At 38.6% G+C, this 51,373-nt stretch carries 38 protein-coding genes, 22 tRNA genes and 2 rRNA genes (2 of these 62 running past the window's edge); 13 read left to right on the forward strand and 49 right to left on the reverse strand.

The features are described from left to right. Positions 1 to 254 carry the 5' end (the start) of an SdpI family protein gene (locus NLJ82_RS23740; protein WP_001225533.1) on the reverse strand. It extends 382 nt beyond the left edge of the window, so only the first 254 of its 636 coding nucleotides appear in the window; it begins with the start codon at positions 252 to 254; its stop codon lies off the left edge, out of view. Further along, positions 251 to 523 carry an autorepressor SdpR family transcription factor gene (locus NLJ82_RS23745; RefSeq protein ID WP_001070531.1) on the reverse strand — a complete coding sequence of 91 codons (273 nt, stop codon included), beginning with the start codon at positions 521 to 523 and terminating at the stop codon, positions 251 to 253. Before NLJ82_RS23745 ends, NLJ82_RS23740 begins: the two co-directional genes overlap by 4 nt. Before the next feature lie 207 nt (positions 524 to 730). On the opposite strand from NLJ82_RS23745, the gene NLJ82_RS23750 reads away from it, so the two are divergent. From NLJ82_RS23750 to NLJ82_RS23775, 6 genes are all read left to right on the forward strand, one after another. Then, positions 731 to 1,426, forward strand: a complete 696-nt coding sequence (locus tag NLJ82_RS23750) for a response regulator transcription factor (RefSeq protein WP_000276737.1) — start codon at positions 731 to 733, stop codon at positions 1,424 to 1,426. Between the two features lie 2 nt (positions 1,427 to 1,428). Continuing rightward, entirely contained in the window at positions 1,429 to 2,451 is a 1,023-nt protein-coding gene (locus NLJ82_RS23755; RefSeq protein WP_000765352.1) for a sensor histidine kinase, read from the forward strand. Positions 2,452 to 2,545: 94 nt separating this feature from the next. Then, the gene (locus NLJ82_RS23760; RefSeq protein WP_000145066.1) at positions 2,546 to 4,519 is read left to right on the forward strand and encodes an FtsX-like permease family protein; all 1,974 of its coding nucleotides are present in this window, start codon (positions 2,546 to 2,548) and stop codon (positions 4,517 to 4,519) included. A 74-nt stretch (positions 4,520 to 4,593) separates the two neighbouring features. Beyond that, the gene (locus NLJ82_RS23765) at positions 4,594 to 6,549 is read left to right on the forward strand and encodes an FtsX-like permease family protein (RefSeq protein WP_000145020.1); all 1,956 of its coding nucleotides are present in this window, start codon (positions 4,594 to 4,596) and stop codon (positions 6,547 to 6,549) included. 20 nt (positions 6,550 to 6,569) lie between these two features. Continuing rightward, complete coding sequence (locus NLJ82_RS23770) at positions 6,570 to 7,322, forward strand: ABC transporter ATP-binding protein (RefSeq protein ID WP_000393244.1); 753 nt, start codon at positions 6,570 to 6,572, stop codon at positions 7,320 to 7,322. After that, entirely contained in the window at positions 7,319 to 9,295 is a 1,977-nt protein-coding gene (locus tag NLJ82_RS23775; RefSeq protein WP_000144963.1) for an FtsX-like permease family protein, read from the forward strand. Before NLJ82_RS23770 ends, NLJ82_RS23775 begins: the two co-directional genes overlap by 4 nt. Before the next feature lie 50 nt (positions 9,296 to 9,345). Here the strand turns inward: NLJ82_RS23775 and NLJ82_RS23780 are convergent, their stop codons facing one another. The 16 genes from NLJ82_RS23780 to NLJ82_RS23855 form a co-directional block, all read right to left on the reverse strand. Then, a complete protein-coding gene (locus tag NLJ82_RS23780) occupies positions 9,346 to 9,540 on the reverse strand; it encodes a YjcZ family sporulation protein (RefSeq protein WP_001290395.1) in 195 nt (64 codons plus the stop codon). Between the two features lie 168 nt (positions 9,541 to 9,708). Then, complete coding sequence (gene gntP / locus NLJ82_RS23785; protein WP_000356157.1) at positions 9,709 to 11,034, reverse strand: gluconate permease GntP; 1,326 nt, start codon at positions 11,032 to 11,034, stop codon at positions 9,709 to 9,711. Between the two features lie 48 nt (positions 11,035 to 11,082). After that, positions 11,083 to 11,808 carry a GntR family transcriptional regulator gene (locus NLJ82_RS23790; RefSeq protein ID WP_000539282.1) on the reverse strand — a complete coding sequence of 242 codons (726 nt, stop codon included), beginning with the start codon at positions 11,806 to 11,808 and terminating at the stop codon, positions 11,083 to 11,085. Further along, positions 11,808 to 12,824 (reverse strand): sugar kinase, encoded by a 1,017-nt coding sequence (locus tag NLJ82_RS23795; protein WP_001227485.1) that lies wholly within the window; start codon positions 12,822 to 12,824, stop codon positions 11,808 to 11,810. Before NLJ82_RS23795 ends, NLJ82_RS23790 begins: the two co-directional genes overlap by 1 nt. Beyond that, the gene (gene dagF, locus NLJ82_RS23800) at positions 12,817 to 13,572 is read right to left on the reverse strand and encodes a 2-dehydro-3-deoxy-phosphogluconate aldolase (protein ID WP_000181910.1); all 756 of its coding nucleotides are present in this window, start codon (positions 13,570 to 13,572) and stop codon (positions 12,817 to 12,819) included. Before dagF ends, NLJ82_RS23795 begins: the two co-directional genes overlap by 8 nt. Before the next feature lies 1 nt (position 13,573). Further along, a complete protein-coding gene (locus NLJ82_RS23805; RefSeq protein ID WP_000510086.1) occupies positions 13,574 to 14,677 on the reverse strand; it encodes a DgaE family pyridoxal phosphate-dependent ammonia lyase in 1,104 nt (367 codons plus the stop codon). Then, positions 14,655 to 15,755, reverse strand: a complete 1,101-nt coding sequence (locus tag NLJ82_RS23810; protein ID WP_000139933.1) for an amidohydrolase/deacetylase family metallohydrolase — start codon at positions 15,753 to 15,755, stop codon at positions 14,655 to 14,657. Before NLJ82_RS23810 ends, NLJ82_RS23805 begins: the two co-directional genes overlap by 23 nt. A gap of 296 nt (positions 15,756 to 16,051) precedes the next feature. Beyond that, positions 16,052 to 16,912 carry a D-Ala-D-Ala carboxypeptidase VanY gene (locus tag NLJ82_RS23815; protein WP_000759413.1) on the reverse strand — a complete coding sequence of 287 codons (861 nt, stop codon included), beginning with the start codon at positions 16,910 to 16,912 and terminating at the stop codon, positions 16,052 to 16,054. Between the two features lie 82 nt (positions 16,913 to 16,994). Beyond that, positions 16,995 to 18,101, reverse strand: coding sequence for a HAMP domain-containing sensor histidine kinase (locus NLJ82_RS23820; RefSeq protein ID WP_000369655.1), 1,107 nt, complete (start codon positions 18,099 to 18,101; stop codon positions 16,995 to 16,997). Continuing rightward, positions 18,094 to 18,792, reverse strand: coding sequence for a response regulator transcription factor (locus NLJ82_RS23825; protein ID WP_000822513.1), 699 nt, complete (start codon positions 18,790 to 18,792; stop codon positions 18,094 to 18,096). The genes NLJ82_RS23820 and NLJ82_RS23825 overlap by 8 nt, the downstream gene beginning before the upstream one ends. Positions 18,793 to 19,028: 236 nt before the next feature. Beyond that, positions 19,029 to 20,135: an o-succinylbenzoate synthase gene (menC, locus tag NLJ82_RS23830; RefSeq protein ID WP_000403276.1), complete on the reverse strand. Its 1,107-nt coding sequence runs from the start codon at positions 20,133 to 20,135 to the stop codon at positions 19,029 to 19,031. Continuing rightward, entirely contained in the window at positions 20,136 to 21,581 is a 1,446-nt protein-coding gene (locus NLJ82_RS23835; protein WP_000449591.1) for an o-succinylbenzoate--CoA ligase, read from the reverse strand. A gap of 439 nt (positions 21,582 to 22,020) precedes the next feature. Continuing rightward, positions 22,021 to 22,839 carry a 1,4-dihydroxy-2-naphthoyl-CoA synthase gene (menB, locus tag NLJ82_RS23840; protein ID WP_000963880.1) on the reverse strand — a complete coding sequence of 273 codons (819 nt, stop codon included), beginning with the start codon at positions 22,837 to 22,839 and terminating at the stop codon, positions 22,021 to 22,023. A gap of 69 nt (positions 22,840 to 22,908) precedes the next feature. After that, positions 22,909 to 23,721 carry a 2-succinyl-6-hydroxy-2,4-cyclohexadiene-1-carboxylate synthase gene (gene menH / locus NLJ82_RS23845; RefSeq protein WP_001103377.1) on the reverse strand — a complete coding sequence of 271 codons (813 nt, stop codon included), beginning with the start codon at positions 23,719 to 23,721 and terminating at the stop codon, positions 22,909 to 22,911. Continuing rightward, positions 23,718 to 25,472 (reverse strand): 2-succinyl-5-enolpyruvyl-6-hydroxy-3-cyclohexene-1-carboxylic-acid synthase, encoded by a 1,755-nt coding sequence (menD, locus tag NLJ82_RS23850; protein WP_001059240.1) that lies wholly within the window; start codon positions 25,470 to 25,472, stop codon positions 23,718 to 23,720. Before menD ends, menH begins: the two co-directional genes overlap by 4 nt. Next, positions 25,469 to 26,863: an isochorismate synthase gene (locus tag NLJ82_RS23855; RefSeq protein WP_000616705.1), complete on the reverse strand. Its 1,395-nt coding sequence runs from the start codon at positions 26,861 to 26,863 to the stop codon at positions 25,469 to 25,471. Before NLJ82_RS23855 ends, menD begins: the two co-directional genes overlap by 4 nt. Positions 26,864 to 27,057: 194 nt before the next feature. Between NLJ82_RS23855 and NLJ82_RS23860 the strand changes: the two genes are divergently transcribed. Then, complete coding sequence (locus NLJ82_RS23860; RefSeq protein WP_000425737.1) at positions 27,058 to 28,011, forward strand: 1,4-dihydroxy-2-naphthoate polyprenyltransferase; 954 nt, start codon at positions 27,058 to 27,060, stop codon at positions 28,009 to 28,011. A gap of 109 nt (positions 28,012 to 28,120) precedes the next feature. Next, entirely contained in the window at positions 28,121 to 28,852 is a 732-nt protein-coding gene (locus NLJ82_RS23865) for a yteA family sporulation protein (RefSeq protein WP_000957376.1), read from the forward strand. Between the two features lie 44 nt (positions 28,853 to 28,896). Here NLJ82_RS23865 and cspD read toward each other — a convergent pair whose 3' ends face one another. After that, positions 28,897 to 29,097, reverse strand: a complete 201-nt coding sequence (gene cspD, locus NLJ82_RS23870) for a cold-shock protein CspD (protein WP_001193054.1) — start codon at positions 29,095 to 29,097, stop codon at positions 28,897 to 28,899. Positions 29,098 to 29,488: 391 nt separating this feature from the next. Here cspD and NLJ82_RS23875 point away from each other — a divergent pair, with 391 nt between their 5' ends. The 3 genes from NLJ82_RS23875 to NLJ82_RS28705 all read left to right on the forward strand — a co-directional run bounded on the left by NLJ82_RS23875 (position 29,489) and on the right by NLJ82_RS28705 (position 31,483). After that, a complete protein-coding gene (locus tag NLJ82_RS23875) occupies positions 29,489 to 30,271 on the forward strand; it encodes a TIGR00266 family protein (RefSeq protein ID WP_001201259.1) in 783 nt (260 codons plus the stop codon). Between the two features lie 278 nt (positions 30,272 to 30,549). Beyond that, positions 30,550 to 31,272: a lipase family protein gene (locus NLJ82_RS23880; protein ID WP_001260123.1), complete on the forward strand. Its 723-nt coding sequence runs from the start codon at positions 30,550 to 30,552 to the stop codon at positions 31,270 to 31,272. Positions 31,273 to 31,348: 76 nt separating this feature from the next. Continuing rightward, positions 31,349 to 31,483, forward strand: a complete 135-nt coding sequence (locus NLJ82_RS28705; RefSeq protein ID WP_000911070.1) for a hypothetical protein — start codon at positions 31,349 to 31,351, stop codon at positions 31,481 to 31,483. 215 nt (positions 31,484 to 31,698) lie between these two features. Here the strand turns inward: NLJ82_RS28705 and glgP are convergent, their stop codons facing one another. From glgP to glgB, 5 genes are all read right to left on the reverse strand, one after another. Then, positions 31,699 to 34,107, reverse strand: coding sequence for a glycogen phosphorylase (glgP, locus tag NLJ82_RS23885; RefSeq protein WP_000494088.1), 2,409 nt, complete (start codon positions 34,105 to 34,107; stop codon positions 31,699 to 31,701). A gap of 18 nt (positions 34,108 to 34,125) precedes the next feature. Continuing rightward, a complete protein-coding gene (gene glgA, locus NLJ82_RS23890; RefSeq protein ID WP_012644674.1) occupies positions 34,126 to 35,556 on the reverse strand; it encodes a glycogen synthase GlgA in 1,431 nt (476 codons plus the stop codon). A 112-nt stretch (positions 35,557 to 35,668) separates the two neighbouring features. Next, on the reverse strand, positions 35,669 to 36,703 hold the full coding sequence (glgD, locus tag NLJ82_RS23895; RefSeq protein ID WP_000504148.1) for a glucose-1-phosphate adenylyltransferase subunit GlgD: 1,035 nt from the start codon (positions 36,701 to 36,703) through the stop codon (positions 35,669 to 35,671). Positions 36,704 to 36,721: 18 nt separating this feature from the next. Next, positions 36,722 to 37,852, reverse strand: a complete 1,131-nt coding sequence (gene glgC, locus NLJ82_RS23900) for a glucose-1-phosphate adenylyltransferase (RefSeq protein WP_000057612.1) — start codon at positions 37,850 to 37,852, stop codon at positions 36,722 to 36,724. Beyond that, the gene (gene glgB / locus NLJ82_RS23905; protein ID WP_000111390.1) at positions 37,800 to 39,737 is read right to left on the reverse strand and encodes a 1,4-alpha-glucan branching protein GlgB; all 1,938 of its coding nucleotides are present in this window, start codon (positions 39,735 to 39,737) and stop codon (positions 37,800 to 37,802) included. The genes glgC and glgB overlap by 53 nt, the downstream gene beginning before the upstream one ends. A 470-nt stretch (positions 39,738 to 40,207) precedes the next feature. Between glgB and NLJ82_RS23910 the strand changes: the two genes are divergently transcribed. Continuing rightward, entirely contained in the window at positions 40,208 to 40,813 is a 606-nt protein-coding gene (locus NLJ82_RS23910) for a CalY family protein (RefSeq protein WP_000053925.1), read from the forward strand. Positions 40,814 to 40,845: 32 nt separating this feature from the next. After that, positions 40,846 to 45,069: a S8 family serine peptidase gene (locus NLJ82_RS23915; protein WP_000728883.1), complete on the forward strand. Its 4,224-nt coding sequence runs from the start codon at positions 40,846 to 40,848 to the stop codon at positions 45,067 to 45,069. A gap of 179 nt (positions 45,070 to 45,248) precedes the next feature. Here NLJ82_RS23915 and NLJ82_RS23920 read toward each other — a convergent pair whose 3' ends face one another. The 25 genes from NLJ82_RS23920 to NLJ82_RS24040 form a co-directional block, all read right to left on the reverse strand. Next, positions 45,249 to 46,193 (reverse strand): L-lactate dehydrogenase, encoded by a 945-nt coding sequence (locus tag NLJ82_RS23920; protein WP_000715338.1) that lies wholly within the window; start codon positions 46,191 to 46,193, stop codon positions 45,249 to 45,251. A gap of 655 nt (positions 46,194 to 46,848) precedes the next feature. Beyond that, positions 46,849 to 46,920: transfer RNA gene (locus NLJ82_RS23925), tRNA-Glu, on the reverse strand. A 6-nt stretch (positions 46,921 to 46,926) separates the two neighbouring features. After that, positions 46,927 to 47,017: transfer RNA gene (locus NLJ82_RS23930), tRNA-Ser, on the reverse strand. Positions 47,018 to 47,024: 7 nt separating this feature from the next. Continuing rightward, positions 47,025 to 47,099: transfer RNA gene (locus NLJ82_RS23935), tRNA-Asn, on the reverse strand. A gap of 7 nt (positions 47,100 to 47,106) precedes the next feature. Further along, positions 47,107 to 47,183, reverse strand: a tRNA-Ile gene (locus tag NLJ82_RS23940). Positions 47,184 to 47,193: 10 nt separating this feature from the next. Next, positions 47,194 to 47,264 (reverse strand) — tRNA-Gly (locus NLJ82_RS23945). A gap of 13 nt (positions 47,265 to 47,277) precedes the next feature. Next, a tRNA-Lys gene (locus tag NLJ82_RS23950) sits at positions 47,278 to 47,353 on the reverse strand. A gap of 10 nt (positions 47,354 to 47,363) precedes the next feature. After that, positions 47,364 to 47,439, reverse strand: a tRNA-Thr gene (locus tag NLJ82_RS23955). Between the two features lie 14 nt (positions 47,440 to 47,453). Further along, positions 47,454 to 47,529, reverse strand: a tRNA-Phe gene (locus tag NLJ82_RS23960). A 12-nt stretch (positions 47,530 to 47,541) separates the two neighbouring features. Beyond that, a tRNA-Asp gene (locus NLJ82_RS23965) sits at positions 47,542 to 47,617 on the reverse strand. A gap of 1 nt (position 47,618) precedes the next feature. After that, a tRNA-Met gene (locus tag NLJ82_RS23970) sits at positions 47,619 to 47,695 on the reverse strand. 27 nt (positions 47,696 to 47,722) lie between these two features. Then, positions 47,723 to 47,815 (reverse strand) — tRNA-Ser (locus tag NLJ82_RS23975). Positions 47,816 to 47,832: 17 nt separating this feature from the next. After that, positions 47,833 to 47,909, reverse strand: a tRNA-Ile gene (locus NLJ82_RS23980). Positions 47,910 to 47,913: 4 nt separating this feature from the next. Further along, positions 47,914 to 47,990 (reverse strand) — tRNA-Met (locus NLJ82_RS23985). A 20-nt stretch (positions 47,991 to 48,010) separates the two neighbouring features. Continuing rightward, positions 48,011 to 48,083: transfer RNA gene (locus tag NLJ82_RS23990), tRNA-Ala, on the reverse strand. A gap of 16 nt (positions 48,084 to 48,099) precedes the next feature. Then, positions 48,100 to 48,173 (reverse strand) — tRNA-Pro (locus NLJ82_RS23995). Positions 48,174 to 48,183: 10 nt separating this feature from the next. Then, positions 48,184 to 48,257, reverse strand: a tRNA-Arg gene (locus NLJ82_RS24000). A 3-nt stretch (positions 48,258 to 48,260) separates the two neighbouring features. Next, positions 48,261 to 48,349, reverse strand: a tRNA-Leu gene (locus tag NLJ82_RS24005). Between the two features lie 16 nt (positions 48,350 to 48,365). After that, a tRNA-Gly gene (locus NLJ82_RS24010) sits at positions 48,366 to 48,440 on the reverse strand. A gap of 29 nt (positions 48,441 to 48,469) precedes the next feature. After that, positions 48,470 to 48,550: transfer RNA gene (locus tag NLJ82_RS24015), tRNA-Leu, on the reverse strand. Between the two features lie 22 nt (positions 48,551 to 48,572). After that, positions 48,573 to 48,648, reverse strand: a tRNA-His gene (locus NLJ82_RS24020). 9 nt (positions 48,649 to 48,657) lie between these two features. Beyond that, positions 48,658 to 48,733: transfer RNA gene (locus tag NLJ82_RS24025), tRNA-Thr, on the reverse strand. A 4-nt stretch (positions 48,734 to 48,737) separates the two neighbouring features. Beyond that, positions 48,738 to 48,813 (reverse strand) — tRNA-Val (locus NLJ82_RS24030). 4 nt (positions 48,814 to 48,817) lie between these two features. Continuing rightward, positions 48,818 to 48,933: ribosomal RNA gene (gene rrf / locus NLJ82_RS24035) — 5S ribosomal RNA — on the reverse strand. A 102-nt stretch (positions 48,934 to 49,035) separates the two neighbouring features. Beyond that, positions 49,036 to 51,373, reverse strand: a 23S ribosomal RNA gene (locus tag NLJ82_RS24040); it runs 585 nt beyond the window's last position.

The following is a 51,373-nucleotide window of genomic DNA, read 5'->3' on the forward strand; positions in this document are numbered from 1 at the left end:
ATCATCATAAAAGCTTTAGAGAACTTCTCGTAATTTGCTTTCTTTGGGTCAATCTTTGGTAACACGTTTAAAAAAATATATAAAACAATCATAATTCCAACCATAGAAAGCATTCCATATAATTTAGAAGAATATCCATCTACCTTACCTCCGCTCCAATGCGTTGCAATTGTATCCGGCAAATGTGGCCAAGCAAACGCCCAAGCTAAACAAGTTATAACAGTTAATAAGATTGCAAAAAGATGTTTTCTCATTTCCCCTCTTCCCCCTTATTCGTAAACGTAAACACCCAAGTTAACAAATCTTGAAAGACAGTTGTGTTTAAAGAGTACACAACGAATTGGCCTTTCTTTTCATCTTGAATAAGTTCAGCATTTTTAAGTGCGCTTAAGTGGTGTGAAATACTTGGTTTTGTCATATTGAAATGTTCAGCAATCTCACCAGCGGTTAGATCACCTTCTTTTAATAAGTCTAAAATTTTTCGCCTTGTTGGATCTGCTAATGCTTTGAATGCTTGATTCAATGTCTTTCTTCCTTTCACTAATTAGACATTTAGATATTTATCTAAATGTTAAAATATTTTCAGTTAATTGTCAATTATATACGAGGCCCTTTTTACTTTCTCTGCTTTTGACCTATACTGTTTATTAGCTTATCTTTCAACATAATGAAAAGACTTGAAACACATGATACACTATATCTACAATTGTTTTTTAGGAGGAATATACATATGTATAAAATTTTAATCGTTGAAGACGATCCAAATATTTCATCATTACTACAATCTCACATTCAAAAATATGGCTATGAAGCTGTTGTTGCAGAGAATTTCGATGATATTATGGAATCGTTTAACGCTGTGAAACCACATCTTGTTTTACTTGATGTAAACTTACCAAAATTCGATGGGTTCTACTGGTGCCGCCAAATCCGTCATGAATCTACTTGTCCTATTATTTTCATTTCAGCGCGTGCTGGTGAGATGGAGCAAATTATGGCGATTGAAAGCGGTGCGGATGATTATATTACAAAACCGTTCCACTACGACGTTGTAATGGCGAAAATTAAAGGTCAATTACGCCGTATTTACGGTGATTATGCACCAAACATTTCTGAACGTATCGTTGAAGTAGAAGGATTAAAACTATTCCCAGAACGTCCTGAAATTCACTTCGGATCTGAACAAGTTCTTTTAACGAAGAAAGAAGCTATTTTAGCAGAAATGTTATTATCTAAATTCCCTCGTACAGCGAGCCGTGAAGATTTACTAGCCGCTCTTTGGGATGACGAGAGCTTCGTTGAAGAAAACACATTAAACGTAAACATTACGCGTCTTCGTAAAAAGTTCAATGAGCTTGGTATTGAAAATGCTATTGAAACAGTGCGCGGACTTGGGTATCGTTTTAACGCAACTTGGAGTGAATAAGCATGAAGCTATTTCTACGTGATCATTTTGCATTTTTTCTACTGTACGTATTAAACTTCGGTATCATCTTCGTTCTTTATGATGCAGTAGATGGATTTCAAAATAATAAATTTTACTTCGTCGTTTTAAGCTTATACTTATTTATTTGTTTCCTCGCTTACCGTTACGTTCGTAATCGTAGAATGTACCATAGATTAAGTGAACAACCAGAAAAAATGGAAGATGCATTTATTGAAAGAGCAACTGCTCCGATGCCTCACGGTGTAAATGAACTCGTGCGCACGCAGTATCGCCTATTCCAAAAAGAACTACAATCGTACGAAGTAAAACAACAAGAACATCAATTATTCATTAACCACTGGGTGCATCAAATGAAAACGCCCGTTTCTGTTATGCAACTTATGGTACTCGAAATGGAAGATGAACATTTAATTCCGAAATTCAAAAAAGAATTAGAACGTCTAAACCAAGGGCTTGATATGGCTTTATACATGGCAAGGTTAAATAACTTCCATGAAGACTTCCATGTTGAGACGATTTCATTAAAAGATACGGTAACGAAAAATATTAATGGATTAAAAGAACTATTTATCCGAAACGGAGTCTTCCCTGTTTTAGAAGTTCATTCTGATTTACAGGTTGCTTCTGATGCGAAATGGCTAAAATTTATCATCTATCAGTTAATGACAAATGCCGTTCGTTACTCTGGTGAGCGCGGCAAGAAAGTATTCTTATCCGCTTATCGAAACGGAAAAGATATTATTTTAGAAGTTCGTGATGAAGGTGTTGGTATTCCGCAAGAAGATATTCGACGAGTATTCGAACCGTTTTACACTGGGAAAAATGGTCGTACATTCGGAGAATCTACTGGTATGGGACTTTATATCGTAAGTAAAATTTGTGATTATTTAGGTCACTCTGTCAAACTAGATTCTGAAGTTGGGAAAGGAACGACGATTAAAATCATCTTCCACAACGCTGCAAATAATCAATCAGAACATACGGAGAAGGTGACCGAAGCATGATCGTGACATATGCAAGCAAAATGTATGAGAACTCACTCTCATACATTTTTTGCAATAAAACTACTTCTATATCTTCTAACCGGAGGTATAATTTATGACATTTTGGCAATTTGCATTTAAAAACGTCACGCGCAACTCGAGAGCTTATTTTGCTTACTTTGTAAGTAGTTCTTTTTCGATTGCTGTTTTCTTTTCGTTTGCTGTTTACTTATTCCATCCGAAATTACAAAACTTTGGCATGGTCTCTGAAATTTCAGGATTAATGATTTTTTCAGAAGTAGTAATTGTATTTTTCTCTTTCTTCTTTTTACTATATTCCATTGGCACTTTTTTAAAAGTTAGAAAAAAACAATTCGGCGTCTTGACCGTTTTAGGAATATCGAGAAAACAATTACATCGTCTCGTTTTTATGGAAAATATGTTAATCGGTATTTTATCTATCTTTTTCGGTATGCAGTTTGGACTTGTCTTCTCGCAATTTTTCTTATTAGTGACAGCAAAAATTACGCACGTACCAGGCATATATTTATACTTACCTATTAACGCATTTATTTTAACGACAATCGTCTTCCTTAGTCTTTTTATCGTTGTATCTACGTTGACACCGATGCTCATTCGTACAAAAAAAGCGGTACACCTGTTAAAAACAAAGAGCGGAAAACAAAAAGAAAAAAAACCATCCATACTCGTTTCTTTATTTGGTGCGATTTGTTTATTTGGTGGCTATGCGTTAGCTGGAAATCCTAAATATTTCGTATCAGTAAGCCCACAAATAGGTGTTATATATATGGTTTCAAGTATTTTCGTCATTCCAACGCTCGTTACAATCGGTACATATTTCTTCTTTTCACAAATTAGTTTCTTACTTATTCATATTTTAAAGAAAAGAAGAAAGTTTTATATGAAACAGATTAATATGCTTTGGATTTCTGATTTAGCAAACCGTATTCGAACGAATATTAATATGCTTTTTATTGTAGCAATGCTATCTACTATCGCTTTCACAATGATTACGTTCCTATATGGGTTCGGAAAATTTATTAAGCTAGACGTTAATCGAACTTCGCCTTTCCCAATTTCTTATTTTTCTTATGATGCGAATCCTTTTGTTACAGAGCATTTAAATTGGCTTGAGCAACAATTAAAAAAAGAGCATTTTCCTTATGAGAAAATAACAGCTGATATATATGAAACACCGCTAGAAGAAGATAAAGGTATAGCTATTTATAATGACGTATACGCAATTAAGCAAAGTGACTATAACAAACTTGCGAATTCTTTACGAATGAAACAACTATTTATAAATGATAACGAGGCATATGTTTTAACAGGGACATCTTATATCACTATATTCAATGAATTTGAGCAAAGCTATAAAAGAGATTACATTACACTCTCTAGTACAAATACGAAATTAAAAGTAAAAGGCTATGAACATATCAATGCAATTCCATCTGACTTTTCATATCAAACGATCGTTTTGCCTGATATTGTTGTGAACAACTTACCTAACTCGGTAAAGCATATATCGGCATATAATTATAAAATTCAAAATTGGGAACAGACATATGAAATTGCTGATACTTTTATAGAAAAAGTACAAAAAGATCGCAACAACTCCCAATATGAAGGGACTCTTATTCGACTATTTGAATCAGCAGGATCGTTATACAGAATAACATCTGGTAGTGCTGCATACTTTCTAATTGGAACATTTTTAGGAGTTATTTTCTTCATTGGAGCCGGTAGCGTTCTTTACTTTAGAATGTATACAGATTTGACGAACGAACAAGAGAAATACATAACGATTTCTAAAATCGGTGTAACAGGTGCAGAGATGAAACGATCTGCAACCATACAACTTAGTATTTTATTTTTCGTTCCGTACATTATGGCATCCATTCATACAATGTTCGCAACGAAAATGCTACAAGATGTAATTGGCTTATCTTTGTTCAAAGAAGTTTCAGCCGTTCTTATTATTTTTGGATTCGTTGAAATTGTATTTTTCTTATTCATTCGCTCACTTTATATGCAGAAGTTATCACAATATACTAATACACATTAAAAAGGTTATTACATGAAAAAGGTGGGATCTCTTCCCTCCTTTTTCATGCCCATTATATTAGGAGGTTTAGGTGAATGACATTTTGGCAGTTTGCATTTAAAAACGTCACACGGAACGCCAGAGCTTATTTCGCCTATTTTGTAAGCAGTGCATTTTCCATTGCAATTTTTTTCTCGTTTGCAGTTTATTTATTTCATCCTAAATTGCATATGACAGGCGTGAATGTTGCTCTGAACATATTAATGACAATTTCAGAAATTGTCATCGTATTCTTTTCATTTTTCTTTTTACTATATTCAATCGGTACTTTCTTAAAAGTACGAAAAAAGCAATTTGGGATTTTAACAGTACTTGGCATATCCCAAAAACAATTAAAGAGACTCGTATTTCTAGAAAACATGCTAATTGGTGTTCTTTCCATCTTTTTCGGCATTCAACTTGGACTTGTTTTCTCGCAGTTCTTTTTATTAGTTACCGCCAAGATTACACATGTTCCTGGTTTATATTTATATTGGCCAACAGCTGCCATTATTTTAACTATGATCATTTTTCTAGGACTCTTCATTCTCGTCTCATCGTTTACGCCGATGCTCATTCGGACGAGAAAGGCTGTACGTCTTTTAAAAGAAGGAACAAAACAAAAAGAAAGAAAAGCATCTGTGCTCATCTCTCTATTTGGTGCGATATGTTTAATATCTGGATACGTACTAGCAGCCAATCCGCTATATTTCATGTCGCTCGGCGACGTAGTTGGGCTTTTGTACGCCGCCACCAGTATATTTCTCATTCCGTCACTTGTTACAGCTGGAACATACTTTTTCTTTTCACAAATTAGTTTTTTACTCATTCGTATATTAAAAACGCGAAGAACATTTTATATGAAGCGAATTAATATGCTTTGGATTTCTGATTTGGCAGCGCGCATTCGTACAAACATTAACATGCTCTTTATTGTAGCGATGCTATCAACACTTGCTTTTACTATGATTACATTCTTATACGGATTTGGTAAATTTATGAAGTTCGATACAGTAAGAGAAAATCCTTTTCCTTTTACATATTTATCACATACTGAAAATACGTTGGCGGATGAACATTTAAACTGGTTAGAACAAAAATTTAATGAAGAGCACTTTACTTATACAAAATTTAAAACGGATATATATGAAGTATCTTCAGCTGAAAATAACACGCAGCTCTATTATGCCATTAAGCAAAGTGACTATAATGTACTTGCTAAGGCTTTAAATTGGGAGACACTCACGGTAAATAAGAATGAATCTTATATTCTTATGAAAGACTTAGATGATCAAGTTATTGGAACGCTTCACAATAAAGACAAGAAAAATACTCTTACACTTACGCAAAACAATTTACAACTACAAGTGAAAGAATATAAAAGTTATAATCCATTCCCAAATCGCTTAATATACCAATTGCTCATACTATCTGATGAAAATGTAGAAGCATTATCCACTGTTTCAAAACAGATGAGTGTATATAGCTTTAAAGTTAAGGACTGGGAAAAAGCTAATAACATCGGCGCGGTATTCATAGACAAAATTAATACCGACGGGAACAACATTCAAGCAGAGCACCCGCCTTTCCATGCAAGTGAAGCGAGCGATTCTCTATACACAACAAAACAAAATGTCGCTTCGTTCTTCTTAATTGGTACTTTCTTAGGTGTTATTTTCTTTATTGGTGCTGGCAGTGTTCTTTACTTCAGGATGCATACAGATTTAACAAATGAACAAGAAAAGTATGTAACGATTACAAAAATTGGTTTAACAGAAGCCGAAATGAAACGATCTGCTACAATTCAACTTGCGATTCTATTCTTTGTCCCGTACATTATGGCATCCATTCATACGATGTTTGCGACAAAGATGCTGCAAGAAGTTTTACATCTCTCGTTCTTCGCTGAGATTACAGTCGTACTGATGATTTTTGGAACAGTTGAAATTTTATTTTTCCTTTTAATTCGTTCCTTCTATATGCAAAAATTATCACACCATATTAAGTTTTAAAGGATAGAAAGGTGATTATTATGGAAGAAGTATTACACATTAAAAATGTCTCAAAAGTGTATGAAGGAAAGGTCCCTCATACTGCTTTAAAAAATATAAATTTACATGTAGATAAAGGTGAATTCGTTGCGATTATGGGACCATCTGGTAGCGGTAAATCTACATTTTTAAACGTTATTTCTACCATTGATTCTCCGACTGCTGGTGATGTCGTGATTAATGGAAAAAAACCGCACACATTTCGTAGAGAGAAGTTAGCTATTTTCCGCCGCCAAGAGCTAGGATTTGTTTTCCAAAACTTTAACCTACTAGATACACTAACAATCGGTGAAAATATCGTACTACCTTTAACATTAGATAATGTTCCTTTAAAAGAAATGGATGAAAAGCTTGATAACATTTCAAAAAAACTTGGAATTGATCATATTTTAGACAAGCGTATCTTTGAGGTGTCAGGAGGACAAGCACAGCGTACCGCAGTAGCACGTGCTGTTATTCATCATCCGTCACTTTTACTTGCCGATGAACCGACAGGAAATTTAGATTCAAAAGCGGCAATTGACGTGATGGAACTATTTACGAAATTGAACAAAGAAGAAGATGCAACAATTTTAATGGTTACGCACGATCCATTCGCAGCAAGTTATTGTAACCGCGTCATTTTCATTAAAGATGGCGAACTTTACAATGAACTACACCGCGGATTGTACCGTGAGAAATTTTATCAAGAAATATTAGATGTTTTAGCATTACTAGGAGGAAGACGTGGATGACATTTTGGCAATTCGCATTTAAAAATGTCTCCCGTAATTCAAAAGCATATTTCGCCTATTTTGTAAGTAGTGCGTTTTCTATCATGGTTTTCTTTTCATTTACTGTATACGCGTATCATCCGCGGTTACAAAGTGTACAAAGTTTCCAAGAACGTGATCCTCTAATGAACTTAGCTAGTACAGCGCAGTTGGTTATCGTTATGTTCTCGTTCTTCTTTCTCTTATATTCAATTGGAACATTTTTAAATGTACGGAAGCAGCAATTTGGCGTTTTAACTGTTCTCGGTATATCTCAAAAACAATTAAAACGTCTTTTGTTTACTGAAAATATGATCATTGGAATGCTTGCTATCTTTGCAGGTATTCAAGGCGGTCTTGTTTTCTCTAACTTTTTCTTACTTGTTACTTCTAAATTAACAAGTGCAAAAGGCCTCTATTTATATTGGCCAACAGAAGCTATTATCGTTACAACCGTAACTTTTATTATTTTATTTTTCATCGTATCTACGTTTACACCAATGTTTATTCGTACTCGAAAAACAACGCAGCTTATTAAGGGAGTTAACAAAGAGAAGAGCGAAAAAAGACCATCTATACTCATTTCACTATTTGCTTTAACTTGTCTAGGACTATGTTATTATATTGCCGGTTATCCGCAAGGCTACATAACAGAAAAAAATGCCCAAAATGGATCTGTATTCTTAATTATGTTATCTATTTTACCGCTTGTAGTAATTGGGACGTATTTATTTTTTTCACAAACATTTCTTCTCTTTATCTATATTTTAAAGAAACGAAGAAAGTTTTATTTGAAACAAATAAATATGTTATGGATTTCAGATTTAGTTTCTCGTACCCGCAGTAATATTAATGTTCTCTTTATCGTTTCTATGCTATCTGCACTTGCATTTACGATTATTATCGGGTTATTTGCTGCAAACAATCATACGAAAGCACCCATACTAGAACGATATCCTATACCATTCACCTATACATCAGAAGGTATTAATGTATTTGAACAAAAGCATATTACTACGATTGAAACTGAACTTACAAATGCTAATTTTCAATATGACAAATATAAATTTACCGTTTTAAAAGATACAGCTTCAAAAGAATCAATTGCCATTATGAAAATGAGTGATTATAACGCAATAGCAAAGCAATTAAACAGGCCAGAAATCACTCTCGAATCTTCACAAGTTTATAATATTTCTCGCTATTCACCAGCGTTATTAAATCTCGTATCTAACCCATTTGCGAAGCAGGGCACGATTACACTTGACTCTAATAAAAAGGAATTTCAAATTAAAGGTTTTATTAATAGAGGAATTGAGCCCCCATTGGCATTACCTCACTTAATGGTGATGCGAGATGAAGTAATTGAAAATATGGTTCCTCATATTGAAACAATTACAGTTTATAACTACTTCGTGGAGAATTGGGAAAATGCAATTGTCCCAACAAAAAATATATTAAAAAGCTTAAATCATGATGAAGAAACTTTGTATGAAGCACATAAGGGTGAAGAAGATTTCATTAAACCATTTCATATTTATACAGCTACGGATGAACTGGTTCATAGTAAAGGAAATGCAGTTGCTCAATTCTTTATTTGGGCATTTCTCGGCTTTATTTTCTTTATCGGTGCAGCTAGTGTTTTATACTTCCGTATGTATAACGACTTAACGAATGAAAAACAAAAATATATTACGATTACAAAGCTCGGATTAACTGAGTCAGAAATGTTTCGCTCCGCAACGATTCAATTAGGAATTTTATTTTTCGTCCCTTACATTGTTGCTGGTGTTCACACATTATTTGCGGTTAAGTTTTTACAAAGCATGCTCGCTTTTTCTTTACTAAAAGAGCTATTAATTGTACTCACTTTCTTTGGGATTATCGAGATTATTTTCTTCTTCTTAATCCGATCTCTGTACATTAATAAATTATCACAACACATAAAAATATGAATAAAATGGCCTTGTGCGTATTGCACAAGGCCATTTTCAATAGTTTTTAATTAGCAGCAATATCCGCCGTAGCCACCATATCCGTAGCCGCCGTAACCGCCATAACCACAACCGCCTCCGCCACCGAAGCAGCTAGCACCGATGATAATTAATAAAATAAACAATACGATTAGAAGCGCAAAACCGCCTCCGCACCCATGTCTGCGGTTACAATCATCATGTCTGTGTTCACACTTTTCGCTCATTACTCTATTCCTCCTTTAGTATCATTCATAACAAGTTCACCTTGCTCTAAATGAGGGGATTCCATTTATATTATGTTTTCAGGGCGAATCGGAAGCTTGGCTTACTTAAAAACGGGCTTGTTTTTAGAAATGGGCTTTATCAAAAAAAGATACCTGTTAAGGTATCTCCTAAAGAAACATATTCAATAAAAGCGCAAAACCAAATGCAATAAATGATAACAATGTCTCGAGTACCGTCCACGTTTTAAACGTTTCCTTCACCGTCAAACCTAAATACTCTTTTACAAGCCAGAACCCTGCATCATTTACGTGAGAAAACATTAACGAGCCTGCTCCGGTTGCTATAACGAGCAATTCTAAATTCACACCAGACATGTGCTGAATAACTGGTGAAACAATCCCTGCTGCTGTCGTTAATGCTACTGTCGCTGAACCTGTTGCAATTCGAATTAATCCAGCTACCATGAAAGCTAATACGATTGGTGATAACGATATATGTTCTGCCATTTGCGCGATCGCCGTTCCAACGCCGCTTTCAATTAATATTTGTTTAAATCCACCGCCTGCACCGATAATTAAAATAATGGAACCGACCGGTAATAAACTTTCGTCCGTTAATTTTTTAATCATCTTTTTATTAATTCCTTGTCTTATGCCAAGTAAATAAAATGCTGCGAAACATGAAATAAGTAAAGCAATTACTGGACTTCCAATAAATACAAAAAATTCAGTCATCTTTTTCGGTAATGAAATATATGGTGCAACGACCGATAAAATCATCAATACAACTGGTAATAAAATAATAAAGAATGAAACTTTACGACTCGGTAAGTCAGTTGAGACAGTCGTAACTCGAATAAGCTCTGGTTCATTTTCAGGTATAACCCTTTTATGTACCCACTTTGCAAATATCGGTCCTGCGATAATGGCTGTTGGTAACGCGATAAGTAATGAATATAAAAGTACCTTTCCTAAGTTCGCGTTATAAATACCAATTGCTGTCATCGCCCCTGGATGTGGTGGCACGAGCCCGTGAACAATAGATAGCCCCGCAATAACAGGTAAAGCAATTAATAATATGTTTTGCTTCGTTGTTTTTCGAATTGAAATAACAAGTGGTAATAAAATGACAATCCCTACTTCAAAAAAGACGGGAATCCCTATAACAAACCCTGCAAATAACATAGCCCAAGGTAATTTTTTTACGCCGAAAAATCGAATAAAGAAATCTGCCACTTGCATGCCGGCCCCTGAATCGGACATCATTTTTCCTAAAATTGTACCGAGAGCTAAAATACCAACTAAATGCCCTAGTACACTACCAACACCAGATTCATAGGCAGTCACTATTTTCGTTAAATTCAATCCAGACATAATCGCTAAAAATAAACTCGCAACTGTTAAACTAATAAATGCATGCCACTTCCACCATGATACCCCTAAAATAACAATCGCAATTGCAAGTAACGTGACGATTAATAAGTATATATCCATCTCTCATTCCCCTTGCTTTATAAAAAAAGAGGGAACATCCCCTCTTTTTTATACGTCATAATTCACTACATAATGCTGCATTTCTGTATTGTAGTAGCCTTCGCTATATTCAATTACTTCGCCAACTTCATCGTAAGAATAGCGCATTCGTTTTAATAACGCTGTGCCCTCTTTTTCACCTAACGCTTCTGCAACGAAACTAGGCGCAAGTCCAACAGCGAATTCATCTCTGAAGTTTTCTAAATGAATGCCTCGGTCTTCAACTAAATCATAAAGCGATTGCAAGTCAAAGTCCGATAAATCTGTACTTGCCATTTTCGCTGAGAAATAGTGCGTATAATGAATGTACGGTGCATCATTTAACGTATATAAACGTTCAATACGAAAACTCTCTTTACCGAATAATCGAAATGGCACTGTTCCTTCTTCATTCTGAACAATTTCTGCTTTTAGCAATTTTTTCTGTACTTTATATCCTTCTTCCACTAACACTTCAGTAAATTTCTTACCCTTTGACAGTTTTGTCGCAGAAGTGTTACGGATAACTTTCGTTCCTTTACCGCTTTTCTTTTCCAAATATCCTTCTTGAGCGAGTTCTTTAATCGCATTTCGTACTGTAATTTTACTTACTTTGAACTCTTCTTCTAACTGTGGTTCGGAAGGAATATTTGTATGAATCGCATATACACCATGCAATATTCGATCACGAATAATGTTTTTTATTTGTAAATATAATGGTCCTTTTTTCCTCGTTACGTTCACCGTTACACCCACTACCTTTCTACATCACCTACTGATGCCGTCATTGCCCGAAGTATATCCTTCTCTGATGACATTGGCGTATCACCGACGATTGTATGTGCAAGCATTCCAGCTGCTGACGCAAATGAAACAGCTTTCTCTGGTGCAAACTCTTCTATCTCGCCATGAATAATCCCGCTCGTATAAGCATCTCCAGCACCTATTCTATCATATACAGAAAACGTAAGTGTTTTTGCAAAAGTGAACGTACCATCTTTACATATAAATCCGCGCAGCGAGTGTGTGTTATCGCTATTAATAGAGCGATGTGTACCAGCAATTGTAGTGATATGATATGTTTCAGCTACTTGTGGAATAAGGTCAACAAGTTGAGCTTCTCGCTCTGTCTCTTCTGTTTTCATTCCAAGAACGAACATCGCATCTTTTTCATTCATCATTACAATATCAGCTAGCCCTAACATTTCTTTATAATGCGGTTTCGCCTGTTCATATCCATCTTCTCCCCAAAGCGATGGACGATAATTGCAATCAAAAACAACCGTGCCTCCGTTTTCTTTAACAGCTTTCGCTAAAGATTTCATATGATGGCGCACAGTATCATTCATCGCAAGTGTAATCCCGCAAAAATGAACGATATCAATTTCCTTTGCGATTTCTTCAAATTGATACATCTCTTTACATGCCGTATTGAAGCTACTTTCTAATCGATTCGAATATGTAACGCGGCTTGCACGTGCCCCAAATCCATTTTCTAAAAAGTACATGCCGACATATTTACCGCCTCTTGAAACAAGCGAGGTTTGCACGCCTAATTTTTGAATGTAAGATAATGCAGCATCTCCAACCGAGTTTTCCGGTAAAGTAGAAATAAGAAGCCCTTCATGCCCGAGATGAGAAAGTGCTGCAGCAACGTTCACACCTGTACCAGAAAATGAGTATTTTAATGTATTAGCTTGCGATAACAATTCATATCCTGGTACTTGCAGGCGCATCATTACTTCACCGAATGCTGCAATTTTCTTACGCATATTGATCAACTAACTTCTTCACGACTGCTAATAATTCACGAACATCTTCTGTTTTCGTATTGCCAGTTTCTTTATCAATAATAGAAGAGTACACGTGCGGAATAACTTGCTCTACATTTGCTTCAAGCGCGATACGTAAAATTGTTTCAAAGTTTTCTTTATCAATTCCGCCTGTTGGCTCTAATGCGAATCCTTCTTCCGCACAAGCTTTCGCAACTGCACGATATTCTTCTTCATGAGCTAGCCCTTTCATCGGGAAGTATTTCAATGAATTTCCGCCCATATCACGTACAAGTGCGATCGCTGTTTTAATTGGAACGATTGCTTTTTCTTCTCCAGCTGCACTAATTGGACCAGTAGAAATATTTACGTACCCTACTTTTCCTGTTGGCGATACTAAACTATTAATCCAGCTATCTTTTCCACCAAGATTTGCACGTGTCGCTCCAACTGAAGGGAATACTTGGTTAATATGGCTACCTGGATAATGTTTCGCAATTTCAGCTACAACTGCTGCTTGGCGATTATCTCCTGCTCCTAGTCCGATCGATACAGCGTCATCAATTTCTTTTCCATATGCTTTCATCGCTGTAACAGCTTCTTCTACTGTTGGATAATCTTTTGATAATACACCTACTACTACATAACCTTCTGCTGCTTCAAAAATATCTTTCGCATTTTCGATATTGTTCGCTAATACATTTAATGCTACGCGGCCTTTATAAAAACGTTTTTGAATGTTTGTCATTTTAGTTTCCCCCTACAATTTCTCTCAATTTTTCTTCAATCACATGTATGTCATCACCTTGAAGTGGACGTGGATCAATATCAAAGAATCCTTGTCTTACTCCGTAATCACGTGTATAAATCGCGATTTCCCCTTCGCGTAATGCTGTCACAACGTCTTTTGCCGATTTATTTAACTCTTTTTCGTTAATATGAATACGGGCTCTAAAAATTGCTCTTCCCGCTTCATCTTGAACAATCGTTACATTTACACCGTTTAATTCTTTTAGCGGCATAAGTACTTGTAACAACTCTTTTTCTTGCTCACTCTTATCTTCTTTTACTCCGTACTCATCAAGCGCTTGAAGTAAGCCAAATGTTGTTTCTTTCCCAACTTTCATACTTCTTCCGATGCAATGTAATTGCACTTTCAGCCACTCAATATATTTTCGTTTCCCGCCAACAATACCAGAAGTAGGCCCTTCAATTGCTTTTGAACCGCTATAAATGGCAAGGTCTGAATACTTCACATATTTTTGAATATCTTCTTCAGCTGCCGCATCGACGATAAGTGGTACATTATTTCGCTGCGCAACTTCCCATGCTTCTTCAACAGAAATCATATTTTTTTGCACGGCATGATGTGATTTTACATAAAGAATTGCTGCTGTATTTTCACCAATTGCATCTTCAATATGCTCTGCTTTCCCTTCATTTGCGTAGCCAACTTCTACAAGTTTTCCTCCGCCTAAGTAAATCATCGTTTCAACAGGAGCACCGTATTGAACGTTATGACCTTTTAACATAATCACTTCGTTTTTCGCGATGACCTCTTGATGAAGTCTTTCACTTTTACGGCGATTTCCTTCTGTCACAATTGCTGCGATAGAAAGCGCAATTCCGCTCGATGCTGAATTCACAACAACCGCTGCCTCTGCATCTAGAATTCTCGCAATATGATCTCCTGCTTTATCTACTAAATCAGCAATTTCCACATAATTTTGTCCCCCATGTTTCATTGCATCCATAACTGTATCTGTCGGAGCGGATACACCTAAAATACTCATTCTACCGCTCGCATTTATTACTCTTTTTAATCCGTACTTAGCATTCAATGAATGACCCATTGATTACAACCCCTTTCGTATCAATCCTTCTTTCAGCAATACGCTGATCCCCTTCTGAATCAATTAACGTAATCTTCTCATCTTTCACCGTAAATAAAGTTAAATTTGCAATATCGCCTTCTTGAATACGGCCAAGCTCTGGTTTTTTCAGCCACTCTGCTGCATTTTTCGTAACCGCATCAATTACTTCTTCTAGCGGATAACCTAAGTAAAGGAATTTCGAAAGAACGTGAGCCATACTATACACTGGACCGTGCACGCGATTCTTCCGGTAAATATCTGTACTAATTGTATTAAGGGCAATATCGTGACGCTTCGCCGCCTCTGCTACTTTAAAAGAAAAACTAGCATTCCCGTGACCAACATCTAAATGTACGCCGCGATTCACTGCATCTAGTAACACAGGTAGCGGTTTGCCTTCTTCATCAAATAAATTATTTTCTTTCCCGTTTAAATAATGTGTAATGACATCATCTTTTTCTAAAAGAGGTACAACTTCCTCAATGCGAGGAGGCGCTGAACCGATATGTACCATAATTGGCAATGATGTTTCACGTGATAAAGAGCGCGCTACATGCAGCGGTTCAATTCCACTATCACAAACGACGCTTTTACTCATTCTCGCCTTTAACCCAACGATTACATCTTTATACTTTTCTACTGCTTCTATTACTTTCTCCTTATCGATCCACTCCATATTGGATAATTCATCAATTCGTTTCAAACCGATGCGAGAAATATTTAAAAAGGCAAATAAATTCGTTTTTGCCAGCTCTCTACTTTTTACTAAATCTGCAATGCGATCAGCTCCGCAGCTACCCGCATCAACAATTGTCGTTACCCCTTGCTTAACGCCAATTTCATCCACCTCATCGCCATACGGATCAAACTCTGGAAAAGCATGAACGTGCAAATCAATCCAGCCACTCGATACGTAAGTACCCGAGTAATCAAGAACCTTTCCACCCTCGCCAGCACCTGCTTTCGTCACCTGTGCGATTTTATTATTTTCAATTACAATGTCAATCTCTTCCCCGTTCACACGTTTCACATTACGTAGTACGAATCGTTCTGTCATTGTACTTCCACCCTTTTCTCTAAGAAGCCATAAGAATACGCTTACATTAAAGTTTCATTTTATATCTCTTTCACACGTTTAGCGTAACACAAAAAAAGGGAGAAGTAAATATAACGTTATAATGTTTGAAAGTAAAATAAATAATACTCCTCAAAAGGCTGATAGTACAGGAATTTATATCAACGATCTTTCGAATATATCTATCGTAACTCACAATATATCAACGATTCCACAAGAAATATCGATCCCTTTCTTATATACGAAAAGGCTGCTCCAAAACGGAACAACCTCTTTTTCTATTCCTGAACCGTCACAATAACCCCGTCCATATTGTTTCCCGAAATTTCATACTGCTTATTCACCGGAACATTCACTTTCCTATTCCCGGAAACTTTATAATAAGAAACCGTATATTGCTTACCTTCCACATCGGTTGTGATTTCTTTTTGTTCTTTTAAGAAGTCTAAGTATTCCTCTAATGTAATTTTCTTTTTTTGCATAATTGCACTATGAGGTAGGCCGACATAACGAATGTGCCATGGCTCATATTGAATGCCTGTAATGTTACTTTTATTTTTCGGATAGCGTAAAACAAATCCGTGCTTCCATACGTTCTCTTCAATCCATTTTCCTTCAGGCGCTTTTTCCATTTTCTTTTGCGTTGAACCAACGTCCAGTGATAACCCTAAATTATGTTCACTATATCCTGCTGGGAGTGCATAATCAGATCCCATTTTTTCATATAGCTGTCTTTGCTCTTGGAAATCTCGATAGCCGCTATTCATTAAGAAATGTTGTACGCCATCTTTTCCAGCCGCATCGACAACGTTCAAAAACTTTTTTACAACATCCTTTGATAAACGAAGATTTCTATCAAATATTACGTAGCCTCTCACTAATTCACTATTATGATTTACATTTATAATATCAGACCTAATGCTATCTTTTTTTAGTGGATAATCTTTGTTAACTAATAATAGATTCCCTTTATAAATTTCTTCTTTTGTAATCTCTACCTTTTCCATATTTGCATTCTTTATTGCGCTATTTTCCTCACCGATTTTCACATCAATTTCTTTTTGAAATAACGGTGATATATATAAGCCTACACAGATTGTGCATGCGATAAAAAGAGAAATAAATACCCACTTTTTCATTTCTAGTTCCTCCTTAACGTAACTTACGTATAGAATAGAAAAAACTATTAAAATAAAAAGTGGGGTAAAGTTTAAATTTTTATTAAATTGTTACGTGCTCGTCTTTTGGCAATCGCACTTCAAACATTGTTCTAACTATATTACTTTCAGCAGAAATCGTACCGTTATGCTGTTCAACAATATTTTTCGCAATAAACAGTCCAAGGCCTGTCCCGCCACGGTTCTCTGACCTCGATTTATCACCTGTATAAAACATATCAAAAAGATACGGTAAGTCTTCTTCTGGAATGCTATCTCCGTAATTCATAACTTGTACAACAACTTCTCCATTATCGATATACCCATTCAGATCAACAAATTGCCCATCATATCCGTAACGAACAGCATTTGTTAACAAGTTTTCAAATACTCTAGCTAACAATTTCCCATCACCGTTAATCGGCAAATGAGCATCAACATTCAATCTAGCTTCTAAATGATGTTTTTCTAATAACGGATACAATTCCTCATCTAGCTGTATAAGCAGCTCACTTATATCAATCGGCTTTTTATCCAGCTTTAGCATGCCATAATTCATACGTGTAATTTCAAATAACTCATCAATTAAACTTTCGAGCCTTTGCGATTTCGTATATGCAATTGTAGAGAAATGTTTAATTTGTTCTTTTGTTAAATTTTCATCTTTAAGAATTAAATCTAAATAACCTAACACAGATGTTAACGGCGTTCTTAAATCGTGAGCTAGGTTAACAATAAGCTGGTCCTTACTACTTTCTGCGAAGTCTCCTCGTTCCACTGCTTCCTTTAACTTTTCACTCGCAACATTTATTTCACGCGCGATGTCTCCAAATTCATCATTTGATGAAACTTGAACTCTATTCGTAAAGTTACCGTTCGCAAGATGATGAATCCCGTTAGAAATCTCACTAAAATACTTTAAATACGGTTTTGTCAAAAAGAAGAAAAAGATAATAGACAACGGGATAAAGAAAATTAAAAAGAAGTTAATGTCTCCAAATTCCCTTACGATCGACCTAAATTGTGCTAAAGGCTCTTCATAGCGAACCATCGTTTTATAATACAACTGCAATCCTTTATAAATTATATAAGTTACAGTTGCAGCGAGCACCATACTTAACGCAAATAAGGCAATCATTTTAAATCGAAAGCTTTTCATCATGTTATCCATTGAAAGTATACCCTACTCCCCACACTGTTTTTATTAGCTTATCTTTTCTTTTATCTTCCCCAAGTTTTTTCCGCAACGTACGAATGTGTACCATAACTGTATTTCCGCCTTCATAATAATCATCTGCCCATACTTGCTGAAAAATATTTTCCACATTGTATACTTTCTTCGGGTGACTCGCTAATAAATATAAAATATCAAACTCTTTCGGTGTTAATTCAACTTGTTCTCCGTACACATTTACTGTTCTTCGCTCAGGATCAATCACGACCCCGCCTACCTCTAAAGCAGATTTATTCTCCGCTACTTTCGGCTGATTTAACGTAAGAAACCTACGTAATTGTGCATTTACACGTGCAACTAATTCAATCGGTGTAAAAGGTTTCGTCATATAATCATCTGCACCTAATACAAGACCTGTCACCTTATCAAAATCAGACGTTTTCGCACTCAAGAAAATGATTGGCATATGATGCTTCGCGCGAATTTGACGCGTCACTTCATACCCATCCATTTTCGGCATCATAATATCTAAAACCACTAAGTCGATTGGCTGCGTTTCAATAATATGAACTGCCTCTTCCCCGTCCGCTGCCTTTACGACGTGGTACCCTTCTTTTTCTAAATGTATCTCAATTAAATCAGCAATTTCTGCCTCATCATCCGCTATTAAAATGGAAATGCGCTTCATTTTACTCCCCCTTTTTATACGATCGATTGTAAACTAGTCTATGCAATTTGTACAATACGAAAAGGTTACTCGCGGGAGTAACCTTAGTAAATGAAATTATATCGACGATTTTCCAAATATATCGAACACAACTTGAATTATATCGACGATTTTTTTAATATATCGACGTTTCGACAAGGAATATCGACTTACCGACAATTAACGACGAAATTCGCCCACTATTTTAAAGACTCAACCTACCGTTCAAAAACAATCCGTTGCTTCGTAATTTCCGCCAGTCTCCCGCCGACAACTTCATACTCAGTATCAACACTTTGCGGCACCATCACTTTCCCGCGCTCAAGCATCACTTGCGGCGAAATAATATCCTTCTCCCAATGTCTACTAGAAGCAGATATATCGCCTGGAATCGTAAAGTTAGGCAATGAGGCGAGGGCAACATTTTGTGCTCGTGAAATCCCCATCTCTACCATACCGCCGCACCAAACTGGTATGTTATGCTCCATACAATAATTATGGATTTGGATTGATTCTGTTAATCCGCCCACTCGTCCTGGTTTAATGTTAACGATTTGGCAGCTGCCAAGCGTAATCGCAACGCGTGCATCTTCTAAACTATGGATACTTTCGTCCAAACAAATTGGCGTTTCTATTTTCTTTTGCAACTGTGCATGATCAAGAAAATCGTAATCCGCTAGCGGTTGCTCAATCATCATCAATTGGAATTCATCTAGTCGTTTCAGACTCTCTGTATCCGCTAATGTATACGCTGAATTTGCATCAGCCATTAACGGGATATGTGGAAACTCTTTACGAATTTCTTTCAATAACTCATAATCATGCTCTGGCTTTATTTTCACTTTAAAACGCTCGTATCCTTCTTTCGCGTACTTCTCGATTTGTTTTAACATAACTGGAATCGTATTAAGCCCAATTACAACACCAACTTCAATTTCAGCCTTCGTTCCGCCAAGCACTGTCGCTAGCGATTTGTTTTGACGCTTCGCATATAAATTCCAAACAGCCCCTTCAATTCCTGCCTTTGCCATTCTGTTTCTTTTTATATGCTGGAACAAACTCGGCACTTCATTCGGATGAGAAATTTCAGCCTTTAATAAATCCGGTAATAAAAAGTCTTGCAGTACGTGCAGCGCCGTCTTCACCGTTTCTTCCGTATACCACGGTTCAGAGAATGCAACGACTTCGCCAAATCCAATGCACCCGTCCGTATCTTCTAATTCAATGACGATACTCTCACGCTTTTCATACGTTCCGTAGCTTGCAGCAAACGGGATGACGAGTGGCATTTCCGTTATATGAAGTGTCGCTTTTTTTATCTCCACTTACATCTCCTCCACTAATTGTCTTAACTCTCGTCTTAACAATTTTTTCGAAGCATTTCGTGGTAATTCCTCTAAGAAACAAGCTTTTTTCGGCACTTTATATTTCGCTAATTTCTCCTCGCAAAAGTGAAGAATTTCTTCTTCTGTTACCTCTCCACTTTTTACAACAAAAGCAGCGGGTACTTGTCCCCATTTATCATCAGTCATACCGACAACACCAGCTTCCGCTACCGCCGGATGAGAAAGCAACACTTCTTCAATTTGAGCCGGATATATATTCTCTCCGCCAGAAATAATTAAATCACTGCGGCGATCTAATACGTATAAAAATCCTTCTTCATCTAAATAACCGAGGTCGCCAGTATGAAGCCATCCGTTTTGAATTGTTTCGCGCGTCGCATCTTCACGGTTAAAGTAACCACCTGTTACGTTCGGTCCTTTTACTACGATCTCGCCTTCTGTAAACGCCGGTACTACTACGCCATCTTTTTCAATACGAAGTTGGCACTGAAATAGTGGTTTTCCAGCTGATCCTACTTTCGTTAACATATAATCTGCGGACAACGTACAAATTTGCGAAGACGTTTCTGTCATACCGTACGTTTGATATACAGGAATTCCTTTTTCTACACACGTTTCTAATAATGGTTTCGGCGCTGGTCCTCCGCCAAGTAACATGCATCGTAAAGAAGATGGATATGTCTCTGCCCCAAGTCGCTCTAATAAATCAGTTAACATTTTAGAAACGACAGAAATAATTGTTACGCCTCTCGTTTGAAGTGCTTTATGAATAAAATCCGCATCATATTTCGGAACGAGTAAAATGCGCATGCCGTACATAATGTTTTTCATTAAAAGAGATAGCCCACCAACGTGGAACATCGGCATACAAGCTAACCAGCAATCATCATCACGAAGTCCTAAATTAAGAGAAGAACCAACCGCGCTTGCCCAGTGATTACCGTACGTTAAAATAACGCCTTTCGGTTTGCCAGTCGTTCCAGATGTATAAATAATTGTCATCGCTTCTTCTAAAGAAAACTCTTCTTGTATAAAGGCTTCCTCTTTTGGTCCATTCATCACTTCGGCGAATGAATAGACAGGAATATCTTTAGCCTCAAAATCTTGATCTGTCACTAAACAAATAACTTCAGCATCATCCATTTGCCAAAGTAGCTCTTCTCTTGAAAGACGCGTATTTAAAAGCACAGCTACTGCACCTACGTAAGATAGGGCGTGAATAACTGTAATCATCTCCATACCATTTTTCATCAGAACAGCCACCTTTTGCCCCCGCTTCACTCCTACATGCGTGAGGTTTCCACAAACAGATACTACTTTTTCATGCAGCTGCATAAAAGTAACTTTCTCTTCCTCTATTTCAATTGCAGTGCGATCTGGTGTTAAAAATGCACGTTGCATTAACCAATTTGGCATCGTCTCCATCACTCATTCTCCTTTCATGAAAGAAAGAGACTTGATATGACATCAAGTCTCTTAGTTGTTTTGTTTCCGGTTTGACCTTATCCAGCTGCGCCTCCTAGCCCCTTCCGTCTAAGAACCTTCCGCACGAGAAAGTAAAAAACACTTTCTGTGCGAAAGAACCTTAGCCAACGGGGCTAAACAGTCGGCTCCGCTTTTAAAACATCCAGCTACAGCGGCTAGAACAGTCGGTCGTTTCACGCCTTCCTACGAGGCAAAAAGCGCCTCTACGTCAGGAGTTCCAACGCCCTCTTGTTCTAAGTGAGCCGCTTTCGCTTTTAAAACATCCAGCTACAGCAGCTAGAATGTTCGGTGGCTTCACTTCTTCCTACGAGGCAAAAAGCGCCTCTACGTCAGAAGCTCCATCCCCCTCACATTCTGAACGAGCTGCTTCCGCTTTTGATCAAGGGAAACGAGGGAATTGACCGAAGTCTGGACGGCGTTTTTCTTTGAACGCGTCGCGACCTTCTTTTGCTTCGTCAGTTGTGTAGTACAATAACGTTGCATCTCCAGCTAGTTGTTGAATACCAGCTAGACCGTCTGTGTCTGCGTTGAATGCAGCTTTTAGGAAACGAAGTGCCATTGGGCTGTTTGCTAAAATTTCTTCTGCCCATTGTACTGTTTCTGCTTCAAGTTGTTCTAATGGTACTACTGTATTTACTAAGCCCATATCAAGCGCTTCTTGTGCGCTATATTGACGGCATAGGTACCAAATTTCGCGAGCTTTCTTGTGGCCTACCATACGAGCTAAGTAACCAGCTCCGTATCCACCGTCAAAGCTTCCTACTTTAGGACCTGTTTGTCCGAATACAGCGTTGTCTGCAGCGATTGTTAAGTCACATACGATATGAAGTACGTGTCCACCACCGATTGCATAACCTGCTACCATTGCGATAACTGGTTTAGGAATTGCGCGAATTAGACGTTGTAAGTCTAATACGTTTAGACGTGGGATTTGGTCGTCACCTACATATCCACCATGACCGCGAACTTTTTGGTCACCGCCAGAACAGAATGCACGTCCACCTTCACCTGTTAAAATGATAACGCCAACATTTGCATCATCACGAGCATGTGCAAAAGCGTCGATTAACTCCATTACCGTTTTAGGACGGAATGCGTTATGTACTTCAGGGCGGTTAATCGAAATCTTTGCGATACCATTGTATGTTGAATAAATAATATCTTCGTAATTGCCTTCTTTTACCCATTCAATAGCCATTACAACTACCTCCTTGTATATTTCTGATCTCCTCTATAAGTGTAACTTCATTCTTAACTGAAAAAAGCATCACTGCATAGTTTTTAGAAATCCCTTTACTATTGTATCAAACTTTTCCGGTTGTTCCACATGAATTGCATGACCAGCACCATCAATTTTGACAAATTTCGCGTCAGAGACGCATTTTTCGATATTTTTTAATATGCGAAAGAACTTTTCATCATGCTCACCGTTCATTAAAAGAACAGGAATTTTTAAGTTTTTCAGCTCATTCCACCATGAAGGCTGAGCCCCTGTTCCCATGCCGCGCAAGCTATTTGCGAGCCCTTTTGGATTGTTAGCAAGTCGTTCTTTTCGCACTGCTTCTTGTACGTTTTGTGCTAAACGTTTTTGCGTTTCAAACAGCGGAATATTTTCCCACATCGATACAAAACTTTCGATGCCTTCTCGCTCAATTTTTTGAGCAAGTCGCTCATCTTTTTCACAGCGTTCTTCCCGCTCTTCTTCCCTTTCAAGCCCAGCTGTACAATTTTCTAATAAAAGAGAGCGTACATATTCTGGATATAGACATGCCATTGTAATCGCCAGTCTACCGCCCATTGAATAGCCAAGTATGTGCGCCTTTTCAATATGAAGGTAATCTAGTAGTTCTTTCATTTGCAACGCTACATTTCGAATATCATAATGCGTCACATCTTCAGGACTTTCCGTTTTTCCATGTCCTACAATATCTACTAAAATGACTTGAAATTGCTCACTCCAAGAAGGAACGAAAGAACGCCACGTTTCCATGCTTCCCGTAAAACCATGAAGAAGTAGAAGTGGTTCCCCGCTTCCGACTACTTCATATTCATACGATACACCTTGCAGCGTTACGTTCATTTTGATTCACCTTGCAACGATGTAGTAATTACGTCCTGTGTTTTTGCCCATAACGTACGGTGCAATGTTAAGTTTTCATCACGGTTCGTACAAATTTCCACAACGTGTAAACCTTCTGTCGTTGCACCCTTTTGTACTTCTTCTCGGAAGTGCTCCCAGCCATTTACACGGCTAAATGAACCACCGTACATTGTAACAACATGCTCATAATCAAGCCCAATTGGAGTTCCAAATAATGATTCGAAATGTTCCTTTTTCTCATATTGTGGTAAGAATGAGAAAATACCACCACCGTCATTATTTACAACGACAATCGTTATGTTTAATTCATGTAATTTTGCGGCTAGTAGTCCATTTAAATCGTGATAGAATGATAAATCGCCAATCACTAATACGAGCGGATCGCAAATCATGCTCGCTCCTAAAGCTGTCGAAATGATCCCATCAATCCCATTTACACCACGATTTGCCATTACATGAATGTCTTTATCCGATGTGAAGAAGAAAGAATCTGTATCACGAATTGGCATACTATTACTTGCAAATAACGTTGCCCCTTCTGGTAATACGCGGACAATATCTGTAATGACTCTTCCTTCAAATGCCGTATCATATGTTTCCATTTCACGAAGCGTTTCCTTCGTTTTTTCGTTTATATGTTGCCACATTTGGGACCAATCATTCTTTTTCATAACTGGCATTTTTTCTATTAGTGCACTGCAAAATGCAATATCACTCGCTTGGACAACTTCTGTTGCAACGAGAGCCGGATCTCTCCATTGTCCAGATTCGTCAACAACGATATGAACGGCTTTCGTCTGTTTTTTAATGAATTGCGTTAATGCTTTCGAAACAGGCATACCACCGAAGCGAATTAAAACGTCCGGCTTCCAAGTTTCTTTTAACAATTCATTTCGTAAAAATGTATCGTAACAGTCAATTACCATCGTTTTGTCGTGGTGCCCGCTACGAATGTTAGAAAGTGGATCCGCTAATATTGGATATCCCGTTTTTTCAGCTAGTTGCGTTGCAAACGTTGCGATTTCTGAATGACTATCATCTCCACAAATAATAAGCCCCTTTTCCATACGTGAAAGGCGCCCTACAAGAGAATCTACATATTCACTCGGCATCACCGCATTCCCTCGCTGAACTACTCCTGTATATTCCCCGCGTCCTTTATCCCATAAACTTTCTAATGAAAAGTCCGGGATAAGCGGTTCGCGAACCGGAAAATTAAGATGAACAGGTCCTTGCGGTGCTAAAAGCGCGCTTGCTATCGTGCGCTGCGTTGTCATGCGAGCGTAATGATACATCGTCTCATTCGCTTCTGGAAGTGCCATCTCTGTAAATTGCTTCACAAACGTGCCGTATAAATTAATTTGATTCATCGCTTGTGGTGCACCGACATCTCTTAATTCATGCGGTCTATCTGCCGTTAAGACGATAAGCGGCACTCGCGAATGAAAAGCTTCACATACAGCTGGATAGTAGTTCGCTGCAGCCGTTCCTGACGTACATAATAATGCAACAGGACGTTTTTTCGCTTTTGCAATACCGAGCGCAAAAAATCCTGCAGATCTTTCATCTACATGTAAATATGTGTTCATTCCTTCATGTTGTTCCATTAGTAGAGCAATCGGCGTTGACCGTGAGCCTGGACTAATGACAACATCACATACATTTAGACGCGTCAGTTCATCCACGAACGCGCCTAAATAATATGATAATGCTTCTATATGATTGTTCATTTCATTAATTCCTCCAAAGCACCAAGCATCGGTCTAAACTTCAAACTTGTTTCTTCATATTCAAGTTGTGGTACTGAATCAATTACAATCCCGCAACCGGCAAATAAGGATGCTTTCTCTCCATTTAATAATCCGCAGCGAAGTGCAACCGCAAATTCACCATTTCCTTCATCATCTATCCAGCCAATTGGTGCACCATATAATCCTCTGTCTAACAATTCAACATCACGAATTAGTTTCATCGCTTCTAAACGAGGTGTCCCGCCAAGAGCTGGTGTTGGATGTAATTCTTCTACCATCGTTAAAAGACTCGCGTCGCCTTTTGCCTCTACAGGCGTATATAAATGAATTAAGTTTTTCGTTGTTAATAGACCTGGACTCTCCGGAATATTAACGGATTCGCAGTGCTCATTTAATACCGACCTGATCATGTTCACAACATAACCGTGTTCAGCTAAATTCTTTTCATCATGAAGAAGCGCATCACTATTTCGCTTACTTTCTTCTATAGATTGACCATGACCAGTTGAACCAGCAAGACACATTGAAGTAAACTTCTCATCTTCTTTACGAATTAATCTCTCTGGCGTCGCTCCTAAGAAGCATGCTCCTTTATAATCAAAAGAAAATACGTAACAATCTGGTTGCCCAATGCGAAGTGCTTCTAAAACAAGCGCAGAATCAATATGATGATCCGTCTCTACTTTTAGCTCCCTCGCTAATACAACCTTCTGCACGTTCCCCTGCTTCATCTCATCTTGCACTTTCTCAATGGCCTTCATCCAGCCTTTCGGATCCACTTCTACTTTAGAAGTAACTGTTAATTTCGATCCTTCTAGTGCACATTTACTCTCCTCAAAAATTTTCTCTTCTAAAGAAACAATTTCGTTATAAAGAGTTTCTGCACAATCTGTTGCTGAAACGAATGTATTCATTGTTAACCATGCTTTTTCATTTTTTACAGTTAATAAAAATGCCGGTAGTGAAAATGTCGTATCATCAAATTCTTTCCATAAATCTGTTTTCTCTTTTTCTTGGTCAAATGAAAATCCACCAAATAAAAGAGGACCTGTTCCAAATTCGTATTTTTCTCTTTGTACAAATGCTTTCTCTTTTACTTTATCCCACTCGTCACGAGCAGTTTGAAAGCGTTTGTGAGAAGCAGTTGCTATAGTGAAAACAGAGCCAATTCCAGCAAATATTACATGCTGAGCTGGGTCTGCAAAATAACATCTATTTTCGAATGCAATCCTTTTTCCTGCTGCATAAAACAGAAGCGGATCCATCCAGTCTATTTGTTTTACGAAGCTCACTAATATTTTTTCATCAGTTGCACGCTTAATGGCCGCACTAAAAACTTCTTGCAAGCCTATTTGTTTCGTCTGAATCACAATTGTCTCCCCCCTATGGGCGAAAAATAGTCATAATTACGCTTGATTTTAAGATACACCTCAAACGAAAGGCCTGTCAACGTTTAGCATTTCTGAGAAATTCACCTTCTCTTCCTAGAAAATAAACGTTGACACTAAATGATGCTTTTTCTACACTTAGTTGTGTACAATATGTGACCAAAGGAGGATTCAACATGGAAATGAACGTCGAAACGAATTCCTCTCCTACGGCGCCAAAGCCAAGTAAGCAAACAGGCTGGCGCATTTGGTGGAATTTACTACGTCCCCATACATTAACAGCAGCTTTCGTTCCTGTTTTCATCGGAACAGCCTATGCAATGCAGGTCGGAGGTATAAATCAAATACATCTCCCTCTTTTCCTTATAATGCTTCTTGCTTGTCTTCTCATTCAGGCAGCAACAAACATGTTTAATGAATACTTCGATTATAAAAGAGGACTCGATCACGAAGGTTCAGTTGGTATCGGCGGCGCTATCGTTCGCGATGGCATTCAGCCAAAAACAGTGCTTAACTTAGCATTTGGATTTTTCGGCATCGCAATACTATTAGGTGTTTATATTTGTATGAATTCTAGCTGGTGGCTTGCTGCAATCGGTCTTGTTTGTATGGCCGTTGCTTACCTTTATACAGGCGGTCCACTTCCAATTGCCTATACACCATTTGGAGAGTTAACAGCCGGATTATTTATGGGTGTCATTATTATCGGGATTTCATTCTTTATTCAAACTGGAACTGTAACATCAGAAGTCGTTTTACTATCTATTCCAAGCTCCATTTTAATTGGTGCCATTTTACTAGCTAATAACATCCGTGACTTAGATGGCGATAAAGAAAACGGTCGTAAAACGTTAGCCATTCTCGTTGGGCGCGAGCGAGCGGTTGGTGTACTTGCTTCTATGTTCATCGTTTCCTACATTTGGACAATTGCTTTAATTATCGTGGGCATCGTATCACCATGGATGCTGATCGTATTTTTAAGTGCACCGAAAGCATTTAAAGCGACGAAAGGCTTTATCGGCAAAAGCATTCCAATGGAAATGGTACCTGCGATGATAGCAACAGCAAAAACAAATACAATCTTCGGTCTCCTCATGGGAATCGGATTATTACTTGGATATTTCCTTTAAAAGGAGCTGCTAATGCGGCTCCTTTTTCATATACCAATTTCAGCTCATAATTCCTACTCGCAACGCTCATACTATGTAAAGAAACTGAATTGTAGGAAGGTGGACGACTATGTTAACTCCACAACAAATAAATCAATTTAAATCCGTTTTAGAAAAACAAAAACAAGAACTAGAGCAAACGATACAAACACACGAAAATGAAGATCGTGCATCTGAACGTGAATCTGTTGGAGAATTATCTAGCTATGATAACCATCCAGCTGATATGGCAACAGAGCTATATGAGCGTGAAAAAGACTTCGGGCTTATTGAACTTTGGCATAAACAGCTTGAGGACACGAAACACGCCTTACAAAAAATAGAAGCGGGTACGTACGGCATTTGCGAAGTGTCTGGCGAAGAAATTCCATTTGAAAGATTAGAAGCAATGCCGACTGCTACAACATGCATCCAGCACGCAACAAATAAGTTAAATATGAATACGCGACCAGTTGAAGAAGAAGTGCTGTCTCCTTCTTTTCACAAACATGACGAAGATCGTTCTGTTGAATACGATGCAGAAGATGCATGGCAAGATGTTGCCAATTACGGAACATCTGAAACACCATCTGATTTAGAAAGACAAGATTCGAAAAACTATAACGGCATGTACGTAAATAGCGAAGAAAACGTAGGCTACGTAGAGGATTTCGAAAACTTTATCGGTACAGATATGTATGGAAAAAATCCGCAAGTTTTCGCTACGGAAGAACATGAAGAATATGAGCAAATGCTTGATGACTTTGAAGAGCGTACCTTTAAGGGCGAATTATCTTCAAATGAGTCGAGTTCCAAAGAATAAAAAAAAGCATTCCGAAAATCGGAATGCTTTTTATCGCTAGCTAATTAGTTTTTTGTAACGTTAGCAGCTTGTGGTCCACGGTTACCTTCAACGATTTCGAAAGAAACTTCTTGACCTTCTTCTAAAGTTTTGAATCCGTCACCTTGGATAGCTGAGAAGTGAACGAATACATCGTCTCCACCTTCAACTTCGATGAAACCGAAACCTTTTTCGCTGTTGAACCATTTAACTTTACCTGTTTGCATGTCATGTACCTCCTAAATAAAAATGAAACTATGAATCCACATGAAAAGGTGGATATAAAGGACATGAATGTATAACAAGCTTACAGCCTTTAATTCAACGTGCTTTATTTCCGTACCACATTATGTAGCTCAATAGTGACTTCACTATATCACGCTATATCCAAAACGTCAAATGAGAACACTTTCATTCCATTATTTTTTTATAATTTTAATATAATGTTGAACTTCCATATTCATATTTTATCTCGCTATTTGCGGACTGCTCGATTGGTGAGAGCTGACAACCAATTTTGGGTACTCCCACTTTATTTAAAAATTAACAAAACTAAAGTATTCTAATCCTATTAAATTCTGTACAATATAAATATCTATTACATACGAGGTGAAAAAAATGAGAGCACATGAAATCGAGTATAAATTATACGGCGATGATATGCAGTTTGTTGAAATTGAGTTAGACCCAGAAGAAAGCGTTATTGCAGAAGCTGGCGCAATGATGATGATGGAAGATTACATCGAAATGGAAACAATCTTCGGTGATGGTTCTGGACCATCTGGAGGTTTATTCGGAAAGTTAATGGGCGCTGGTAAGCGTCTCGTTACAGGGGAAAGCATGTTCATGACTGTATTTACAAATACAGGTCACGGCAAGCGTCACGTATCCTTTGCTGCTCCTTATCCGGGTAAAATTATTCCTGTAGATTTAACAGAATATCAAGGGAAAGTAGTTTGTCAAAAAGATGCGTTTCTTTGTGCCGCAAAAGGCGTTTCTATCGGCATTGAGTTTACGAAAAAAATAGGAACTGGTTTCTTCGGTGGTGAAGGTTTCATCATGCAAAAACTTGAAGGTGATGGACTTGCTTTCATGCATGCAGGCGGAACTGTATACAAACGTGAATTAAAGCCTGGCGAAAAACTTCGCATTGATACAGGTTGTCTCGTTGCCATGACAAAAGACGTTAACTACGATGTCGAGTTCGTTGGAAAAGTAAAAACAGCTCTATTTGGCGGCGAAGGTTTATTCTTCGCAACGTTAGAAGGACCTGGAACAGTTTGGATTCAGTCCTTAACACTTAGCCGCTTAGCAGCACGTCTGACAAGCCCAGCAGCGCAAAGCACTGGTGAAGGTAGTGTTTTAGGTGGACTTGGTCGTTTATTAGATGGAAAAGAGTAAATAGGGCCCTTATAGGGCTCTTTTTATTTAGGTGGACTATACAAACCACTTCGAATCATATAATACTCCATCACTTCGTTAAGCCACGCCTCTTCTCCTTGAAAACTCACCAATTGAATAGCCTTCTCTTTTGCTTATCTTACACTCCTCCTAACAGTATGTTTACAAAAATCATACTCCCTCACGTAACTGTAGTTTCAAGGTTTTTTTCTAAAAGAATGAATCAAGTCCCTCACTGCATATATTGAACTATACCTTTTCTTAAGGAGGCTCCCTTAATGCGTACTCCTTTATCCTTTGATAAAGATACTGCCATACTGTTAGCTTCTTGTTGTGAGTTAACGTATGAACAATATAAACAAAATGGGATTTTTGAAATACCAGATGGTTTTCAATATGTACAAGGCTTTCAAGGAAAAACCATTCAAACGACAGAATGGTTCGGATTCATACTAGAATCTGAGGATACCGTTATTGTAGCTTTTCGCGGAACACAAACAGATACAGACTGGATTATCGATTCACTCGTTAACCAAAAACCATACCCATATGCTTTAAATAGCGGAAATGTCCATAACGGCTTTCTTTCCATTTATGAGTCTTGCCGGGATTCTATTATGGATATGCTTGTATCACTACCAGCCCATAAAAAACTTCTTGCAACAGGTCATAGTTTAGGCGGCGCGCTTGCCACACTACATATACTCGATGCGCGTATAAACACTGCCTTCGCACAGTACGGTCTGTATACATTTGCCTCCCCAAAAGTGGGAGATATCGCCTTTCGGAATTATTATAAACTGCAAGTAGCTAGTAGCTTTCGTTTCGTCAATTTATTTGATGTCGTTCCACTTCTTCCTCCTCGAAACATAAATTTTAATGACCAAGACTGGGAATATGCACACGTTCATCACAACATGACTTTTACAAAAAACACAAAATCTATTACAAATAATCATGCCATGACAACATACAAAACATGTCTGACTTCTCATTTTTAACCAGTAAACAATTGGAAATTAAATATCCTTATACTATAATAATATATGAATTTACTTTTGGATGAGGGGACCTTACATGCTAAAATTTATCTTTGCACTTTTTCTCATTGTAATTTTTACGTTTACAGGTTTCTTTACATTTTCATACTTTGCGACAGGAGAATATGATGGAACAGGTATCATATATACTGCGATCCCATTTCTTTCTTAAGCAAAAAAAGAAAACCGAGCTTAATAAGTTTAAGCTCGGTTTATTTATCAGTGTCATTTTTTGTCGGTAAATCGATATATCTTAAAAATCGCTGATATATTTTAAGTATCGGTCGATAAAATGTGAAAACCGCCGATAAAAGTTAAGAATCGCTGATATATCTTAAAAATCGCCGATATAAATTTCATATAATCTTTTCCAACGTAGCAATCTCTTTAAATTTGCGTAACTGTATTACCAATACCCCAAATCTCATTACTATACTGTAAAATCGTTCGATCGCTCGCAAAATGACCAGATTGTGCAATATTTAAAATCGACATTTCGAGCCACTTCGTTCGGTTCTCATAAGCTCTACCAACAGCTTCTTGCTTTTCCGCATATGGGCCAAAATCTCGCAGAACGAAATATTCATCATTTTGAATAACAAGAGAATCGTAAATTGCTTCAAATTCAGCTCCCGACTGTGCAAAGAAACCATTCGTTAGCTGATCTACCACCTTTTTAATGTGCCCATTGTGGTGATAATAATCACTTGCACGATATCCACCATTTTGATAGTAATGAAGAACCTCTTCGGCCGTTAAACCGAAAATGAAACAGTTATCATCACCGACTCTATCTTTTATTTCAATATTCGCTCCGTCTAACGTGCCGAGCGTAATCGCACCATTCATCATAAATTTCATATTGCCTGTTCCGGATGCTTCTTTACTCGCTGTTGAAATTTGTTCACTTACATCGGCCGCTGGGAATATATCTTCCGCTACAGACACTCGATAGTTTTCTAGAAAGATAACTTTCATATATTGGCTTACGTACGGATCGTTATTCACTTTCCTTGCAAGTTCATTTATTAATTTAATAATTTTTTTCGCATAGTAATAGCCAGGTGATGCTTTCGCTCCAAAGATAAAAGTACGCGGATAAACTGTAAAACTAGCATCCTCTTTCAAACGGTTATACAAATATAAAATATGAAGAACATTTAATAATTGTCGCTTGTAAGCATGTAGCCTTTTTACTTGCACATCAAAAATAGAATTAGGATCAATTGTAATCCCCATTGTATGATGAATGCGCGCTGCTAAAATCTCTTTACGCTCTTGTTTTACCTCTGCAAATTTCTCTTGGAAACTCGCATCGTATTGAACTAATTGTAGCTCTTGAAGCTTAATCGGTTCTTTCTTCCACTCTGTTCCAATCGCCTCTGAAATAAGGTTCGTCAGCTGCGGATTCGCCTTCATTAACCAGCGTCTATGAGCGATTCCATTCGTTTTATTATTAAACTTATCTGGATAAAACTCATAAAACAATCGCATTTCACGCTGTTTTAAAATCTCCGTATGAATTTTTGCTACACCGTTTACACTATGGCTACCGACAATTGCTAAATGAGCCATTTTCACAAGATCATGCGCAATAATCGCCATCTCTTCAATGCGATGCCATTCATACGGATAACGTTCCCAAAGTTCATGACAGAAACGTTCATTAATCTCTTCAATAATCATATAAATTCTCGGTAATAACGGTTTAAAAATGTGAATTGGCCACTTTTCAAGCGCTTCTGATAACGTCGTATGATTCGTATAAGAAATCGTTTGCGTTGTTATGTGCCAAGCTTCTTCCCATGCTAGTTTTTCTTCATCTAATAAAATACGCATCAGTTCTGGAATCGCCAAAACTGGATGGGTATCATTAATATGAATCGCAATTTTCTCATGTAATTGACGAAGGTCACCATATCTTTCTCTATGCATACGAACGATATTTTGCAAGCTTGCTGATACGAGGAAATACTGTTGTTTCAAACGAAGTATTTTCCCCTCATCATGCGTATCATCTGGATATAAAAACTCCGATACCGCCTCTGTTTCACGCTTATATTTCAAAATATCTTTGCAATTTTGTGGGAAAGGAACTGGTTCCGCATTCCAAAGTCTAAGTGTATTTACAGTACTCGTCTCATAACCTACTACTGGAACGTCATATGGTACGGCCATAATTACTTCTGCATTTGTATGCCTGAATTCTAAACGCCCATCAATGTAGAGCGGTTCAACATTGCCGAAATAACTTACTTCTACAGCTTGATCATGCCTTCTTACTTCCCATACATTTTCATGAAGAAGCCACTGTTCTGGAAATTCAACTTGATAACCATCAACAATTTTTTGATCAAATAAGCCGTGTTTGTAACGAATTCCGCACCCATGACCTGGTAAGTTTAAAGATGCAAGTGAATCAAGGAAACAGGCTGCTAACCGTCCAAGTCCACCATTTCCAAGACCTGCATCTGCTTCCACCTCTTCTAATTGTTGCAACGAAATTCCAAGCTCAGAAAGCCCTTGCTCACATACATCCTTGATGCCTAAATTTAATATGTTACTTCCAAGCAAACGCCCAAGTAAAAACTCAATGGATAAGTAATACATTTGCTTTCGCTCTCCAGACCGATAACTTTCATTCGTTGCAATCCATTGACTATTCATATACTCACGTACCATGTACCCAAGCGTATTGTATTGATCACGAGTTGTAGATTCTTTGAAACTTTTACCATACATCGTCTCTAACTTTTCTAGAAAAGCTGATTTGAAACTTTCAACATGAGTAAACATCTCTTCACCACCTACATGTTATTCCATGAGACTTTTATACAATTTCTTATAAGCAAGAGCTGATTTCTCCCAGCTATAATCTTCAGTCATCGCTTGTTTTACAAGCTGCTCCCATACCGGTTTATCATGATAAAATTCAATTGCACGACGAACCGTGTGCAACATGTCATGTGCATTAAAATTCGTGAAACTGAAACCATTTCCTTCTCCAGTTTCTTCGTCATAAGATTGTACCGTATCATTTAATCCGCCTGTTTCCCTTACAATTGGAATGGTACCGTACGCTAATGCGATAAGTTGTCCAAGTCCACACGGTTCAAACAATGATGGCATTAAGAATAAGTCACTTCCCGCATATACTTGATGAGCTAACTCTTCATTAAAGCCAATATACACTTTTACCTTCTCAGGATACTCATATGCCATCCACTCAAAGAATTGTTCATATTCCGAATCACCTGATCCTAAAATAATACATTGTACATCTTCTTCCATTATTTCTCGGAATACAGTACGTACTAAATCAAGACCTTTTTGCTTCGTTAATCTCGTTACCATTGAAATAATTGGTGTATCTTCTTTTTCTGGCAAACCAAAATAACGCTGCAACGCGCGTTTATTTTCATTCTTTTCATATAATGAATCCGCATCGTACTGAGCAGTAATATACGAATCCGTTTCTGGATTGTACACGCTCGTATCAATGCCATTTACAATGCCGCTTAGCTTATCATTATATTTTCGCAACAATCCATCTAACTTCTCACCGAAAAATTCATATTGAATTTCTTCTTTATATGTCGGGCTAACCGCTGTAATTTGATCAGAAGCGATAATACCGCCCTTCATAAAGTTCACATTTCCATAAAACTCTAACTGCTCACTATGAAAATATTCATCACCAAGTTCTAGCAAGTCGTACATCACTTCAGGAGGAAATACACCTTGGAACTGCAAGTTATGAATCGTATATACTGTTTTAATATGCTCATATAATGGGTTATCTTGATACTTTTCACGCAGTAAGAAATTGACCATAGCTGTATGCCAATCATGGCTATGAAGAACATCCACTTCAAAATCAAGATGCGGGATACACTCTAATACTGCTTTCGAGAAATAAGAAAAACGCTCTCCGTCATCATAATGGCCATACAGAGAATCCCTCTTAAAATAATATTCATTATCTATTAAGTAATACGTAATCCCGTCTTGCTCACCTTTTAAAATTCCGCAATATTGATTTCTCCAGCCAAGCGGGACGTTAATTACTTTATGTAGCGTACATCCATCCCTTAATTTTTGCGGAATAAGACTATAATTCGGGAGTATAATGCGAACTTCCACACCTAATTTTTTTAGCTCTTTTGGGAGCGCACCTGCTACATCAGCTAATCCTCCCGATTTAACAAATGGTACACATTCTGATACTGCAAATAAAATATTCACTTGTTGTCCCACTGCACGAAAAGCTTATACTACTTCCCTTGCAGCTTCCTCCCTTCGAGTTTTCATTTAAATTAAAACTTGAATCAGTGGAGGAAAAACCCCCACTGATTTCTTAAGAATAACTATTAATCGTACTGTTTTGAACGCTTCCTTTTTCTACAACGTATGGCTCATCGGCGGTTCCTTTTAAAACAACACCGTCACCAATTTTCACATCTTTATCAATAATAACACCGTCTATTATACAGTTATCTCCAATTTGGCTCTTTTGCATAATAATGCTATTACGAACAATTGAACCTTTCCCAATTTTAACAGAACGGGAGACAACGCTATTTTCTACTTCACCTTCGATAATACTGCCGTTTGCAATCATTGTGTTTTTCACAGCTGCCCCCTTTACATAACGAGTTGGTGGTTCATCTTTTACTTTCGTAAAGATCGGTGCTTCTTTCTTAAATAGTTGCTTCCAAATAGCAGGTTGCAAAATTTCTAAGCTATGTTTATAGTAACTTTCAATCGAATCAATAATAGCTACATATCCTGTATGCTCATACGTAGCAATATGTAGTGATTTTCCACGCTTTTCTCTCACTACATCGAATAAGCTATATTGCTCCACATCTTTATATGACTCAAATAAATCTAACAATAATTGTTTCTTTAACACGTATGTTTGAAGCGAAACCCCTTCATGGCAAACTTCCGTAATATCAGCTGCCGTATGTATATGTCGCTCTAACACCGCTTGAAAATGTAATGCTGTTACGAGATGGCTATTCGTAATCACGACGTACTCTTCTCTGCTTCTTAGAAAATAATCAATATGTCTTCTAAAATGTGCAAAAGATCCAAATTCATCTTGATCACATTGGCAATTTGGCGGGAATAAAAACAGTCCGTCTCGTTTTCTATCTAAATCCCACTGTTTGCCTGAACCAACGTGATCCATTAGTGAACGGTTTTTATGGCTTGTAAAAACTGCCACACTATGAATATTAGAATTCACCATATTTGAAAGCATGAAATCAATGAGTCGATAACGGCCCCCAAACGGTAACGCCGCTAGTGAACGATGCCCTGTTACTTTCTTTAAGGAAGGAAAACTTCCCGTTGCATTAATAATTCCTAACATTTTTTCTCCCATTCATTTCATCCCCCTTTTCTATTTCCCTTCAGCAATGAGTACTACATCGTCAACATTTTTTTCCGGACGAATAATTGTTCCATCTTCAATAACCATTTCCGATCCAACAATTGCCCTTTCAATCACAACATTTTTGCCAATCTTCGCTCCTGGCATAACGACAGAATCAATAACCATACTACCTTCTTCCACCGTCACCCCTTGGAATAATACAGAATGCTTCACGTCCCCTTCGATGACGCATCCTTCGTTAATAAGTGATTCTTCTACTCTTGCCTTTTCAGCAATATATTGAGGTGGTTCGTTTGGATTAACAGAATAAATACGCCAGTCACGGTCGTTTAAATTCAGTGATGTTTCATCGCGCAGTAAATCCATATTCGCTTCCCATAAGCTCTTCACTGTACCAACATCTTTCCAATATCCTTCAAACGGATACGCCATTAGCTTCTTCCCTTCATCTAATAAAAGCGGAAGTACATCTTTTCCGAAATCATTACTAGATTCAGGGTTTCTTGCATCCATTTCTAAATACTCTTTCAAAATTGCCCAGTTAAAAATATAAATTCCCATTGATGCAAGATTACTTCTTGGAAATTGCGGTTTCTCCTCAAATTCAACAATCTCCATCTCTTCGTTCGTATTCATAATGCCAAAGCGACTCGCTTCATCCCAAGGCACTTCAATAACAGAAATCGAAACGTCCGCTTCTTTCTCAATATGGTAATCTAGCATTTTACTGTAATCCATTTTATAAATATGGTCACCTGATAAAATGAGAACATACTCTGGCTCATATTGACTTAAATAGTTTAAGTTTTGATAAATGGCACTTGCCGTACCTGTGTACCACTTCACACCTGAAGACTCCGCATAAGGAGGTAATACTGTGACTCCACCGCTTACTCGGTCTAAATCCCACGCATTGCCAATTCCGATATAATTATGAAGTTCTAGTGGTTGATATTGCGTTAAAATCCCAACCGTTTCAATACCAGAATTCGCGCAGTTACTTAGCGTAAAATCAATAATGCGATATTTACCACCAAATGGAACAGCTGGCTTGGCTAAATTTTTTGTTAATGCACTTAATCGACTACCTTTTCCCCCTGCTAGTAACATTGCTACGCACTTTTGTTTTTGAGCCATCTTGTTTTTTGCTCCCCTTTCTCGTCTTCACTGGTCGTAATATGGATACGCCAAATGGTGGAATTGTAATTTCTACATGTGCTGCTTGATTATGATACGGTTCTTGAATCGCCTTAAGACGTTTCTTATTTACTTGCCCTGATCCGCCATATTGCTCAGCATCACTGTTTAAAATCTCGTTATAATACTCGAAATCTGGTACACCTACTTTATAGTTTTCATATGTAGCTTTCGTAAAATTACATACGACAACTAACGCATCTTCTTGTTTATCCCCTTGGCGGATAAAAGAGAAAATACTTTGCTCATTATTATTAGCATCAATCCACTGAAAACCTTCAGGCGAATGATCAAGCTGCCAAAGTGGTTTGGAGCGCTTATACAATGCTATGAGCTCTTTAAAGTAATCATGCATATAACGATGCATTTCAAAATCATGTAAATTCCAATCTAAATCTTCAAGGTCTTTCCACTCATCAAACTGCCCGAATTCTCCTCCCATGAAAAGTAATTTCTTTCCTGGGTGAGTAAAGAAATATCCATATAATAAACGAAGTTGAGCAAACTTATCCCAGTAGTCTCCTGGCATTTTATTTAATAACGACTTTTTCCCATGAACGACTTCATCATGAGAAAGCGGTAATATGAAATTTTCAGAGTAAGCATATAGTAAAGAGAACGTCATTTTATCATGAATATATTTTCTATACTCTGGCGCACATTCCATATATTTCAGCACGTCATTCATCCAGCCCATATTCCATTTGTAATTGAATCCAAGCCCACCTTCATACGTTGGAGCTGTTACAAGTGGCCAAGCTGTTGAATCCTCTGCTGTCATAAGAAAATCTTCATCCTCTGCAAACACAGCTTCATTTAACTCTCGTAAAAATGAAACAGCGTGCTCATTACTTTGCTCTTGTCCTTCTTTATTCCAGTACAGCATGTTCGCAACTGCATCTACCCTGAAACCATCAATATGGAAATATCTCATCCAAAATAAAGCATTTGAAATTAAGAAATTACGTACTTCCCTCTTTCCTAAATCAAAGTTGACAGTTCCCCATACTGGATTTTCTTGCACATCTTTATCTTTATATTCATAAGTCGGTGTCCCATCAAACAAATATAAACCGTGAGCATCTTTACAAAAATGCCCCGGCACCCAATCTAAAATGACACCGATTCCATATTTATGACATTCATCGACAAAATGCATCAAATCATGTGGTGTGCCGAATCTACTCGTTGCTGCATAATATCCCGTTCCTTGATATCCCCAAGAACGATCATATGGATGCTCAACAAGCGGCATAATTTCAATATGTGTAAATTGATGTTCCACCACATAAGGAATGAGTTCTTCTGCCATTTCCCTGTAAGAGTACAGTGTTCCATCTTCTTTCTTTTTCCAAGAACCGAAATGTAATTCATAAACTGTCATCGCTTCTTTATAAACCGATTTTTTCTTTTTCTTACGACTCCAGTTTTTATCATTCCATTCGTATCCCTTTATATCAAAAACTACAGATGCCGTATTCGGTCTTACTTCTGCATACACAGCATACGGATCTGCCTTAAGAATGACATCACCAGCCATCGTTTCAATCGCATATTTATATATTTCTCTTTCTTCTATATGCGGTATAAATAGGGACCAAATTCCCTCTTCTGTCACTTGCAGCATCTTATGTTGCTCATAATCCCATTCATTAAAATCTCCAACAACACTCATTGCTTTCGCATGAGGAGCCCATACTGTAAATCGTACACCTCGCATCTCATCTTCCGTCACAATATGTGCGCCAAAGATGTTATAACTTTCATAGTACTTTTCTGTATGAAACTCATCTCGTTTCACTTCTTCACAATTTATTACACTCAATATGCTCACCTCACTAAGATGACAGAATTTTTTATACTTTACCAATTCTGCGAAAAACTGAAATATCCTTGTTCATTTATAAAAAATATACGTTTTTTTCTTAAAAATGTTGAATTTTTTTCACATTTCTATATAAAATATCGAATTTTGACGAATATTCATTGAAAACGCTTCATTTTTCACTAGCCTTTCATCTTACTATTTATTTCTCAACCTCTATTTTATTAGCTTCACCCTCTTTTTCATCCTATTTTCCACTTAAAATCGCAACAAAATAATCTGTCATAAAAAAATGTTTCTCAACATTTTTCGTCACAATTGTATTGAAATGGAAAATTGATAAGCATATACTTGTTCTCAATAAAGAACACCGACTTTTCGTAACTACAATTCATAGCGGACTACTATGTTTACTTATTTATCCTTGTTACGAACAGTCGCTATAAAAATTTAATTAGGGGGGCTTTCTTATGTCATTAAAACAAAAGGTTGGAATAGGAGTTGTCACAGCAACGCTTGGCTTATCCCTTACATTCGGCGGTGTATTCGCCTACTTCAGTGATTCGGAAACATCTAGTAACTCATTTCAAGCTGGAACACTAGACCTTTCTATTAATCCAAGTGTAATCGTTGATGTGAAAGATTTAAAGCCAGGTGACTTTATTGAAAAAAATTTCACGCTTGAAAATAAAGGGTCATTGGATATTGCAAAAGTAGCACTTGAAACATCCTATGAAGTTACAGATGCAAAAAAAAATAATGATGGTGAAGATTTAGGCGATCACATCATCGTCAAATTTTTAGTGAATGATGGAAAGCCATCTAATCCAAACGATGATCATGAAATTTTGTGGGAAACAAAACTATCAGAATTAAAAACTATGAAACCTGAAGATGTGGCTACTTCTCTAGAACGTCATAACTTAATAGACGGTATTAAATCTGGTGAAACAGATTATTTACACGTGCTCTTCTCCTTCGAAGACAACGAACAAGATCAAAATAAATTCCAGGGTGATTCCTTACAGCTAAACTGGACATTCCATGCAGAGCAAACACCAGGCACGGAGAAATAAATTTTAAAATATAAATTATCGGAGGCTTATACATGAAAAAGAAAAATCGTTTTGTTACCGGAATTGTCACGGCTGGCGTTCTGCTTTCAACTGCCCTTCCGTTCAATGTACTTGCTGAAAATCCTATTAATCAAATTGACTCTTCAAACGCCCAGTCTTTACTATCAAAACTTTCTAAAGAACAGCGTCAGGCATTACAAACGTTAGATGCCAACCCTGGTTTTACTATCTCGCCAGATATTAATACAAGTAGTTCTGAACCAGTAAATATCATTGTAGAATTTCAAACAGCTCCAGTAAAGATTAATGAATTAAAACAAAAAGAAAAAGGATTACAAGCTGCTCCTGAAAATATAAAAGCGCGTATTGATCAAGAGCATGAGGAATTTCAAAAAGGACTAAAACGCCTTTATCAATTTAGCCCATCAGTAAAGTCAGGGAATTTCCAGTCAGTACAAATTAAACGTTCTTATAAACATGCCATAAATGGGGTTGCGCTGACATTACCTGCAAATACAGTAGAAGAATTGTTACGAATTGGCGTTGTAAAGCGTATTTGGAAAGATTATGAAGTGAAACTAAATTTACCAAAACAAGCAGAGCAAAAAGCACCTCAAAAACTAACAGATAGCATTCCGCAAATTGGGGTCGATAAGTTACATAGCGAGGGCATTACTGGAAAAGGAATTAAAGTTGGTGTATTAGATACAGGTATTGATTACAATCATCCTGACCTAAAAGACGTGTATAAGGGCTATCGCGCAAAACCTGGCGAAGACTCTAGCAGGATAGATCCAAACTCCGTAAAAGGTTGGGACTTTATTAATAACGATGCAGATCCGATGGAAACAACTTATACAGAATGGCAACAATCTGGCGCTCCTGAATTTGATGATCGTGGCTCTTCCTTCTACACAGCCCACGGCACTCACGTAGCAGGTATCGTTTCTGCTCAAAAGAAAAACAAATCAGATTCCGCAGTAAAAGGTGTTGCACCTGACATTGAACTGTATAACTATCGTGTACTCGGTCCATACGGAAGTGGAGCTAGTTCAGGTATTATTGCTGCAATCGATAAATCTATTTCTGACGGTATGAACGTTATTAACTTATCGTTAGGTGACGATAGCAACAATCCGCTTGATCCTACGTCTATCGCTGTCAATAACGCGATGCTTTCTGGTGTTGTTACAGTCGTTGCTGCTGGAAACTCTGGTCCAAATCCAGCGACACTCGGATCACCAGGTGCTTCTCCATTTGCAATTACGGTCGGCGCAAGTGATAGCTCTATTTCCTTACCGAAACTATCAGGTCATGCTGGACAATTACAATTTCCTAACCTAATTTTATTCGGCAAAAACTTCACTGATAAAATAGAAGATTTCAAGGGACAAACTTTACCTATTGAATCTGTAGGAATTGGTACGCCTGACGAGTTTAGTAAAAAAGATGTAAAAGGAAAAATCGCTCTCGTTGCACGCGGTACACTGTCATTTGATGAAAAAATTGCGAATGCAAAACAAGCAGGTGCAAAAGCCGTTATTATTTATAACAATGTAGACGGAGAAATTCCTTTCTACGTTGGCGAAAGTACAAAATACATTCCAGCATTCCGCCTAACGAAAGAAGACGGTGAAAAACTAAAAGCTCAAATCGAACAAGGTAATACATCCTTTAGCTTTGGCGAACTTAGTTACATTCAAACAGAAGGCGATCATCTTGCAGACTTTAGCTCACGCGGCCCTGTTACATCAAATGATGATATTAAACCTGATATTACAGCGCCTGGTGTTGCTGTACTTTCAACAATACCTGAATATATTAACGACCCACAAGAGGGCGAAAACTATGACGTTTCCTATGAGCGTATGCAAGGAACATCCATGGCTTCTCCTCATATCGCGGGCGTTGCTGCTCTTATTTTACAAGAACACCCAGAATACTCTCCATTCGATGTAAAGGCGTCTCTTATGAACACAGCTGATGATTTAAAAGAAAAGTATTCCGTATATGAAGTTGGAGCTGGACGAGTAGATGCATACAACGCCGTTCATACGGAAACAAGTTTTAAAGTGCTAGATACAACAAAAACAGTTGTAAATGATGAAGTAATTGAAGTACCAGAAGAAACCGGATCCATTGCATTCGGGAAGTTCTATCAAAAAGACAGTGAAGCTCTTGAACAAAAACGAAATATAAAAGTGGAAAACCATAATAAACAAGAGAAAAAAGAATTTAAAACAGAAATTTCTTATACACCAGCATCTTCTGCTATTAACGATGCTATCGCAAACGGTGTAAAAGTTTCTGTTCCAGAAACTTTTACACTTGATGCTGGTAAATCAGATGAAATTGAAGCAAAAATTAATGTTCCAGCCGGTGTAAAACAAGGCCGATATGAAGGATATATTCATATTACAAATACGAAAAATAAAGAAGAAACGTATCAAATTCCGTTCTCTATTCGTGTATCAGAGCCTGGTATTGAAAATGCCATATTATCAAGAAAAGCAATTTCAACTGATACATCAAAGTTTAATCCATATGGTGAATCATATGTTCACGGGGCATTCCAATTAAATAGCGAACTTGAAACGTTAGACCTTATCGTGAAAGATTCGAAAACAAATAAAGCACTCGGCTTCATTGGAACATTAAACACGAGTGGCCTAAAAACGGATGTGTATTACTACTTAGAATCCTTCTTTAACGGAAAAGTGTATCCTTTTACAAATGATCCTGCAAAACCAATTGGTGATGAGAAAATCAACTTACCAGAAGGAGACTACACAATTGAGTTTGTTGGCTATGATAAAGCTGGAAAAGCACGTGTGAAAGGTGATTATGTCGTAATTGATAATACACCGCCAGAAGTAAAATTAACTGGATTAAAACCTGGTATTTATGAATTAAATGAAGAAAATTACACAGTAGAAGATGGTAAAAAAGCGTTATGGATTAAAGGAAATGTGTATGATTCAAACGTTGACTACTTAAAAGGAAAAGGATTAAACATTACGCAAGAAGCGAATGGCGTTATGTATTATGACTATTCTCCATACTTGCATAAGTTTTTACCTATTAATGCAAACGGAGACTTTAAAGTTGGCATTACTCCTGAATCCTTTAAAGTGGAAGGTCCAATGAACACAGGCGTATATATTTTCGATTATGCAACTGCAGGTCCTGACTATCCAAGCGGTGTAAATAATTATTGGTTTATCCCGCAAGGAGCTCAATATGCAAAGGCTAGTTATGATAAAAAAGAAGTATATAAAGGGGACGAGTTCACAGTAACCCTAAACGCGAAACACGTAAAACAATTCGTTGCTGGGGCATTTAACGTACAATTCCTAGAGAAGAACTTCAAATTTGCAAATGTGAAATTGAATCCTGCTTTTGAAAAACTCCTTTCTGAAAAAGGGGTAACCGCAAAAATAAATGAATCAAAACTAGAAGAAGGTTCTGTTACAGTAGGCGGGGCTATTGATGATAAAAACTTCGCTGGATTAGATGGTGACTTCCCGTTCATTGATATAACTTTTAAGGTAGAAAATGATGAATTTTATGAAGCAAATGCTCAATTAGATTTATCAGTGTTCGCTTACTGGAAACAAGGTGAATCAGAGCCAAATAGAATGCGTGTCCTTCAAGATCAAACATTCTCAGTTATGTCTTTAAACTCACTAGTAGAAGGAAATATTAAACCTGGTGCATTCTTAAATGAACGTGGCTATTTAGATGAGAAATTCGATTATACAAAGCTTGGCGTAAAAGTATATGCAACTGATTCTTACCGTCATAAGTTTGAAGGCTCACTAGACAAATACGGATACTTCAAACTAAATGGACTTCCTGTTAATAAACGCGACTATAACTTATATGTAGAAGTACCAGGGCATTTAACAAGCCGACTAACAACGAAACTTGGTACTGAAAAAGACGGTAAGCTACTTGGCCAATATTATTATGCACGCCTTGATGAAAACCTTGCAGGTGATGTAAATGGCGATAAAGTAATTGATATAAAAGATGCTGAAATTATCGCTAGCAACTATGGTAAAAAAGGAGTATCTGTGAAAGACGGTGACCTAAATAAAGATGGTATTGTTGACGAAAAAGATATTCGCTTCGTTGAAAAGAACTTCTTGAAAAAAGGTCCCGATGCATCTAAATCACAAACACCTGTTGAAAAATCAAAAAGCGGTACACTGGCAGATATTTTAAAGAAATTAGGATTAACGCCTAAAAAATGATAATAATAAAGAGCACTCTACCCAAAGTAGAGTGCTCTTTTCTATAAACGACCCTGATCCAGCAAAAGGGGTATATTGGGGATATACAAGGGAAACCGGAAAAGGAATTTATATTAAATTATATATAAATCCAGAAGTAAGAAGTAGTTCCCCACTTCTGGATTATTTAGCAATTATTATTATAGTACTGGTGCCATTGTTTCTTTTAATACTTTTACAGAATGAGCAAATTTCGCTTTTTCATCCTCATTTAACTCAAGCTCTACGATTTCACGTACACCTTCACGGTTAATTACAGCTGGAACACCTACGTAAGCATCTTTCTCACCGTATTGACCTTCAAGGTATGCAGATACAGTTAATACGCTGTTCTCGTTGTTTAAGATTGCTTTAGTTACACGAAGTAGTGACATACCGATTCCGTAATAAGTTGCACCTTTACGCTCGATGATATGGTAAGCTGCATCACGTACGTTTTCGAAGATTTTGTCTAAGTCTTCTTGTTTGTACTGTTCGTTGTTAGCTAAGATTGTTTCTAGTTTTTGTACACCGATAGTAGCGTGACTCCATACTGGAAGTTCAGTGTCACCGTGTTCACCAACGATGTAAGCATGAACGTTACGTGGATCTACATCTAAGTAGTCACCTAACATGTAACGGAAACGAGCAGAGTCTAAAGTAGTACCAGAACCAATTACACGCTCTTTTGGTAGACCAGATTCTTTCCAAGTTACGTAAGTTAAAATATCAACTGGGTTAGTTGCGATTAAGAAGATTCCATCGAATCCGCTATCCATAATACCGCGAACGATTTGTTTAAAGATCTTTGTATTTTTCTCAACTAAGTCTAAACGAGTTTCACCTGGCTTTTGTGGTAATCCAGCAGTGATAACTACTAAATCTGCATCTTTACAATCTGCATAGCTACCGCTCCAAACTTTTGTTGGTGATGGAGAGAATGGTACCGCATGGCTTAAGTCCATTGCTTCCCCTTCTGCTTTTGCTTCATTAACATCTACTAATACGAATTCTTCAGCTACACCTTGGTTGATCATTGAGTAAGCGTAACTACAACCTACAGCTCCTGTTCCTACTAATACTACACGATTGATACCTTTTTTCATGGTAATTTCCCCTCTCTATTGTTCACATATATTTTTTTATGATTGTTTAAGTAATTAATTAAAATACTAATTTAATGTTGTTTAACTTCTTTACATTCATATTGTAGCACGTATTATTGTGAATTACTTCACAAATTATGACCTATTTGTGAACTTTTTCACATAGAGTGTAAAGTTATTAGAATAGGTGTGGAATCCATTTCAATGGAGGCGTTTTCTTTAGATTGTGAACGTGAAATAGTTCCGTTTTATCGGTAAGTGAAATTATATCGACGATTATTTAAATATATCAACGATTTTTATAATATATCGATCGTAAATCAAATTATATCGGCGATTCGACAAGGAATATCGACTTACCGACAAAACTCGACAATAATGACAACATAAAAAAGCTGTCTTCAGTAGATTACCTACTGAGAGACAGCTTCTTCTATATATTATTTATTTTCCGCGGTAGTTCCTAATGCAGCATGCTTTATTTGAACAACCCGTATTTCGATTTTATTATTCAACTGTATCTAATAACTCTACAACTAATTCCTTAGGATCTTCCCAGCTATGATATATTTCTAAGTGCCATTTCGTTAATGACCTTGAGTATCACTTTTACACAACAAAAAAGAGATAGCAGATTATGCTATCTCTTTTAATATGACCCGTACGGGATTCGAACCCGTGTTACCGCCGTGAAAGGGCGGTGTCTTAACCACTTGACCAACGGGCCAATTACTGGCAGAGAAGAAGGGATTCGAACCCTCGCACCGCGTTCGCGATCTACTCCCTTAGCAGGGGAGCCCCTTGAGCCACTTGGGTACTTCTCTATAAATATGGCTCCGCAGGTAGGACTCGAACCTACGACCGATCGGTTAACAGCCGATAGCTCTACCACTGAGCTACTGCGGAACAATTATGGTGGGCCTAAATGGACTCGAACCATCGACCTCACGCTTATCAGGCGTGCGCTCTAACCAGCTGAGCTATAGGCCCATAATTGAAAAGCGGGTGAAGAGAATCGAACTCTCGACCAGAGCTTGGAAGGCTCTTGTTTTACCACTAAACTACACCCGCATTAAATTGTAAATGGTGAGCCATGAAGGACTCGAACCTTCGACCCTCTGATTAAAAGTCAGATGCTCTACCAACTGAGCTAATGGCTCATTTTGAAAGTGGTGCCGGCTAGAGGACTTGAACCCCCAACCTACTGATTACAAGTCAGTTGCTCTACCAATTGAGCTAAGCCGGCTTGCGACTTCAAAATGGTGGCTCGGGACGGAATCGAACCGCCGACACGAGGATTTTCAGTCCTCTGCTCTACCGACTGAGCTACCGAGCCTTTATGTAAAAATGGCGGTCCCGACCGGGGTCGAACCGGCGATCTCCTGCGTGACAGGCAGGCATGTTAACCACTACACCACGGGACCTTGGTTGCGGGGACAGGATTTGAACCTGCGACCTTCGGGTTATGAGCCCGACGAGCTACCAGACTGCTCCACCCCGCGACGATAAAATATTTAATTAAGAAAAAATGGAGGAGGTAGAGGGATTCGAACCCCCGCGCGACTCTCGCCGCCTGTCGGTTTTCAAGACCGATCCCTTCAGCCGAACTTGGGTATACCTCCGAGATATAAACTTCTAATGGTGGACCTTGTAGGACTCGAACCTACGACCGGACGGTTATGAGCCGTCTGCTCTAACCAGCTGAGCTAAAGGTCCTTTATGGTAGCGGCGGAGGGGATCGAACCCCCGACCTCACGGGTATGAACCGTACGCTCTAGCCAGCTGAGCTACACCGCCATAAATGATATTAAAATAAGTGGAGCCTAGCGGGATCGAACCGCTGACCTCCTGCGTGCAAGGCAGGCGCTCTCCCAGCTGAGCTAAGGCCCCATGTTTTTTGGGAATATCGGGAAGACAGGATTTGAACCTGCGACCCCCTGGTCCCAAACCAGGTGCTCTACCAAGCTGAGCCACTTCCCGTTAATAAAAGCGCGCCCGAGAGGAGTCGAACCCCTAACCTCTTGATCCGTAGTCAAACGCTCTATCCAATTGAGCTACGGGCGCATATGGTGCCGAGGGCGGGGGTCGAACCCGCACGGTGGTCACCCACCGCAGGATTTTAAGTCCTGTGCGTCTGCCTGTTCCGCCACCCCGGCATGTCATATTGAAAATTGGAGCGGAAGACGGGATTCGAACCCGCGACCCCAACCTTGGCAAGGTTGTATTCTACCACTGAACTACTTCCGCAAGACATGTATGAGTTATTTAATTAAAAGTGCGGGTGAAGGGAGTCGAACCCCCACGCCAAAGGCGCCAGATCCTAAGTCTGGTGCGTCTGCCAATTCCGCCACACCCGCATATTAATTTATTTAAGAAAAATGGGGCGACTGATGGGAATCGAACCCACGAATGCCGGAGCCACAATCCGGTGCGTTAACCACTTCGCCACAACCGCCATGATTTCTGGTGCCGACTAGAGGACTTGAACCCCCAACCTACTGATTACAAGTCAGTTGCTCTACCAATTGAGCTAAGTCGGCTAAATGGTGGAGGATGACGGGATCGAACCGCCGACCCCCTGCTTGTAAGGCAGGTGCTCTCCCAGCTGAGCTAATCCTCCATTTGCCTGGCAACGTCCTACTCTCACAGGGACAAGGTCCCAACTACCATCGGCGCTAGAGAGCTTAACTTCCGTGTTCGGTATGGGAACGGGTGTGACCTCTCTGCCATCATTACCAGACTGTATTCATTTAAGACAAGAATTATTGTAACTCATTTAACTTTGAAAGTCAACAAGTTTTTTTATATTCTTTCAAAACTAGATAACATTGCTTCATATTATATGGTTAAGTCCTCGATCTATTAGTATTCGTCAGCTCCACATGTCACCATGCTTCCACCTCGAACCTATCAACCTGATCATCTTTCAGGGATCTTACTAGCTTACGCTATGGGAAATCTCATCTTGAGGGGGGCTTCATGCTTAGATGCTTTCAGCACTTATCCCTTCCGCACATAGCTACCCAGCTATGCCCTTGGCAGAACAACTGGTACACCAGCGGTGCGTCCATCCCGGTCCTCTCGTACTAAGGACAGCTCCTCTCAAATTTCCTACGCCCACGACGGATAGGGACCGAACTGTCTCACGACGTTCTGAACCCAGCTCGCGTACCGCTTTAATGGGCGAACAGCCCAACCCTTGGGACCGACTACAGCCCCAGGATGCGATGAGCCGACATCGAGGTGCCAAACCTCCCCGTCGATGTGGACTCTTGGGGGAGATAAGCCTGTTATCCCCGGGGTAGCTTTTATCCGTTGAGCGATGGCCCTTCCATGCGGAACCACCGGATCACTAAGCCCGACTTTCGTCCCTGCTCGACTTGTAGGTCTCGCAGTCAAGCTCCCTTATGCCTTTGCACTCTACGAATGATTTCCAACCATTCTGAGGGAACCTTTGGGCGCCTCCGTTACACTTTAGGAGGCGACCGCCCCAGTCAAACTGCCCACCTGACACTGTCTCCCGGGTCGATAAGACCCGTAGGTTAGAATTTCAATACAGTCAGGGCGGTATCCCACCAGCGCCTCCACCGAAGCTAGCGCTCCGGTTTCAAAGGCTCCCGCCTATCCTGTACAAACTGTACCAAAATTCAATATCAGGCTACAGTAAAGCTCCACGGGGTCTTTCCGTCCTGTCGCGGGTAACCTGCATCTTCACAGGTACTATAATTTCACCGAGTCTCTGGTTGAGACAGTGCCCAAATCGTTACACCTTTCGTGCGGGTCGGAACTTACCCGACAAGGAATTTCGCTACCTTAGGACCGTTATAGTTACGGCCGCCGTTTACTGGGGCTTCAGTTCAGAGCTTCGCTTACGCTAACCCCTCTCCTTAACCTTCCAGCACCGGGCAGGTGTCACCCCCTATACTTCGCCTTACGGCTTCGCAGAGAGCTGTGTTTTTGCTAAACAGTCGCTTGGGCCTATTCACTGCGGCTTTCCGTTAAGAAAGCACCCCTTCTCCCGAAGTTACGGGGTCATTTTGCCGAGTTCCTTAACCAGAGTTCTCTCGCACACCTTAGGATTCTCTCCTCGCCTACCTGTGTCGGTTTGCGGTACAGGCACCTTTTATCTCGCTAGAAGCTTTTCTTGGCAGCGGGGAATCAAAGACTTCGCTCCATAAGGAGCTTCCCCATCACAGCTCAGCCTTTACGATAAGCGGATTTGCCTACTTATCAGCCTAACTGCTTGGACGTGCACAACCAATCGCACGCTTCTTCTATCCTTCTGCGTCCCTCCATTGCTCAAACGATAAAGAGGTGGTACAGGAATATCAACCTGTTGTCCATCGCCTACGCCTGTCGGCCTCGGCTTAGGTCCTGACTAACCCTGAGCGGACGAGCCTTCCTCAGGAAACCTTAGGCATTCGGTGGACGGGATTCTCACCCGTCTTTCGCTACTCATACCGGCATTCTCACTTCTAAGCACTCCACCAGTCCTTCCGGTCTGACTTCACTGTCCTTAGAACGCTCCCCTACCACTGATACCATTCGGTATCAATCCGCAGCTTCGGTGGTGTATTTAGCCCCGGTACATTTTCGGCGCAGAGTCACTCGACTAGTGAGCTATTACGCACTCTTTAAATGGTGGCTGCTTCTAAGCCAACATCCTAGTTGTCTAAGCAACTCCACATCCTTTTCCACTTAATACACACTTTGGGACCTTAGCTGGCGGTCTGGGCTGTTTCCCTTTTGACTACGGATCTTATCACTCGCAGTCTGACTCCTAAGGATAAGTCATTGGCATTCGGAGTTTGACTGAATTCGGTAATCCGATGAGGACCCCTAGTCCAATCAGTGCTCTACCTCCAAGACTCTTACACTTAAGGCTAGCCCTAAAGCTATTTCGGGGAGAACCAGCTATCTCCAGGTTCGATTGGAATTTCTCCGCTACCCACACCTCATCCCCGCACTTTTCAACGTGCGTGGGTTCGGGCCTCCATTCAGTGTTACCTGAACTTCACCCTGGACATGGGTAGATCACCTGGTTTCGGGTCTACGACCACGTACTAAACGCCCTATTCAGACTCGCTTTCGCTGCGGCTCCGCCTCTTCAGCTTAACCTCGCACGGGATCGTAACTCGCCGGTTCATTCTACAAAAGGCACGCCATCACCCGTTAACGGG

It is taken from the genome of Bacillus paranthracis (genome assembly GCF_024296885.1).
GTDB lineage: Bacteria > Bacillota > Bacilli > Bacillales > Bacillaceae_G > Bacillus_A > Bacillus_A paranthracis.

Bases quoted from the DNA above. Each gene is read 5' to 3' on its own strand.
- cspD (WP_001193054.1), bottom strand. From the start codon at position 29,097: ATGCAAACAGGTAAAGTTAAATGGTTCAACAGCGAAAAAGGTTTCGGT.
- NLJ82_RS28705 (WP_000911070.1), top strand. From the start codon at position 31,349: ATGCTAAAATTTATCTTTGCACTTTTTCTCATTGTAATTTTTACGTTT.
- NLJ82_RS23770 (WP_000393244.1), top strand. From the start codon at position 6,570: ATGGAAGAAGTATTACACATTAAAAATGTCTCAAAAGTGTATGAAGGA.
- NLJ82_RS23815 (WP_000759413.1), bottom strand. From the start codon at position 16,912: ATGAAAAAGTGGGTATTTATTTCTCTTTTTATCGCATGCACAATCTGT.
- NLJ82_RS23795 (WP_001227485.1), bottom strand. From the start codon at position 12,824: ATGCGTAAGAAAATTGCAGCATTCGGTGAAGTAATGATGCGCCTGCAA.
- NLJ82_RS23775 (WP_000144963.1), top strand. From the start codon at position 7,319: ATGACATTTTGGCAATTCGCATTTAAAAATGTCTCCCGTAATTCAAAA.
- glgP (WP_000494088.1), bottom strand. From the start codon at position 34,107: ATGTTTACTCATGTTGAAAGTTTCAAATCAGCTTTTCTAGAAAAGTTA.
- menD (WP_001059240.1), bottom strand. From the start codon at position 25,472: ATGAACAATCATATAGAAGCATTATCATATTATTTAGGCGCGTTCGTG.
- NLJ82_RS23805 (WP_000510086.1), bottom strand. From the start codon at position 14,677: ATGGGTCATTCATTGAATGCTAAGTACGGATTAAAAAGAGTAATAAAT.
- NLJ82_RS23760 (WP_000145066.1), top strand. From the start codon at position 2,546: ATGACATTTTGGCAATTTGCATTTAAAAACGTCACGCGCAACTCGAGA.
- NLJ82_RS23835 (WP_000449591.1), bottom strand. From the start codon at position 21,581: ATGGAGACGATGCCAAATTGGTTAATGCAACGTGCATTTTTAACACCA.
- NLJ82_RS23920 (WP_000715338.1), bottom strand. From the start codon at position 46,193: ATGAAAAAAGGTATCAATCGTGTAGTATTAGTAGGAACAGGAGCTGTA.
- NLJ82_RS23875 (WP_001201259.1), top strand. From the start codon at position 29,489: ATGAGAGCACATGAAATCGAGTATAAATTATACGGCGATGATATGCAG.
- NLJ82_RS23780 (WP_001290395.1), bottom strand. From the start codon at position 9,540: ATGAGCGAAAAGTGTGAACACAGACATGATGATTGTAACCGCAGACAT.
- dagF (WP_000181910.1), bottom strand. From the start codon at position 13,572: ATGACAAACATTCAAAAACGTTTTTATAAAGGCCGCGTAGCATTAAAT.
- NLJ82_RS23755 (WP_000765352.1), top strand. From the start codon at position 1,429: ATGAAGCTATTTCTACGTGATCATTTTGCATTTTTTCTACTGTACGTA.
- glgC (WP_000057612.1), bottom strand. From the start codon at position 37,852: ATGGCTCAAAAACAAAAGTGCGTAGCAATGTTACTAGCAGGGGGAAAA.
- glgD (WP_000504148.1), bottom strand. From the start codon at position 36,703: ATGGGAGAAAAAATGTTAGGAATTATTAATGCAACGGGAAGTTTTCCT.
- NLJ82_RS23865 (WP_000957376.1), top strand. From the start codon at position 28,121: ATGTTAACTCCACAACAAATAAATCAATTTAAATCCGTTTTAGAAAAA.
- NLJ82_RS23825 (WP_000822513.1), bottom strand. From the start codon at position 18,792: ATGAAGCGCATTTCCATTTTAATAGCGGATGATGAGGCAGAAATTGCT.
- NLJ82_RS23820 (WP_000369655.1), bottom strand. From the start codon at position 18,101: ATGGATAACATGATGAAAAGCTTTCGATTTAAAATGATTGCCTTATTT.
- NLJ82_RS23880 (WP_001260123.1), top strand. From the start codon at position 30,550: ATGCGTACTCCTTTATCCTTTGATAAAGATACTGCCATACTGTTAGCT.
- gntP (WP_000356157.1), bottom strand. From the start codon at position 11,034: ATGGATATATACTTATTAATCGTCACGTTACTTGCAATTGCGATTGTT.
- NLJ82_RS23750 (WP_000276737.1), top strand. From the start codon at position 731: ATGTATAAAATTTTAATCGTTGAAGACGATCCAAATATTTCATCATTA.
- NLJ82_RS23910 (WP_000053925.1), top strand. From the start codon at position 40,208: ATGTCATTAAAACAAAAGGTTGGAATAGGAGTTGTCACAGCAACGCTT.
- menH (WP_001103377.1), bottom strand. From the start codon at position 23,721: ATGAACGTAACGCTGCAAGGTGTATCGTATGAATATGAAGTAGTCGGA.
- NLJ82_RS23810 (WP_000139933.1), bottom strand. From the start codon at position 15,755: ATGACAGAACGATTCGTACTACGTAATGTGAAACGTGTGAACGGGGAA.
- NLJ82_RS23860 (WP_000425737.1), top strand. From the start codon at position 27,058: ATGGAAATGAACGTCGAAACGAATTCCTCTCCTACGGCGCCAAAGCCA.
- NLJ82_RS23765 (WP_000145020.1), top strand. From the start codon at position 4,594: ATGACATTTTGGCAGTTTGCATTTAAAAACGTCACACGGAACGCCAGA.
- NLJ82_RS23915 (WP_000728883.1), top strand. From the start codon at position 40,846: ATGAAAAAGAAAAATCGTTTTGTTACCGGAATTGTCACGGCTGGCGTT.
- menB (WP_000963880.1), bottom strand. From the start codon at position 22,839: ATGGCTATTGAATGGGTAAAAGAAGGCAATTACGAAGATATTATTTAT.